At 43.2% G+C, this 57,671-nt stretch carries 47 protein-coding genes (1 of these 47 running past the window's edge); 20 read left to right on the forward strand and 27 right to left on the reverse strand.

Annotation, left to right across the window (positions count from 1 at the left end):
* The first annotated feature begins 137 nt into the window (after positions 1-137).
* The 15 genes from BC643_RS16240 to BC643_RS23540 all read left to right on the forward strand — a co-directional run bounded on the left by BC643_RS16240 (position 138) and on the right by BC643_RS23540 (position 12,748).
* Positions 138-1,451: a HEPN/Toprim-associated domain-containing protein gene (locus tag BC643_RS16240; protein WP_120274334.1), complete on the forward strand. Its 1,314-nt coding sequence runs from the start codon at positions 138-140 to the stop codon at positions 1,449-1,451.
* A 161-nt stretch (positions 1,452-1,612) separates the two neighbouring features.
* Positions 1,613-3,220, forward strand: coding sequence for a hypothetical protein (locus BC643_RS16245; protein WP_120274335.1), 1,608 nt, complete (start codon positions 1,613-1,615; stop codon positions 3,218-3,220).
* 213 nt (positions 3,221-3,433) lie between these two features.
* Entirely contained in the window at positions 3,434-3,880 is a 447-nt protein-coding gene (locus tag BC643_RS16250) for a hypothetical protein (RefSeq protein ID WP_120274336.1), read from the forward strand.
* Positions 3,881-4,020: 140 nt separating this feature from the next.
* Positions 4,021-5,466 (forward strand): AAA family ATPase, encoded by a 1,446-nt coding sequence (locus tag BC643_RS16255; protein WP_120274337.1) that lies wholly within the window; start codon positions 4,021-4,023, stop codon positions 5,464-5,466.
* Positions 5,467-5,630: 164 nt separating this feature from the next.
* Positions 5,631-6,179, forward strand: coding sequence for a hypothetical protein (locus tag BC643_RS16260; protein ID WP_147377247.1), 549 nt, complete (start codon positions 5,631-5,633; stop codon positions 6,177-6,179).
* Positions 6,180-6,337: 158 nt separating this feature from the next.
* Positions 6,338-6,991 carry an MORN repeat-containing protein gene (locus BC643_RS16265; protein ID WP_147377248.1) on the forward strand — a complete coding sequence of 218 codons (654 nt, stop codon included), beginning with the start codon at positions 6,338-6,340 and terminating at the stop codon, positions 6,989-6,991.
* Positions 6,992-7,177: 186 nt separating this feature from the next.
* Positions 7,178-7,627: a hypothetical protein gene (locus BC643_RS16270; RefSeq protein ID WP_120274340.1), complete on the forward strand. Its 450-nt coding sequence runs from the start codon at positions 7,178-7,180 to the stop codon at positions 7,625-7,627.
* A 186-nt stretch (positions 7,628-7,813) separates the two neighbouring features.
* Positions 7,814-8,473, forward strand: coding sequence for a hypothetical protein (locus BC643_RS16275; protein WP_120274341.1), 660 nt, complete (start codon positions 7,814-7,816; stop codon positions 8,471-8,473).
* Between the two features lie 159 nt (positions 8,474-8,632).
* Entirely contained in the window at positions 8,633-9,280 is a 648-nt protein-coding gene (locus BC643_RS16280; RefSeq protein WP_120274342.1) for an AbiU2 domain-containing protein, read from the forward strand.
* A gap of 155 nt (positions 9,281-9,435) precedes the next feature.
* Positions 9,436-9,945: a DUF4304 domain-containing protein gene (locus BC643_RS16285; RefSeq protein ID WP_147377249.1), complete on the forward strand. Its 510-nt coding sequence runs from the start codon at positions 9,436-9,438 to the stop codon at positions 9,943-9,945.
* The gene (locus BC643_RS16290) at positions 9,935-10,273 is read left to right on the forward strand and encodes a hypothetical protein (RefSeq protein ID WP_120274344.1); all 339 of its coding nucleotides are present in this window, start codon (positions 9,935-9,937) and stop codon (positions 10,271-10,273) included. Before BC643_RS16285 ends, BC643_RS16290 begins: the two co-directional genes overlap by 11 nt.
* Positions 10,274-10,432: 159 nt before the next feature.
* Positions 10,433-11,176 (forward strand): Cthe_2314 family HEPN domain-containing protein, encoded by a 744-nt coding sequence (locus BC643_RS16295; protein ID WP_120274345.1) that lies wholly within the window; start codon positions 10,433-10,435, stop codon positions 11,174-11,176.
* Between the two features lie 164 nt (positions 11,177-11,340).
* Entirely contained in the window at positions 11,341-11,814 is a 474-nt protein-coding gene (locus BC643_RS16300; RefSeq protein WP_120274346.1) for a leucine-rich repeat domain-containing protein, read from the forward strand.
* Positions 11,815-11,990: 176 nt separating this feature from the next.
* Complete coding sequence (locus BC643_RS16305; RefSeq protein WP_147377250.1) at positions 11,991-12,200, forward strand: hypothetical protein; 210 nt, start codon at positions 11,991-11,993, stop codon at positions 12,198-12,200.
* A 116-nt stretch (positions 12,201-12,316) separates the two neighbouring features.
* A complete protein-coding gene (locus BC643_RS23540; protein ID WP_211338121.1) occupies positions 12,317-12,748 on the forward strand; it encodes a hypothetical protein in 432 nt (143 codons plus the stop codon).
* Between the two features lie 108 nt (positions 12,749-12,856).
* Here BC643_RS23540 and BC643_RS16315 read toward each other — a convergent pair whose 3' ends face one another.
* From BC643_RS16315 to BC643_RS16360, 10 genes are all read right to left on the reverse strand, one after another.
* Positions 12,857-13,714, reverse strand: coding sequence for a sugar phosphate isomerase/epimerase family protein (locus tag BC643_RS16315; RefSeq protein ID WP_245995005.1), 858 nt, complete (start codon positions 13,712-13,714; stop codon positions 12,857-12,859).
* Complete coding sequence (locus tag BC643_RS16320; protein WP_120274348.1) at positions 13,711-14,469, reverse strand: 3-keto-disaccharide hydrolase; 759 nt, start codon at positions 14,467-14,469, stop codon at positions 13,711-13,713. The genes BC643_RS16315 and BC643_RS16320 overlap by 4 nt, the downstream gene beginning before the upstream one ends.
* Positions 14,470-14,622: 153 nt before the next feature.
* A complete protein-coding gene (locus BC643_RS16325) occupies positions 14,623-16,113 on the reverse strand; it encodes a Gfo/Idh/MocA family oxidoreductase (RefSeq protein ID WP_120274349.1) in 1,491 nt (496 codons plus the stop codon).
* Between the two features lie 73 nt (positions 16,114-16,186).
* The gene (locus BC643_RS16330; RefSeq protein WP_120274350.1) at positions 16,187-17,749 is read right to left on the reverse strand and encodes a Gfo/Idh/MocA family protein; all 1,563 of its coding nucleotides are present in this window, start codon (positions 17,747-17,749) and stop codon (positions 16,187-16,189) included.
* 8 nt (positions 17,750-17,757) lie between these two features.
* On the reverse strand, positions 17,758-18,243 hold the full coding sequence (locus BC643_RS16335) for a DoxX family membrane protein (RefSeq protein ID WP_120274351.1): 486 nt from the start codon (positions 18,241-18,243) through the stop codon (positions 17,758-17,760).
* A gap of 389 nt (positions 18,244-18,632) precedes the next feature.
* Entirely contained in the window at positions 18,633-20,891 is a 2,259-nt protein-coding gene (locus BC643_RS16340) for a GH92 family glycosyl hydrolase (protein WP_120274352.1), read from the reverse strand.
* Between the two features lie 97 nt (positions 20,892-20,988).
* A complete protein-coding gene (locus BC643_RS16345; RefSeq protein ID WP_120274353.1) occupies positions 20,989-22,554 on the reverse strand; it encodes a RagB/SusD family nutrient uptake outer membrane protein in 1,566 nt (521 codons plus the stop codon).
* Between the two features lie 22 nt (positions 22,555-22,576).
* Positions 22,577-25,963 carry a TonB-dependent receptor gene (locus BC643_RS16350; RefSeq protein ID WP_211338122.1) on the reverse strand — a complete coding sequence of 1,129 codons (3,387 nt, stop codon included), beginning with the start codon at positions 25,961-25,963 and terminating at the stop codon, positions 22,577-22,579.
* A gap of 134 nt (positions 25,964-26,097) precedes the next feature.
* Positions 26,098-27,159 carry a FecR family protein gene (locus BC643_RS16355; RefSeq protein ID WP_120274354.1) on the reverse strand — a complete coding sequence of 354 codons (1,062 nt, stop codon included), beginning with the start codon at positions 27,157-27,159 and terminating at the stop codon, positions 26,098-26,100.
* 120 nt (positions 27,160-27,279) lie between these two features.
* Positions 27,280-27,834, reverse strand: coding sequence for an RNA polymerase sigma-70 factor (locus BC643_RS16360; protein WP_147377251.1), 555 nt, complete (start codon positions 27,832-27,834; stop codon positions 27,280-27,282).
* A 351-nt stretch (positions 27,835-28,185) separates the two neighbouring features.
* On the opposite strand from BC643_RS16360, the gene BC643_RS16365 reads away from it, so the two are divergent.
* From BC643_RS16365 to BC643_RS16375, 3 genes are all read left to right on the forward strand, one after another.
* Entirely contained in the window at positions 28,186-29,727 is a 1,542-nt protein-coding gene (locus BC643_RS16365) for a TolB family protein (RefSeq protein WP_120274356.1), read from the forward strand.
* A 162-nt stretch (positions 29,728-29,889) separates the two neighbouring features.
* A complete protein-coding gene (locus tag BC643_RS16370; RefSeq protein ID WP_120274357.1) occupies positions 29,890-31,260 on the forward strand; it encodes a voltage-gated chloride channel family protein in 1,371 nt (456 codons plus the stop codon).
* Positions 31,250-31,786, forward strand: coding sequence for a GNAT family N-acetyltransferase (locus tag BC643_RS16375; RefSeq protein WP_120274358.1), 537 nt, complete (start codon positions 31,250-31,252; stop codon positions 31,784-31,786). Before BC643_RS16370 ends, BC643_RS16375 begins: the two co-directional genes overlap by 11 nt.
* Before the next feature lie 59 nt (positions 31,787-31,845).
* On the opposite strand, the gene BC643_RS16380 is transcribed toward BC643_RS16375, so the two are convergent.
* From BC643_RS16380 to BC643_RS16460, 17 genes are all read right to left on the reverse strand, one after another.
* The gene (locus BC643_RS16380) at positions 31,846-32,565 is read right to left on the reverse strand and encodes a peptidase (RefSeq protein WP_120274359.1); all 720 of its coding nucleotides are present in this window, start codon (positions 32,563-32,565) and stop codon (positions 31,846-31,848) included.
* 167 nt (positions 32,566-32,732) lie between these two features.
* Positions 32,733-33,362 carry a hypothetical protein gene (locus BC643_RS16385; protein ID WP_120274360.1) on the reverse strand — a complete coding sequence of 210 codons (630 nt, stop codon included), beginning with the start codon at positions 33,360-33,362 and terminating at the stop codon, positions 32,733-32,735.
* A 76-nt stretch (positions 33,363-33,438) separates the two neighbouring features.
* Positions 33,439-35,751, reverse strand: coding sequence for a glycoside hydrolase family 3 protein (locus BC643_RS16390; RefSeq protein WP_120274361.1), 2,313 nt, complete (start codon positions 35,749-35,751; stop codon positions 33,439-33,441).
* A 104-nt stretch (positions 35,752-35,855) separates the two neighbouring features.
* On the reverse strand, positions 35,856-38,300 hold the full coding sequence (locus BC643_RS16395) for a glycoside hydrolase family 3 C-terminal domain-containing protein (RefSeq protein ID WP_245995006.1): 2,445 nt from the start codon (positions 38,298-38,300) through the stop codon (positions 35,856-35,858).
* A 165-nt stretch (positions 38,301-38,465) separates the two neighbouring features.
* A complete protein-coding gene (locus BC643_RS16400; RefSeq protein ID WP_120274362.1) occupies positions 38,466-39,638 on the reverse strand; it encodes an esterase in 1,173 nt (390 codons plus the stop codon).
* A gap of 25 nt (positions 39,639-39,663) precedes the next feature.
* Positions 39,664-40,662, reverse strand: coding sequence for an amidohydrolase family protein (locus BC643_RS16405; protein ID WP_120274363.1), 999 nt, complete (start codon positions 40,660-40,662; stop codon positions 39,664-39,666).
* An 18-nt stretch (positions 40,663-40,680) separates the two neighbouring features.
* Complete coding sequence (locus BC643_RS16410) at positions 40,681-42,369, reverse strand: carboxylesterase/lipase family protein (RefSeq protein ID WP_120274364.1); 1,689 nt, start codon at positions 42,367-42,369, stop codon at positions 40,681-40,683.
* 28 nt (positions 42,370-42,397) lie between these two features.
* Positions 42,398-43,939 carry a carboxylesterase/lipase family protein gene (locus BC643_RS16415; protein WP_120274365.1) on the reverse strand — a complete coding sequence of 514 codons (1,542 nt, stop codon included), beginning with the start codon at positions 43,937-43,939 and terminating at the stop codon, positions 42,398-42,400.
* 22 nt (positions 43,940-43,961) lie between these two features.
* Entirely contained in the window at positions 43,962-45,107 is a 1,146-nt protein-coding gene (locus BC643_RS16420) for an esterase (protein ID WP_120274366.1), read from the reverse strand.
* A 2-nt stretch (positions 45,108-45,109) separates the two neighbouring features.
* On the reverse strand, positions 45,110-45,982 hold the full coding sequence (locus tag BC643_RS16425; RefSeq protein WP_120274367.1) for an alpha/beta hydrolase: 873 nt from the start codon (positions 45,980-45,982) through the stop codon (positions 45,110-45,112).
* Positions 45,983-46,000: 18 nt separating this feature from the next.
* Positions 46,001-46,858 (reverse strand): alpha/beta hydrolase, encoded by an 858-nt coding sequence (locus BC643_RS16430; RefSeq protein WP_120274368.1) that lies wholly within the window; start codon positions 46,856-46,858, stop codon positions 46,001-46,003.
* A 1-nt stretch (position 46,859) separates the two neighbouring features.
* A complete protein-coding gene (locus BC643_RS16435; RefSeq protein WP_120274369.1) occupies positions 46,860-47,678 on the reverse strand; it encodes an MBL fold metallo-hydrolase in 819 nt (272 codons plus the stop codon).
* A gap of 76 nt (positions 47,679-47,754) precedes the next feature.
* On the reverse strand, positions 47,755-48,954 hold the full coding sequence (locus BC643_RS16440; RefSeq protein WP_120274370.1) for an esterase: 1,200 nt from the start codon (positions 48,952-48,954) through the stop codon (positions 47,755-47,757).
* Positions 48,955-49,169: 215 nt separating this feature from the next.
* Complete coding sequence (locus BC643_RS16445) at positions 49,170-50,771, reverse strand: RagB/SusD family nutrient uptake outer membrane protein (protein WP_120274371.1); 1,602 nt, start codon at positions 50,769-50,771, stop codon at positions 49,170-49,172.
* A 13-nt stretch (positions 50,772-50,784) separates the two neighbouring features.
* Positions 50,785-54,144 carry a TonB-dependent receptor gene (locus BC643_RS16450; protein WP_170154589.1) on the reverse strand — a complete coding sequence of 1,120 codons (3,360 nt, stop codon included), beginning with the start codon at positions 54,142-54,144 and terminating at the stop codon, positions 50,785-50,787.
* Positions 54,145-54,322: 178 nt separating this feature from the next.
* On the reverse strand, positions 54,323-55,315 hold the full coding sequence (locus BC643_RS16455; RefSeq protein ID WP_120274373.1) for a FecR family protein: 993 nt from the start codon (positions 55,313-55,315) through the stop codon (positions 54,323-54,325).
* Between the two features lie 82 nt (positions 55,316-55,397).
* The gene (locus BC643_RS16460; protein WP_120274374.1) at positions 55,398-55,937 is read right to left on the reverse strand and encodes an RNA polymerase sigma-70 factor; all 540 of its coding nucleotides are present in this window, start codon (positions 55,935-55,937) and stop codon (positions 55,398-55,400) included.
* Between the two features lie 213 nt (positions 55,938-56,150).
* Here BC643_RS16460 and BC643_RS16465 point away from each other — a divergent pair, with 213 nt between their 5' ends.
* Positions 56,151-57,260: an MraY family glycosyltransferase gene (locus tag BC643_RS16465; RefSeq protein ID WP_120274375.1), complete on the forward strand. Its 1,110-nt coding sequence runs from the start codon at positions 56,151-56,153 to the stop codon at positions 57,258-57,260.
* A gap of 127 nt (positions 57,261-57,387) precedes the next feature.
* Positions 57,388-57,671, forward strand: the 5' portion of a protein-coding gene (locus tag BC643_RS16470; protein WP_120274376.1) for a DUF4956 domain-containing protein. Its footprint extends 445 nt past the window's final position; only the first 284 of its 729 coding nucleotides appear in the window; it begins with the start codon at positions 57,388-57,390; its stop codon lies off the right edge, out of view.

Here is a 57,671-nt window from a genome sequence, read left to right on the forward strand (position 1 = left end):
GTGGTACGCCAACTGCGGATTCTCGCATCGCAGTTCCGTGTCCTTCGGACAGGAACGCTCTCCGAAATCCGCCCCGACAACATGTACCAACCGTTGGGGGCAATTAGACAGAGCTGCAACAACATGATAAATAAGTAATGGGTTCATATTGCGAATTATATATTAAAGACTATCCAATTGCAACGACGAAGAATGAGATAGACCCTTTTTTACTCTCTTTATTTCAAACGAGTGACTTGAATGTTTTTGAACGAAAGATTGGGGATAGAATTCAAGTATTGTACGGTAGAGAAAATGAGGAGGAAGAAGAGGAAAAAGCAATACAATACTTTAATTCAGCTAAAAATATACGTGACAGATTGAATGTTATGGGTTTTACTCTGACTAGAACCATAGAAAGATTCGAAGAGTCAAAAGAAGAATCGTTAGTCAGATTAAGGGAACGGATTGAGGATAAAACATTCAATGATTCTGATAGAATGAATAAGATACTGACAAATGAAATTCAAATTTTGGAGAATAATTCATTTGATGATTTTATAGAAGCGGTTAAAGAAATATTTGAGCATAATTATGGCTTTGCTGTAAAGAAGGAAAATTTACCTGATAAAATTAATCCTATCATCCCTTATCTATTAGACTATGGATATGGACTTGATAGATTTCCATATGATTATGACCAAAGGACATTATTGAGAGCTTTGTTAGAAGCAACTGAACCAGACGCTATAATCACTTATGATATAACAGAATTGCTTGAAAGTGGATATTATGAAGGAGAACCTGAGGAGGTATATGACGAAGTAATTGGAAATCTAACATTTGATTATGAGCTTGGAGAAAAGTTTCTAATTCTTACAGAGGGGACATCTGATATTAACATATTACGGGATTCATTAGAATTATTATATCCGCATTTGACGGGATATTATTCATTTATGGATTTTGGAGTCTCAAATGCCTCAGGAAGTGCCAGTTCATTAGTTGCAAGTATAAAATCATTTGTTGGTGCTGATATAAAGAACAAAGTAATTGCACTTTTTGATAATGATACAGCAGCAGAATCTGCAATCAGCGGCTTATCAAAAACTAAAATACCACCCAATATTAAGATTAAACAATATCCTATTATCGATATTGCAAAAAACTATCCGACCATCGGACCGACAGGAATAACAAATATGGATATTAATAGATTAGCATGTAGTATTGAAATGTATTTAGGTCAAGATATTTTAAGTCAGAAAGAAGGTTTAATGCCAATACAGTGGAAAGGGTATGATTCTAAATTAAAAAAATATCAAGGTGAAATCATAGATAAAACCAAAGTTCAGAAAGATTTTAAAAAGAAAATAAAAGAGTGTAAAGAAGACCGGAATAAAATTAAGGACGAAGACTGGCGAGAAATGCATGATTTACTACAAATGATATTTAATACTTTTAATGAATAACTGCCCCCAACAAGTGGTCATAAAACATTGCGCGGACAGTGCTATATTTGAATGAAATAACATTTAATCAGCGGCTTATCGGGCTGATAAGTTTGTGCTTCGAAGTGCGCAACGTTTCATACCACAGGCCGTTAGCAAACATATTAAAAAACAGAAATTGAATGGTACTTGAAGACTGCCCAACAACCAAAGCAACAAATGAATACTGGAAAGAGAAAATTCTGTATTCATTTCCAATTTTGGAGCAAGCAAACGATTCAAAATACTTATCACTAAAGGAATATGTCCATGAACGACCTCAAAAGTTTTATTCAAAAAAAGCATTTGAGGAGTTTCTATCATTTCTTGACAATAAACAAATAAAAAATTCTGATTGGTTTAAAGAATTATATTCCGAAATAGAACACGAAATAAACATCGCAATCAAATCATTAAATGATGTAAACTCACTCGATATTCATGATATTTTCATACCTGACAATAATATTGAATGTATTAGATTTATTGACAATCACATCCACTTCAATTATTTAAAATTAATCGAAGCAGTTTACCACAAATTTCTGTTATTCATTGCCTACAATCAAAGAAAACAGAGAAATAAACCGACCACTGGTTTAGACATCTACAACTGTATTGAGGAAGTTAAAAATTCAAATTTCGATTACTTAACAGAACCTTATGAAAATACAGTTAGAAATGGGATTGCACATGGTGGAATAACCTATAAAGATTTCGATACAATTTACAAGGGTAAAAAAGGTCAACCAGTTCAATTCAGCACAAAGGACATCATAAAGAAATTTGACAAACTTTTGGATGTGTGTAACGCGCTTGCTCTCGCTTTTAAAATATTTGTCATTCTAAATAGAGAGTATTTTCAAAATAATAATTTAACAATACCTAAACAATTCTTAATTCAAGAATTAAAAGCCCTCGCCAATGCCCCCAAATGGGAGGTAGTTGATTGTTTAGAAAACGAAATTGTAGACGGAAGAAAACAACTTAATATTTTCATTAAAAATCAACTTGTAGAATTCCAAGAAGTTAATTATCATGCATTTAGAACAGCTATCATAGCCGAGTATTTTGCAAGAGGATTTGACAGATACTTTTTTTCTCTCGAATCAAAATATAGCTTGCCTGGTTGGGCTGGTTACGATGGGAAAATATTAAAAAGGGAAAGATTGAATAATAGCACTGATTTATCAGGATACCAAGGTGCACTTGAAGATAATATGCTCTTTTTTATAAGTAATGTAAAACTGCCTCGAATAATTAAGAAAGTGATTAGATACATCAGGCTGGCAAAAATAATTATGCCAATGGAGTATCATAAATACACAAATTATACATTTAAACGCAAATATGAATTAAGAGAAACAAAACCTCACAGACGTGGATTATCCGTAATTATAAATGACCCAAGCGTCTACATTTACCCGGAAAACAATGAGGATATAATCACTTTAATAAGAAACAACTATAAAAAAATAACGAAGTATGCGATTAAAGAATCTAAGAAAGAACTTGGCTTCTGGCATAGATTTTTAAAGACAAAATATATTCGCGTTACAGTTTATGACACTGATTTAAGAAAAAGAAATTTACGAGGTTCTGGATTGATAGATAGTTTAATCTGTTCAATTACAGTGAATAGGTCGAAGAAAATAAAAAATATAGATTTTATTGGAGGTGTCCCAGAACAAAAAGGAAAATACAGAATAATCTGGAATGGAAATTGGAAAAATATAAAATACGTTTGCTAACACGTGGTATAAGGCATGGCTGGGTTTGTGCGGATTCGACAAGTCGAATCTCGTCCCAACCTCAGTTTCGGTCGGACACTCAGACTCTCGTCTGACCGCCACGACCTCATACCACCACCGTTAGCCACAAATTTAATGAAAAGAGGATTCTACATATTATTAGTTGTTTGCTTTACTATTTTTTCATGCACTCCGAGACCAATAAACAATCAATTGAAAGTATATGGACATAACCTCGGTGAAACCGTAAATACTGATTTTCTGGAATTAGAAAAGTATGGAGAAAATTTCGGACTTGTTGCCTTTAAAAAAGATGAAAGATTTACAGCACGAACAATGAAAAATCATCTATTTGAAATTTGGGCGACAAATCTGACAGACAAGGAATTTAAAGAGTTTAAAAATATTCTCACTGAAAAATTGGCGCAAGAACCTGAGCGATTTATTGGCAAGACACATTATGGAATGGATATTAAAGGAGAAGAATTCTATTGGAAAGACTCAATTACATACTATGAATATTCACTCGGAATTACACACAGAAATGACACAACATATTCAATGACTATAGAAAATGCTTTAATAAGAGATTCTATCGGAAACGCCTTTATTGAAGACTATGGAAAAGAAACAATAATTGAACTAGCAGAACCAAAATGAAAAATCAGTGGCTAACAAATTGTAATATGGCAGGCGGGGGGCTTAGCGGTCTGACAGGATTTCTTTTCGAAATCCCGCCCGACCACATACAAGTGACCGTTAGCGGTAATATTGAATCGACCTAAAAAAGTACTATTTAAATGATTGAAAAGATTATTGAGATAAAAAATATTGGAAGATTTATAGATTATAAATTAAAATCATCTAATCAGTGGAATGGAGAATTAAAGCAGATTAATTTGATTTATGCTCCTAATGGTTCTGGCAAAACTACACTGGCAACAATTTTCAAATCTTTAAAAACTGAAAATGGCAGTTTAATTGAAATTAAAAAATCCTCAATAACTGATGATGAGTCAATTGTACGATTGAAAAGCAATCACATAATTGAATATAAAAATAAATACTGGAGTGACATTATTAGCAATATTGAGGTTTTCGATATTCATTTTGTAGAAGATTATCTATTTGTTGGTTCAACATTAAAAAAGCAAAATAAAGTTAACCTGTATAAATTAATTCTTGGTCAAAAAGGTATTGAGTTTAAAAACGAATGTAAAACTCTAATAAGTAAAAAGGAATCACTCTTAAAAAGAGTAAATAGTGCAATCAATGAAGAGAATAAATTAGCACTAAATGCTCGACTGACTCAAGCACAAAAAGAATTAGATACTGCCTTAAACGAGTATTACAGCTACTCAAATGGTATTTTCGAAGAACATATTAAATTCGTAAACAAGTATCTTTCAAGATTCTCACCTTATATAAAGCTAACAGAATTTTCATATCAAAAAGGAAAAGGATTATCTGACTTTGAGATATTTCGTATATATATCGTTTTTGAAATTCATGGTAGACAAGTTCATTTCAATGCCCCTGATTTAGTTCGAAAAATTCCCAATGCAAAATACACGATGAGTGAAGGTGATAAAAGTGCAGTCGCCTTTTGCTTCTTTTTGGCAAGACTAGAGATTTTAGGTTATAATGATAAGATTATTGTATTTGACGACCCCCTATCTAGTTTCGATTATGGTCGAAAGACAACCACCATATTTAATTTAGCAAAAATTGCGCATAACTGTCAGCAATTCTTCTTACTCACTCATGACATCCATTTTGCTAAAGAATTTAACGACAAGCTCGATTTTAATGATGTATTAAACCTAAAAATATCTGACAATGGTTTATCCAGCATTATTACCTTTCACGACATCTATAATGAGACATTGAGTGGACTTCAAAAGGACTTACAAACAGTAAAAAATTATTTATCAAATGGTGTTATCTCAGAAGCCGAAAGACGAGAAGTAATTAGATGTGTAAGACCAATTCTCGAAGGAATTATAAAGACAAAATATTTTGACGTTTTGGATAACAATTGCTGGTTGGGTGATATTATTTCAATTATCAATAAATCAACGACTAGACTATCAAATTTAAAACCGATTTATACAGATTTAATCGAATTAAATGATTTCACAAAAGCCTATCATCACTCAGACAGTGGCATTCAAAATGATTTAATAAATGACCAAGAGCTTAAGAACTATATAAATTTATTAATGCAAGTAATTGAAAAAATATAAAATACTACCGCTAACACAGTACATATTGCAGGGCGGGGTTCGGTGGTACGCCAACTGCGGATTCTCGCATCGCAGTTCCGTGTCCTTCGGACAGGAACGCTCTTCGAAATCCGCCCCGACAACATGTACCAACCGTTAGGCTTCATTATGAAAAAACCAAAACAATGAGAATTCCTTCCTTCAAAATATCAGCGTTATTAATTTTAATTCTCATGTTCTCATGCAATACTGACATTAAAAAATCAGAATTAAAAATGGTGAACGTTATTGACTTGAATGGAAAATTTCAAGTGAAACTCCCAGAGAATTGGAAAAAGGAATTTAATACAACCGAATCTTCTTCAGGGATTATCTCGTCTGACACAGCGAGAGAATTGAAAAACAAAGTGATTATTAATGTTAATTGGAATCTAGATACGGTTTATATCAATCCTAACCTGGAGCAAACACTTGACTCTCTTAATGCAACAGTTGGACTAAAAACACAAATGCAAAAAAGCGGGAAAATACGTGCTTATCGGACAAGTTTCAATTTTAGTTCTGGTTATGACTCGACCGAAAAAATGCAACGGAATCAGTATTTGTATGTACTAAAAAAAGATTCCATTAAAGGATACATATTAATGACAGCAACAATTTTTGGAGATTCAATTCTGACCGAACAATCGGAATTAGTCGCAGAGATTGTAAAAACAATAAAAATGAATAAATAACGAAAGCCTAACAATTTGCAAATTGCATTGCGAGTGCAGTGGTGTGCGTTGTCTCTGCTCCTTTCTTGACCGTCTTCGTCCTGCGGACGCTGACGCTCTTCGAAATCCGCAACGACAACTTGCAAGTGACCGTTACCTGCTATTTTGAAAACGAAAAAATGACAAGATTAATCACATTATCAATATTACTCATATTTGCTAGCTGTTCAAGCAATAATAGATATACAATAATTGGAGATTGTGAGAACGGTTATGGAGAGAAACAATGGAAAGACGGAACAATTATGAAAGGTAACTGGAATAGTGGAGAATTAAATGGAAACGGTTATCAATATTTTGGTATAGAATCTGAATTTTCAGGTGACTGGTATGAAGGTGAGTTTTCAAACAATGAATACAATGGAAAAGGAATCTACTACGACAAAAGTGAGGATGCAAAATATACTGGTCAATTTAAGAATGGAAAATCTGATGGAAAAGGGAAGCTAGTATTTGGTTCTGAAGCAGAATATCCAAATCGCTATTATGATGGAGACTGGGTTAATGGGAAAAGACAAGGATTTGGGATTAAATTCTGGGGAGAAGCTGGAAAATATACAAACAATAGATACGAAGGAGAATGGTACAATGATGAGCAAAACGGAAACGGCAGATATGACTGGTCAGATGGGAGCTTTTACATTGGACAATGGGAAAATGGATTACAAGACGGTGAAGGTGTTTACACATTCTCAAATGGTGAAAAGTTTGAAGGAAGCTGGGATAAAGGTTATAATAGAGAACTGGCTATCAAACTTTACGGACATGAATAAATAAATAAAAAAATAAAAAAACAGCAGGTAACACGGTACATATTGCAGGGCGGGGTTCGGTGGTACGCCAACTGCGGATTCTCGCATCGCAGTTCCGTGTCCTTCGGACAGGAACGCTCTTCGAAATCCGCCCCGACAACATGTACCAACCGTTAGGTACAATATTAAAATACCAAGAAACTGACAATGCCATACAAGGTTAAGAAATTGATACAGCAATATTCTCTCGTTGACTTATTAGAAATAATGAGAAACGAAAGACACCAGGAATATCAATTGGCAAAAGACGAGTTTCAAAAAAGGAAACCATCAGAAAAAGAATTAGAGATAGCAAAAAAAGGACTTGAAATCCGAATAAAAACAAGAAATAAACCTCTGTCGACAGAAGACAAAATTTATTGTTTTCTAATTCCATTTATGGCTGCAAAAGACCCTTTTGTTAATGATTCGACAGAAATTAATAATGAGTTTGAAAGTCAAATAGATGAATTTGATATGTATGGAGAAACTCGACGGGTTGAAGAACTAAAAAAGTGGCAAGCATATGCGAGAATAACACACGCTAGCCTGTTTGGACTTTTAATTCTAATCGGACTGATATTTTTTATTATCAGTGCAATCAGACAAGTTGGATAGAGACAAAATGAAGAAAAAAAAATAAAATACAGTACCTAACAATTTGTCATATGGCAGGCGGGTGTTTTAGCGGTTTGACAAGTCAAACCAGTGTTACCACTTCCTGCGTGTCTGACAGGATTTCTCTTTGAAATCCCGCCCGACCACATACAAGTGACCGTTGTGCAACATTTTGAATTCAGAGAAATGAGACTAAATAGAATAATATTGGCATTAATCCTTTTTGTACATGTAAACCTATTTGCTCAAACTGGCAATATCAAAGGAGACGGTTTAATATCTGTTAATCCTGAGAATTATCCGACAATTCAATTTTATAAGAATAAAGAAGATACTAAACCTATAAAATCAATAAAAATATTTGATGACAAGGAAATTAATTCTTTCAACATTAAAGATTTGGATTTAATAGAAAAAGAGTGGTTCAAACCATTACATATCAATCTTGACTATTACATTTTTTATTTTCAATGTTCGAATGTTGATGCAAATTGGTATCAAATAATCGTAGACGAAGAATCAAACTTAAAATACTGGATAAAAAAATCTCCTGATTTAAAATATTTATCGTGGGAGAAATTTATATGTGAGACAGTTACGGTTAGACCAATTGATACAATCTCAAATCCAATTTTAATATCACCGAATTTGAACTCGGAGAAATGCAAAAAACAATTAGTTGATTGCTTAATGCCAATAGAAACTAAAGGTGACTGGTTAAAAGTAAAAGTTGAGCCAGCAATATGCGACAAAACTTTTGAGATGAAAGATGACGAAATATTTGAAGGATATATTCGATGGAGAAAAGATGATAAATTACTGATAGAATACTTTTTGACATTATAAAAAAACGTTGCACAACACAGTACATATTGCAGGGCGGGGTTCGGTGGTACGCCAACTGCGGATTCTCGTTTCGCAGTTCCGTGTCCTTCGGACAGGAACGCTCTCCGAAATCCGCCCCGACAACATGTACCAACCGTTATAGCCAATTTTGAATAAACAATGCCGGACTACAAAATCAACAAAACTGACAAATTACTTTCTGAAAACATTAGGAATCGGAAAGAAGAGATGCAATTAATGTTCTCGAGAAATTTAGAAACACATGAACAACTTCTCGATTTATTGTTTAATGGAACTAATCATGCAAATTACAATGGATTTAAGGACACCAAGCTTATTTGGAACATCGCTGCATTTACAATTACAATATCATATGACCTAAAAGTTATTGGACAAGACTTGATGTTAGCTGAAAATGAATGGCAAAAACGTTTGCATGCAAGACATGCATGTCTAATAATCTACGAGTCGATCAATGACTTCTTCGATTTATTGGGAAAAGAATTCAAAACTTTAGTGGCTATAAAAATTTGCAATGAAGAAATTGAAGAAGAATTGAATAAAGTTAGAAGTGAGTTAAACTCATACAAAAGAAAATATTTTAACAAATTAAAAGAAATAAGAAACACATCAATCGCTCATCGAGATAATGATTCACTAAAACAAATTAATACAATTATCAATTTAAGTTGGTCTGACACAATTGAGTTAGTAACGAACTTTGATATAATATTGACGGATCTTGGGAAAATAATTCAAGTTATAATTTATGCAGGATTAGACGACTTTAATGAACTTAAAAATTAAAAAACTGGCTATAACAAATTGCAAATTGCATTGCGGGTGCAGCGGTGTGTGTTGTCTCTGCTCCTTTCTTGACCGTCTTCGTCCTGCGGACGCTGACGCTCTTCGAAATCCGCAACGACAACTTGCAAGTGACCGTTAACGCCAAGTTTAAAAGAATGACAGCAAAGGACAAACAAATAGAATTTATAAAGTCGTATTTGAAACCAAAACTCAAAGAGGAAGGTTTTCGGACTTCGGGACAGACTTGGTGGAAAATGAAAGATGACTTTTTTATTGTAATTAATTTGCAAAATTCACAATGGAACAGCAAAGAAGAAATGAGTTTCTGTTTTAATATCGGTGTTGGGCTTACAGCAAATTTGACAGACAAGAAAAAAGTAACACATTTTGATAATTTAACTCCACTTCGAGAAGATTCTTACCTATCGAAAAACAGGAAAAAACATAAATTTAGGAAAGAGGGTTGGCTCGATTATTTAATGACAGAAAAGACAGACTTGAATGACTTTACAAAAGAGTTGAAAATTGATTTTGAGGAGGATATTTTACCAAAATTAAATGGACTTCAAAACATCAAAGATTGTCTTGAATTTTATCGCCAATTTGACATCTGGGGTTCAAACTTGCAACGAAAAGTAAATCAACTGAGACAAAATGAAAAATAAAATTGATAGATGGTTTATTCTTGTCTTAATCGTAGTACTATTTTATAGTTGTTTAAATAAAAAGGAGCCAAACGCAACTATTGACAATGAGCAATTTGTGGAAAATATAGTCCAGAAGTTTATTGAGAATGGAAATGTAAAATCCAACCCATTAGTAATTTTAGATGGTGTCCCCTACAATTATGATATTCTTATCAAAGAAAAAAAATTAGAACAGTATAAAGACAGTGTAATAACTATATCATCTTTAGATTTTGAAGTTGGCAAAATACTCTATGGTGACAGAGCAAAAAATGGTGTAATAATTATATCATCAAAAGATAAATAAACAATGAAAAACCAGGCGTTAACACGTGGTATAAGGCATGGCTGGGTTTGTACGGATTCGACAAGTCGAATCTCTTCCCAATCTCAGTTTCGGTCGGACACTCAGACTCTCGTCTGACCGCCACGACCTCATACCACCACCGTTAGGGCAAATTATAAAATGGAACACAAACAAGAACATATTATAGAAATTGGACAAATTATCAAGGATGAAAAATTGGTAAGTCTTTCTGATAATGACTATCAATATAATGACCTAAATGTTTTAACATTAGTTTCTACAGATATTTCCAATTGTAATAAATCATTTGAAAAATTTCATGGACTAAAAAATGTTTGGGATTTAATTAATTGCAATAATGACTTGAAACTTTTCACCGCACATCTTTTTTATTATAGACCTCTAATAAATAATCCAATTGGTGAATCATATTTACTAGACGGAGAATTTATGTCAACTTATTTCCAAAATGGCGCGGACTGGCTTTACTCTTCTTTCGTCAGTTGTTGCTATGAGAAACTTTATAACTTCTGGGACAGAATTGGTGACGCATTAGCATATTATTTAAATGTCGAGATTAGAGAAGAACAAGTAAATTTTCCCAAAGTCATCGACATTTTGACTGGTCGTGAGTCCCTAAAAGACAATAAATATTTTGAAAAACTATTGAGTTTTAAAAACGGAGAGTTCAAAGAATTTAATGCACATAGAAAAGACATTGTACATTATTACCAATTTGAAACAACTTTTAGATTCGAACACGCGATTAATAGCGGTGATAAAAATAAAATTGAGGAACTTTGGAAATGGAAAAACGAGATGCCAGAGTATTTCAGTCAACATTTAAAAATCTCATGTGAAGGATATTACAATATGTATAAACTAATAAATAACTTGCCCTAACAAATTGTATATGGCAGGCGGGGGTTTTAGCGGTCTGACAAGTCAGACCTCGTGCCCACTTTCCTGCGGGTCTGACAGGATTTCTTTTCGAAATCCCGCCCGACCACATACAAGTGACCGTTAAGGGGCATTTTGAACCAACTCCAAAATATTAATAGCAATTAATGAAGTACCTCATAATAATATTGTTTTTTGGCATATTGGCCAGCTGTTCAATTAAATTGCAGCAGACGGTTTTAGATTTATCAGATGGAAAAGTAGATAAATACTACAAAAGACAATACAATACTGAGAAATATACTTCTCTAGATCTAGATAATAACAATCTAAAAACTATTCCTGAATTTGTATGGGATTTCAAGAATCTGAAAACGCTCAGATTGATGAATAATCAAATCGACTCATTACCCGCTAGCATCGATAAATTACAAAAACTGAAATACATCAATTTAGCGAGGAATAGGCTAAATCAAATAAATAAGTCCTTATCTAATTTAGAAACATTAAGGGTGATTATTTTAATTGATAATCCTCTGTCAATTGAAGAATATGAGAAACTGAAACTAGCAGTCAACGACAGCTGTTTGATTGTAATAGCTTATGAATTTATTGAATATCCACCATACAAAAAAAAATAAAAGACGCCCCCTAACAATTTGCAAATTGCATTGCGGGGTCGGTGGTGTGCGTTGTCTCTGCTCCTTTCTTGACCGTCATCCCGACGAGTCGGGACTACGCTCTTTGAAATCCGCCCCGACAACGTGTACCAACCGTTATGGTCAATGGCAAAAATCTAATAACCAAACAAAAAATAATGAATAGAACAATCAGACTCTACTTGAAACCATTTTTATTCACAGGAATAGTATTTGGAATTCTTATGGCAGCATGGGACTATTTTGACAAAGGAAATATTGACTTAATAAAACTAATTTTCATGAGTATATGCTTTGGTGCTTTAATGTCATGGAGAGCAGTTGCAATTCAAAAACAGAAAATAAAGAGAAAAACAAGTAATGAATGAATACTTTTTGAGACCATGCAACATAAAAACATGCAATTCTACAAAAATTTGCAAGATGTGATATTAAAGCTTTTATAGAATGAGTTGACAGGTGGAAAATGGCAAAATGACTAAAAATGGAATACCCCCAGCCCATAACAACCTACATATTGCAGGGCGGGATTCTCGTTTCGCAGTTCCGTGTCCTGTCGGACGCTGACGCTCTCCCCTGTCTGCCGCCAGGCAGGGAAATCCGCAACAACAACTTGCAAGTGACCGTTACCAATCATCCCCGCCCTCAAACCAAACAACAGAAAATGGAACAAAAAGAATTGCCCCAATTAACAGACCAGGAATTGTTAGAGGAAGCGAAGAATCTGAAGTCGGCAGCCATCACGAATGACGTATTAATTGGCGTTCTGATCGGCATCGTCATCTACAGTATTCTGAAGAGCAGCTTTGGATTTTTGACCTTAATCCCCTTGTTTTTAATTTACAAACTGGTAAACAATTCGAAATACGATAAAAAAGAACTGGAAAATCTTCTGGCTGAGCGAAACCTGAAATAGCATCCGGAGACATTTGCCGAAGCCAGGAACAACTTCTACATATTGAAAAAGGCCACTACCCTTTCGGGACAGCGGCCTTCACCAATTAATCTATCGATCAGTCTTGAATCAGTGGGTATATTCCGCCTGATTCAGAAAATCATAACTCATACGAACACTTTCCAACGGGTCGTAATTGTAGCGCTCCACCTCAACAATGTAGTTTTTCATCCCCGATTGCGCAGCCGCGTCAAACAGGGGCTTGAAATCCATGGTGGCATCGGTGCCTCCCAGCTCGGTTTCATCCTTCACATGGTACAGTTCGAATCGCCCCGGGTATTGCTTGAAATAGTCCAGCGCCTCTTTACCACCGGCTTTAATCCAGTATAAATCCAGCTCGAACATCACCTTGTTGGGATCGGTGTTTTCCACCAGGTAATTGTAGAAGGTATGACCATCCAGCTCGGTTTCGAACTCGTGCGCATGGTTGTGGTAGCCAAAACGGATTCCCGCGGCGTTGCACTTTTCGCCAATGGCGTTGTAATAGTCACAGTACATTTGCAGGGTGTCCAGGCTACGGTAGGCTTCGGCGCCCATCGAGGGTTTCACAATCCATTCGGCTCCGGCCGCTTTATGCGCCGCAATGCAGGCATCCCACCAGGCCATGGCATCGTTCCACTCCCCGTCTTTGGGCAGGTTGATACCGGTGTGAGATCCTTTCATAGTCATCCCGTTCTTTTCGAGCAGGGCTTTAAAATCGGCAGGCTCCATCCCGTAGAATTGGCCGTCGTTGTAACCGGCAGCTTCCACAAATGTATAGCCCATCTGCCCGAGCTTCTCGATCGTACCGGGCACGTCACTTTTCAGCGCATCGCGCACCGACCAAAGCTGAATGCCAATCTGCTTCTTTTCCGCTTTTTTCTGACAGGAAGCCATCGTTCCGCTAACTGCAAGCATCAGTAAAACAAAGGTCAGTTGCCGGATCATAATTCGCGGATTTTAATGTTGCGGAACCAAACGTCGTCGCCGTGATCCTGCAAACCAATATATCCTTCTTCGGCTGTGTTAATGAAATCGGGCCAGTTGGCGAATTTGCTGTCGGCACACATGGCTTTCCAATCGTCGGTCCACAAGTGGTATTCCACAACGTTTTCACCATTTTGATTATGAATGACGGTGCCTTTGTAAACGGTGATCAGCACTTTGTTCCACTCGCCGGCAGGTTTCGCATTTTGTGGTTTCGCCGGAATCAGGTCGTACAGCGATCCTGCTTTGCGGTTACCATCTTTCCCCAGCTTGGCATCCGGGTGACGGTCGTTATCCAGAATCTGCATTTCAGGTGACGATTCGTAAATCGGTGCTCCGGGCACACTGTCGTTACCGCACTTTTCCTGGGCCAGGTAGAAGATACCACTGTTACCGCCTTCTGAAACCTTCCATTCGAGCGATAATTCAAAGTTCTTGTATTTCTTCATGCTGATGATATCGCCACCATCGTGAGCACCGGCTTCACCGCGCCCCGAGCCTTGAATGTGAATGGTTCCGTCCTCAACGCTCCATGCACCGGGAACGACGTCTTTACAGTAGCCGCGCCAGCTGTCCATTGTTTGGCCATCGAACAACAGCACCCAGCCGTCTTCTTTTTCTTTTTTGGTTAATTGGTTGGGACCTACACTTTCGGTGCAGGATGAAAGTAAAATAACAGCTGCTCCGCACGCAGCCCATGTCGCTAATTTATTCATTGATGTTTGATTTAGATTTTAGATATCAGATTTTTAGATACTAGATATTAGAAAATTAGAATTGGGCAAAAAAGCTTGAACCCGTAACTCGTAACACAAAGCTCCTTGCTCTCTGCTCCTAGCTCTCTGCTCTTCGCCCTCTGCCCTCTGCCACTACGCCGGCATGTCCGGTAATGACCAAGGTGCGCGGTAGGTGTGCTTAATCAGCTCTGTCGCGAACGCTTTTGCCGAAATCGGATCAGTCCATGTTTTGTCAAAGGTTGGGTGACCATCGTGAATTTTGAATCCATCTCTTACTACTGTTTTAATGGTTTCATCATCCTTCAGGTTCGTGAATGTCATGTTCTCACCATCCCATTCCAATGGTTTGTTCAGGCTTTGCAGGCGAACTGCTAAAACACCCATCACTACCATTTCGTTGAATGGACCGGCTTCGCTGAAATCGGACGCTGTTTTTATGCGGCTGTCGGCACTTTCTTTACAAGCGCGTACCCAATCCATTTCGTGACTCAGTTCAACACGACGACGGAACTTCGGCGCATTCGGCACACGCCCTGACAACAACCAGGGATCTTTTCCGTAGCAACCGCAAATCAGCTTGTCTTTGGTACCGTGGAAGATCACACCACCACCGGCATCATTCATATCCCGTCCGGCAGGCCATCCGTCGGGCAACATCGGTTTAATACCTCCGTCGTACCAATGCACGTCTACCTCCGGCAATTTAATTTTCATTTTCTTTTTCGGCGAGCGAGCCGGGAAGGTCAGTTTCACCGACTGAGCAACAGGAGCACAATCATTCAGCAGTAAAGTTGAATTTCCCTGCGCAAGGGTTGGATAGCCCAGGTCGAGCCCAACAAACACCGGATGCAGAATATGACAGGCCATATCGCCCAGTGCACCTGTGCCGTAATCCCACCAGCCGCGCCAGTTCCAGGGGTGATAAATCTCGTTGTACGGACGCATTTTGGCCGGTCCAACAAACAAGTCCCAATCCAGGGTTTCGGGAACCCACTGTCCGTTCTCCGGTGTGTTCAATCCTTGTGGCCAGATTGGTCGGTCGGTAAACGCTTCCACTTTGGTCACCTCACCAATTTCGCCGTTAGCCAGCCATTCGGTCGTCAGGTTTACGCCTTCTCCCGACGAACCCTGGTTACCCATCGAGGTGGCAACGTTGTACTTGGCAGCCAGCTTGGTTAACAGGCGCGATTCATAAACCGTGTGCGTCAATGGCTTTTGCAGGTAGACATGTTTGCCCATTGCAATGGCATGTGCTGCCGTAATTGCGTGGGTGTGGTCGGCTGTGGCAATAACAACTCCGTCGATTGAGTTGCCCAACTTATCGTACATTTCGCGCCAGTCTTTGAACTTCTCTGCTTTTGGGAAGTGGTCGAAACAGCCTTTCGCATATTTCCAATCCACATCGCACAAACCGATGATGTTCTCCGCTTCCATATTTTTTAGGTTAGCAAAGCCCATCCCGCCGACACCCACACCGACGATATTTAATTTATCACTGGGAGCTTTGTGCCCCAAACCGGCGATAACATGGCTGGGTAAAATCGTAATCCCCGCCGCGGCAACAGCAGTGCGTCCTAAAAACTGACGTCGGCTAAAGCCGCTCGATTTCTTGTTTTCACTCATGGATTAATTCGTTTAATTGGTTAATAATGAAGTTTCTATTTTATGTTTTAGATATTTAGTTTGAATCGAAGTATCAAACGATTTTCTCGTTCTCTGCGTCCCAGAAAACTTTTCTGTTCTCGCGCAGGGCAATGGTTGCCATGTGTGCCGTAACCGCTTCCTCGAAAGCCTGGTCAATGTTACAGCTGGGTTGCTCACCGCTGCGGATACAATTCAACCATTCGCGGATATGCAGGTGTGTGGTGTCCACCCGCTTGCCCTGTACATAAGTGTAGAGCAAACCGCGGCTGGCAAAATACTGCTCGGTTGCCGAAGTCACGGCATCCACATTCGACTTCCCGGGAACATAAGTAATCATCGGTTTGTCCGACGATACCACGCCCGACTGCAACTGCTCGCGGTATCGGGTCGACCGACTATCGGGCGTCACCGTCAAGCTGTTTTCCATTTCCATACTGGCGTCGTGCCCCATGATGACTTTCCCTCGAAAACGCTCGCTGGCCAGCGATGCACTATAGAGGAAGGTCAAATCGCGATCCGGATATTCCATTACCGACTGAAAAACGTCGGGTACTTCACGCCCATCCTTGTAGAAATAGACGCCTCCTGAAGCCACTGCTGAATGCGGAATTCCGAGCTTCAAAACCTGGTTCAATGCATCGTACTCGTGCGTGAGTAGGTCGCCCGACAAGCCGGTTCCGTAGTCCCACCAGCAACGCCAGCGGAAAAAGCGTTCGAGGCTGAAGGGGTGCGAATCCGTTGGCTCGGTAAACTGCTCCCAATCAATTGTCTCCGGGCTTCCCTTCGGGTGAATATCGTACACCCAGGCTCCGTTCGGATCATTCCGGTTGGTACACACTTCAATGAGTGTAATCTTGCCCAGAATATTCTTGTCGATAATTTCTTTGGCTTTGTTATAGCTGGCGGTTTGTCGTCCCTGGTGTCCCAGCTGCATGATAATGCCGCTCTCCTTCACGGCTCGTCGAACGTCGAAAGCTTCTTCAACGGTTCTTGTCAAGCCTTTTTCAACGTAAACATGCTTACCGGCTTTGGCTGCATCTACCACCATTCGGGCATGCCAGTGGTCGGGCGTGGCAATGATAACGGCATCCACGTCGTCGGCATTAATTAGCTCGGTGTAACGGCGATAGCGTTTTGCTGATAATTTCATTTCACCGTCAACACCGTTGCGCCCCGTGTTAGCAGCTGCTGCCAATGCATTTTCGGCGTGCACATCAAACAGATCGCAAACGGCAGTAATGACAATGTTCAGATCTTCCTGTTCCTGGTATTCTGCATAGCGGCGATCGTTTGCATTTGCAGCCGCTCCACGCTTCCAGTCATCAATCAACTCAGGACGAGCAAAGCCGGCAGCGCGCATAAGCTGCTCTCCGCGAATTCCATAACCAATGATCCCCACCCGGATGGTTTTACCATCAGATTTTGTCGGTGCAACAGCGGGATGTTCGTCAAAATTCAATCCCAACTCCTGGGCAATCGAGCTTTGCCGTAGTCGCTCGGCATTCCATTTACGAAACATGCCGTAACCAAAGGCGCCCAAAGCAGGCAGTGTCGCAAAGCCTTTCAAAAGGTCTCTCCTGGAAAAACCTTTTCCGTCATTTGTTTGGTTGTCCATAGCTTTGCTTACTTTTTGGGGCGGTTAAACAATAGGCGATCCAATCCGATCCGGCGACCGGTGGGATACACCAGCAAAATGAGTAACAGGAAAACAAAAATGAGGTTCTTATTGACCCACATAGCACTTTCGCCGGATGGCAGCATGTAAGAAGCGTTGATTAGTGCCGGGTGTGACAGGAAATACAAGAAGATGACGATAATTCCGGACAGGGTTGCCACCCGGGTAAACAAACCGAGAACCAGGCCCAGCCCGATAGCGATTAGTCCGTAAACATTTAGAAAATTGACAATGCTTAAACTGGTTGGACTGGCAGCCAGTGAGTGAAAGAAAGAAGCGAACATTCCCTGCGAATCCATCAGGAAGGCGTAGGCCGACCAGGACGGATTCATCAATTTGATGATGCCTTCGTAGAGGCAGTACCAGCCAATCAAAACTCGTGAACTGACCAAAATTGCCAGTTGCCATTTCGAATAAATAATTTCTGATTTCATTGGTTTAATTTATAGTTGCGTTGGTTTAGGTCATTCTACCTGTAATACAAAATACACTGCTAAAACTCTACCGAGAACCAGCCTGTTCTAAAACATCAACTCCAATTTCCCCAACAATCGACAGGACAATCTATGGTCGGGCTTAATCCTTATACTGATTCATTCTTTTTGAAAATAGTTTTATCGTAGTAACGGGGAAACTTTCTTAAGTCTGTAAGTTAAACAATTACTGGTTGAATGAAAATATGTTGCACAGGATACGCGTGCGAAATCGCAGGGTATTCCCGAATCTAAAGGGAAATGAAGATATGCAGTGCAGCGCCCTCTAAACTGAAAATATTCGATACAAACCGTCTGGCTGCATATCTTCATTATCCCGATTATTGTTCTTACATGGCGCTTTTCGGACGACTTTCAGCAGCCGCTCCAAAATCCTTATTCGGTTGACTGCCCATGACAAATTCCAACTTACCACCGGCCATTATTTCGTTATAACTGATATAAGTTTTGTCGTACGGTTCTCCATTTAGCTTAACCGACTGAATGTAGATATTTTGGTCGCTGTTATTCGCCGCCTCAACGGTAAATGTTTTGTTTTGAGGCAGCGCAATAGTCGCGCGTTCAAACAACGGACTGCCAAATACAAAAATGCCGTTTGACGGATTGACCTGGTAAAAGCCCAAAGCCGATGTGATGTACCAGGCCGACATTTGCCCACAGTCTTCGTTACCGATTACCCCATCGGGCTTAGTGGTGTAGAAATTCTTTTCGACAAAGCGAACTTTCTCGGCCGACTTCCACTGCTGACCGGCGTAAGGATAGTAGTAACAAAACGGATGGCTCGGCTCGTTACCATGCGCGTACTGGCCGATCAATCCGCTGATGTCCGGCGGAGCCGCTTCTCCCATGTCGCCTTCTGCAACAAACAGCGAATCCAGCTTCGACACAAAGTTGTCATCTCCGCCCATGAGCTCAATCATTAATTCGGGGCACTGCGGATTGGCGAAGGTATACTGCCAGCCTGTACCTTCCGTAAAATCGCGTGACTCGAACGGCCTGTAATCCGCACGCCAGCTTCCATCTGCTATTTTCGGACGTATAAACTGGATGTCCTTGTCAAAATAATCCTTGTAAGCTTCGCCCCTTTTGATGAATGTGTTGTATTCGCTGTCTTTGCCCATTTTATTGGCCATCAATGCAGTGCCCCAATCATCAGCCGCATATTCCAGTGCAACAGAAGTTGCTTCGTGCACCTGATCCGAAGGAATAAAGCCCATTGCCATTAGCTCACTCACTCCTTTTTGCTTGTCGTAAGTAGCCGATGAAATCATATCCGTCAAAGCCCGATCTGCGTCGAAACCAGTAAAGCCTTTCAGGTACGCATCGGCAATAATCGGAACAGCGCTGTAGCCCGGCATACATTCCGTTTCGCCACCATTCAACGGCCAAATTGGTAGTTTCCCCTGTTGGTCGTAGATACTTAAAAATGAATTGACAAAATCGTCAACCATATTGGGTTTGATGATGGTAAACAGCGGATTCAAAGTCCGGTAGGTGTCCCAAAGCGAGAAACACGAATAATTTGTCCAATCTGCTTTATAGATCTTGTCATCGTGTCCGCGGAATTCGCCGTTCACATCACAATACAACTGCGGAGCCATACACGTGTGATACATCGAGGTGTAAAAGATCTCCCGATCGGAGGCATTATCCGTTTTGATATTGATTTGCGCCAGCTGCTCGTTCCATTTATCGACCGCTTGCTGATGAACCGCATCAAAGTCCCAGCCTTTCATTTCGGCATCCATATTCTCCTGTGCATTTTTACAACTAACCGACGAAATGGCGACTTTCAACAAAACATCGTCAACATCACCTTTCAAGCTAATCACACATTTGGCACCCGAATCAGCCGACTTTGTCTCGATCTCATTTTGGCCGACGTAATTGTCGTTGTCATAAACCAGTACCGAGTCTATCGATTGGTTTGTTCGCAGGATAAAAAAGACTTTGCGTGTTGGACTCCATCCATGCGCAAACCGGTAACCTTCGATTGTATATTCATCTGTTTTTTTCGCATAGGTTGCAAAAGCACGCGAATCATTACCTTCTTTCAAATTCAATAAAATGTGTTTCTCTTCACCTGCCGGGAAAGCGTAGTGATGCAGTGCTGTGCGCTCCGTCGCTGTTAACTCGGCATTGATTCCGTTACTCATTTTGATGGCATAATAGCCGGGAGAAACCGTCTCCTGATCGTGCGTATAATAAACAGAACACGAACCATCAATATTTTCCTGTGTTCCCCGCTCAGTTCGAATATCGCCTAGGTAAGGCATCACTAAAATATCGCCCAAATCAGAGCATCCAGTTCCGCTTAAATGGGTATGACTGAACCCGATCAGGATGCTGTCGGAATAATGGTATCCCGAACACCAGTCCCATCCTTTGAAGATATTTTGTGGTCCCACCTGCACCATTCCAAACGGTACATTGGCTCCCACAAACACATGGCCGTGGCCACCGGAACCGATGAAAGGATTCACATAATCTGTATAATCTACCTGTTTGACCTCAGGGGCAGTCTGGCAGGAAGAAAAAGCCACGATCCCACCGAATAAACAGGCCAAAAAAAGTTTGTTTAATTTCATTTGATTCTATTTTACCTTGTTCTCCCGAACATTACTTCATATTTATTCAGAAAGAGCCCCAGTGGATTGCTGAGGCTCTTCTGTTACAAGTTAAACTCTATTTACTGGCGTAGCCGTCATTCTGCACAAGATTGGGGTTACGCTGCAATTCGCTCAATGAAATCGGGAAAACCAGGTCGGTTTGCTTAAAGGTTGCACCGGCTGCATTTGATGCACCGATCAAATCCACATAGCTCACAACTCCAGCTTCAGTTTCCGAGATTACCGGGAATTTCATCGTCCGCACACAATCGTCCCAAATCTTGAATTCCAACGGGAATTCGCGGATTCGTTCTGTCCAGCATGTTTCAATGAAGTCGCTTTGAGAAAGCGCTTGCAATTCTGTTTTAATCTCAGCAACTGTTTTTCCTTCGGTGTTTGCGCGGGCTTGCACCTGTGCCAGGTATTCAGCGGCATCGCTGGTTACACCATCAGTTTGAGCAATCGACTCGGCATAATCCAGGTAGGCTTCTGCCAGGCGGTAGAAATTCCAGTCCTTGGTTCCTTTACCGGTCGACAACAGCGCGTCTTCATCGTAGTAATACCAGCATCCTGCCTGTCCTTCGGGCGCGGTCCAGGTTTTACCATTGTCAGGGTTCGTGTAATCCCAATGGAAGAACTGATTAGGCTGAATGCGCAAATCGGTTGATTCATAAACATTCAGGAACTGGTCGATTGGACCGTAAACCCGTTCGAAGATGGAATAGGTTCCGAAGATAGCTGTTGCCGAAGACGAGAAGCAATAAGTTGGCCACCAGCTGCTGGTACTGATACTGGCATCATATTCCTGGCAATAAATCACCTCATCCAAATCGTCGGTCGAACGCAGAATGTTGTAAGCACTACTGCTGGTCATATCGGTGTTCTCTGTTAATGAATGCGGTGAGTCAACAACTATTTTGGCATAGGTCTTTGCATTCGCATAGTCACCCTGGTGGAAATAAACATCAGTCAGCACCATTGCTGCAACGTATTTGGAAATACGATGGCCATTCGATGCAAACATTTCGGCAGGCAGTACACTGATCGCATCCTGAAGATCTGTTTCGATCTGTTGATAAACAGTCGCTGCAGCCGTTCTTTCCGGATAAAGATTATCCAATGTCGTTGGCTCAAGCAGCAAAGGCACGTCACCAAAAGTTTTGACCAGGAAGAAATAGTTGAAGGCGCGGAAGAACTTGGCTTCAGCTGTCAACTGTTCCGAAGTACTTGACTCCATTGTGATACTTGGAATGCTGGCGATTGCCGTATTTGCCACGTTGATCGCATTGTAGCAGTTGTCCCAAATGTCATCAGATGTGTCGGAGATCTCATTGGTATGGTCCTGGCGAGTCAGCAAACGTGAATATTTGCAGACCACTTCCTGTCCTTCATAGCTGTTACTGAAATAACCGGTCAGCATTCCGGTAATTGAAACTTTCGGGCCAATGTAAGCACTAGATGCATAGGAGATCCGTCGTGGCGCTCCGTTCCGGTACAAATAATTTACGTTGGCTGTTGCCTGTGCTTCGGTTGTATAATAATCAACATCCGTTATCGATGATTTTGGACTTTCTTCCAGAAACTTGTCACACGAGGTCAAACACAGAAGTCCCACTGATAAGAGTAATATTATCTTTTTCATGCTAGTTTTCATTTTTAGGTGATTAGAATGTTACGTTTACTCCCAGTGTCCAGGTTCTGGCTCGAGGATAAGCAAAGAATGTCATATTCTGTCCGAATTTATTGGTCGTTCCCTGTGAAGTCGATTCAGGATCGTAACCGTTGAATTCATCTGAACAGATCAGGAAGGCGTTGTTTACACTGGCATATAAACGGAAGGCAGAAATCCCCATGGATTCACATTTCACTTTCGGAATATTGTACCCCAACTGAATCAGGTTGGCTCTCAAATACGAACCGTCGGCAATCCAGCCTGAGTCCACAGTGGTATTCTGGCCGGCATGTCCTGAATTACACAGGTAAATTGCCTGTTCCATCGTATTCGGATTTGTGCCGTCGTAGGCGTCGTACAAAATGTTTGACAAACCATTGGTGATTCCGAAGCGGTCGTAGGTTGAGTGATAGAACTGCTGCATGGTTTCAACTCCCCAAACAAACTGCAGGTCAATCGTTAGGTCGAAGTTTTTATAAGCGAAGTTATTTATAAAGCTACCGGTCCAATCGGGCATCCCTTTACCGATAATTTCTTTTTCTGTAGTTCGTTTCGCACGACCAACCTGGCTCAGCTCAGCTTCGCCGGCTTCATAATCTTCGATTGTATAAACGCCGAGTCTTTTGTAACCATAGAAACTACTCAGGTTTTCGCCGACGCGCAAAACGCTTTCCGAACCACCAACCCAGCCGTTCAGCTCAATATCCTCATCGTTTTCACCCAAATGAAGTATTTTGTTCTTGTTGAAGTTCAGGTTCAACGTCGTATTCCAGCGGAAATCCTCTGTTCTTACCGGAGTGGCGTCAATCATCACATCAAGCCCCTGGTTTTGCACCGATCCGATATTTTTATAGATGGAGCTAAAGCCTGAAGATGTTGGGAGCGGTGTTTCGAGCAACAGATCAGTTGTCTTTTTGTGGTAATAGGAAATATCGAAGTTCAAGCGGTTTTCAAACAACCCCAAGTCGAAACCGAAATCCCACTGTGCTGTTTTTTCCCATTTCAAGTCGGGGTTTGCCATTGAACTGATGTAAGAATAAGCTGCACGCGAACCATCGAGCAACAAAGTACCCGAACTTACCGAAGCCAGTGACTGATAAGGATCAATCTCCGAGTTACCGGTGATCCCGTAGCTGGTATGCAGCTTCAAATTACTCACCAAATCGTCGTCTTTCAGGAAATCTTCCTGCGAAACGTTCCAGGCCAAACCAGCCGACGGGAAGAAGGCGTATTTGTTGTTTGCACCAAACTTGGAAGAACCGTCATAACGGCCTGTTACAGTTGCCGAATACTTATCGTTGTAGGTATAGGCGAAACGAAGGAAGTAAGAGTTCATCGCCCACTTGTTGTAATCAGATGATGGTGAAGAAGGCGTTGTTCCTGCTCCCATGTTGTACCATTCAAAGAAGTCATCGCTGAAACCTTCGGTGTAGGACGAATCAAAGTTGTAAGTCCGCTCCTGCCAGGAAAGACCTGCCATTGCATTCAAGCGGTGCAAACCAAATACCTTGTTATAAGTCAGGTAGGTTTCCTCTTGCCAGTAGAAGGTATTCGTATGCTGCAGGCTAGCCCAACCGTTCGGCATGGAAATGTTATTCAACGAAACAGAAGAGTAGCCTCTGTAGGTTTTGTTTTGATTATCGACACCAAACTGTGTTTTCAAATCCAGTCCTTCCATCAAATGAAAAGTCAAAGCGGCATTTCCGAAGATCTGCGTGTTGTAGTTCATCCGTTTTTGCAAATCAAGGATCATAGCAGGATTCGACATTCCTTCAAAACCAAAGGTATCCGACATGGTCGAGCTGGAAGAAGTTGTATAGTCGCCGTTGGCATCACGAACCGGCAACCAGGGTAACATTTCAATCATGGTGCGTCTGGCTTCCTGGCCGCCACCGGTCTCCGGCGTATAACGGCCCCAGGAGTGATTCACCATCACGTTGATCGCTGTTGACAACCATTCAGTTGGAGTTGCATCGAACGATACTTTGGCATTCAAACGTTTGGTGTAAGTGTTATTCACCACTCCTTCCAAATCGGTGTAATTCAGAAATGCACCTGTCGATGAGGTTGCACCAGCCTGCTGAATACTCAGTTGGTGGTTTTGAGAGAACGCTGTGCGTGTGGCTTCTTTTTGCCAATCGGTATCATAAAGTGGATTACCCGAAGCATCGAAATAATTCCGGTCGGTAAACCAGTCTGTGCGGTCGAGCGACCAATCGTAGCCCATGTAGGTATTTTCGTTTTCCAAACCTTGCATAAACGCATCGGTCCATTCCTGAGCATTCAACACATCCATGTAGCGTGCAACAGTGCTGACACTCGCCGATCCCTGGTAACTGATGGTCGTTCCTTCGCCACCTTTTTTACCACGTTTTGTTGTTACGATAATTACACCGTTTGCACCACGGGCACCATAAATAGCAGCAGCGGAAGCATCTTTCAAAACCTCGATGCTTTCAATGTCGTTGGGGTTCGCCAATCCAAAGTTTTCCATCACTACACCGTCCACAACGTACAGCGGGTCTGACTTGGAGTTGATAGTCGATAAACCACGGATAACAACGCGGCTTTGATATGCGCCCGGTTGTCCGGAGTTGGAATAAATATTCACACCCGAAACTTTACCTCTCAGGTTATCGAGCGCGCTGAAGTTTTGACTTTTTACCAGTTCGGAACCTTTAGCCTGCGAAATTGAACCGGTCACATCCTGCTTACGCATTGTTCCGTAACCAATGGCTACAACCTCTTCAATGCCGATTGTTTCTTCCGCTAAAGTCACGTTAATATTCGATTTACCGGCAACGATTACTTCTTCGGATCTCATCCCTACGAATGAAAACACCAAAGTGGCATCACTGGGAACATTGTCCAAAGTGTAGTCACCTTGACCATCAGTTATCGTACCGATTGTGGTTCCTTTTATAATCACCGTCACACCAGGCAAAGGCGCTCCGCCTGTATCGACCACCCGGCCTTTGACAGTCAGATTAGCGGCAACAGCGTTTTCAGCAACCGAGCTGGACAAAGTAATGATCCGGTTTGTTTTTTTGAATTCGACGTTTGTTCCGGCAAACAAAGTTTTCAAGACATCGTCAACCTCTTTGTTGTCGGAAGTGATGGATACTTTTCGTTCGACGTCGACAAGCTTCTCGCTGTACATGAAGCTGTACCCGGTCAAATCTTCTATTTGAGAAAGAACTTCCTTCACAGATACGTTCTTAAGATTCAAATTTACCGTAGTGGTTTGTGAGTAGGACTGGTTTGCCGTAACAGCAAAACAGGAAAGGAGAATAAAGAAGGCTGTTAGTTTCATAACTCGGAAATAAGCAGTTACGATGGGAACATAGCATTCCCATCCGGTGCAATCATTTTTTTTCATACTTTTACAATGTTATAGTTAGAATTTGCCCTGTACCTGGCCGTTCAGGGTAGATTTTTAAACTCATTAGGGAAATGTAGCAGCATTTCCCTTTTGCATTTAGGCTGTTACATAAGCATGCGTTTTTAGTTGGTTTATCGTTTATTTATCGTGATTGTTTGTTTTGAGAAACTGCCATCGGGCAACTTGATTCTTGGTGAAATTCGATAACGAATTGGCGTAATTTCCTTCATCAGTTCCAGAATTTGGGAGAGCGGTTCATCAATAAAAGTTACCGTGTAAGTCAGATCCCGCAGATCATCATCAACCACAAAATCAACATTGAATTTACGTCCCAACCGATCGACTACTTCTTCGATGTCCGAATTCTCAAACATCAGGAGCCCATCTTTCCACCCGATATATTTCCCGGTGTTTCCGATCGTGCTTTCAATTTTTCCCGAGTTGATAAAATACTCGACATGCTGTCCCGGCTTCATGGCTCCCAATTGTTTCGCACTTCCCTGCCCGGTTGCATGCTCCAGCTCAACTTTCCCTTCCACGAGCGTCGTCGAAACGACATTCTGACCGGGATAAGCCTGAACATTGAACTTGGTCCCCAGTACTTTCACATTTAAACCATTGGCCTCAACAATGAAAGGCTTCTCCGGATTATGAGCCACTTCGAAAAAGCCCTCACCTTTTAATTTCAGCTCTCTCTTCTTTCCAGTGAAAATTCGGGGATAGGAAATCTTACTGCCATAATTCAGATGAACGGTCGTTCCATCGGAAAGCTTAACTGTGGTTATCGAACCAACTGGCGCCGAAACCTCAACGGAATCCACCATCATATCAGCCAAACTACTGGGTTGCTTTACCTGATTGTAAACGGTGTAACACAAGATTGATAAAACAGGAATAAAAAGTATGGCAGCAGCTTTCGTCGCCCAACCAATAAAGCGTGACACGTTGCGCGTCCTGGCCACGCGCTGCGTTTTGTTAAGCTTACTATGGATGTTGTCAAGAAGGCGATTGAATTTCAGATTTTCGTCTGCACCAAATTCTATATCGGGTAAATCGAAGCTTTTCCAATCTTCATAAACCAATTTCTCCTTTTCGTCGGCTGAGTCAAACTTGCTCAACCAATTCTTCACTTGCTCCAATTCCTCCGGGGAACATTGGTCGTTTAGGAATTTATCCAACAGTTCTTTCGTCATATTAGTCAGTTATCATCTACCAAGGAAACTATTAAGCATTAAAAAGGATTCTTTCCTTCGGTAAATCGACAGTAATACGCCTAAGCCGACAAAAGGGACTAACTGAAACCTAACTTTTTTTCAAAAAAATAAATGGAGAAATAAAACACAGATCATCAAACCATTATCTAGATTCGACCGCAGATATTTAAGCGCAGACACCAAATGATTTTTAACTGTGTTGGATGAAAGACTCAGCCGGACGGCAATTTCGTCATGCGATAAACCCTCTTCCCTGCTTAACCGAAATATTTCCTGCTGGCGAGGTGTCAATTCTGCGATAAGCTGATTTACCCGCTCGTTTAGTTCGTGGAATTGAACCTCATTCACGACCTCGGGCGCATTTTGAGTTTCCTGTATTGATGCCAGATGATCCAGGTATTTCTTTTCGCTCACCCGCTTCCGAATAAGGCTGATGGTGGAATTGTATGCGATGGTAAACAGAAAAGATTCGAAGGAGGAAAAGACATTGATTCGTTCCCGGTTTTCCCAGACTTTTATAAACACTTCCTGCACAATCTCTTCAGCGTCTTCGTCTGATTTGACATAGCGAATAACAAAATAGTACAGCCGTTTGCAATACCGATTGTAAATCGTATCGAAAGCTTGCATGTCTCCATTCTTCAGGAGCGTCAACTGATTTCTATTTAACTCTAAATCGACCAATAGTTAGCAATATGTCGTCCTCAAATATATCGTTTTGAAAAAAAACGTAAAACGATTTCCTCCCTTTTTATATAAATATGCCCTAGGAAATACTCACTCATATGTTGTGAAAAATGAAAAATAAAAGTGAAGTGTGACTGTGTTCGTTAACGTAAATCCTCTGGTTCGTCATTTTCAATCTGTAAAAAAATCAGCCATAGTCGATCCGAAATTCTCTTCCCGACAAACAAAAGGTTTTCGTTAAGCAGCTTCAATATTGAAACAGAATAACTAAATTAGGATTTCCTAAACTCAACCGATCAATCTTCATTTTAAATACTTATGAATCATTTCCACACATCCCGAATTCATTCATTCTTCTCTATTCTCATCATAATATCAAGCCTGTTTGTTATGCTCAACTCCTGCGAAAACAAGAAAGAAGTTCGTATCGGACAATTTCAAATTCAATCGGATATCGGCTATCCGAAAATGAAAGGAAGCGCTGCGTTCGATTCAATCAGCGGCGAATACCGTATCCAAGGTGCCGGCGAAAACATTTGGTTCGACAAAGATCAATTCCAGTTTATCTCGAAAAGGATCAGCGGTGATTTCATTCTGACTGCCCGGGTAAAATTTACAGGCGAAGGTGAAAACGAACATCGAAAAATAGGAATGATGGCCCGGGAGGAACTGTTCGGTGGAGCGGCACATGTGAGCGCTGTTGTTCATGGCGATGGCCTCGCAGCCTTGCAATATCGCCCGGAACGAAACAGTGATACCCAGGAAATCCGGGCCAATGTTTCAGTTCCAAACATGATCCGACTGGAGCGACAGGGACAGCGCTTTATTTTTTCGATGGCAGTGGAGGGAGAAGCCATGCAATCTGTTGAACTTGATGGATCTCAGCTGTCCCCGGAAGTCTATCTAGGGCTTTTTGTGTGTTCGCACGACGAAGATGTGTTGGAAGAGGCCATTTTCGACAATGTACGACTGACTATCCCCGCGCCCGATGACTTCGTTCCTTACCAGGACTACATTGGCAGCCAAATCGAAATTTTGGATTTTGAAAGTGGCAAACTGAATATCATTTTTAGTTCTTCGAAATCGCTGCAAGCCCCGAACTGGTCACCCGATGGAAAATCATTGTACTACAACAGCGATGGCAAGATCTTCAAGCTCAACCTGGCAGATAACAGCTCGACCGAAATCAATACCGGTTTTGCCCAGAATAACAACAACGACCACGTTCTGTCATTAGATGGCCTGCTGCTCGGGATTAGTGATCATACCGAAGATCCGAACCACGCTTCGCTGATTTATACCCTCCCTGCTGAAGGTGGAACTCCCGAGCGATTAACCAACGAAAGTCCCTCCTATTTGCATGGCTTTTCACCCGATAAACAATTTGCCGTTTTCACGGGAGGCCGGAACAACGCGGAGCAACTGGATTTATACAAAATTGACCTGGAGACCAAGGAAGAAATTCAGCTAACTGACTCAGAAGGATTAGACGACGGATCGGAATATTCGGCCGATGGAGAATTCATTTATTTCTGCTCGACACGAACCGGTACCATGCAGGTCTATCGCATGAAACCGGACGGCACAGAACAGACGCAGCTCACTTTCGACGATTTCAATGATTGGTTTCCGCATGTGTCGCCCGATGGAAGCCAACTGGTGTTTATTTCGTATCCGAAAGAAATCGCGGCCGACGATCACCCCTTCTACAAACGGGTAACCATTCGTACGATGGCTTCCACTGGCGGGGATCCGAAAGTAATCGCCTACCTCTACGGAGGACAAGGTTCGATGAATGTTTTCAACTGGTCGCCCGACGGCAAGAAGATTGCGTTTGTGAGCAACACGGTCATTGAATGACCCGCGGTCACCCGGATCTTTGTTTATTTTGCATTAAAAAACGAGCACAATAACTGGTGGGCTTTTTCGAGACAGTCCATTTCAGCTTTTTTAAAATAACTTTAACGACTCTTGTGATCGATTCCGATTTTTGCGCCTGGAATCATTTATGAATTGACAATTATGCCACTGAAGATTAAAAGACATCTCGACCAGTTTTACATTCTGAAATATGTGATCAAATGGTTTCTGCTCACGCTTCCCGTTGCACTGATCTCGGGTAGCCTGGTTGCCATTTTTCTTTACCTGCTCCAATTAGCTACCGAAACGCGTTGGCAACAGGGCTGGCTGCTTTATTTTCTTCCGTTGGCGGGTGTGGCGATTGTCGCTCTTTACCGATTTAAAGGTAAAAATGCAGAAGCCGGCAATAACCTGGTGGTCGACGAAATTCACAAGCCCGGTGGTGGTATCCCGGCACGCATGGCTCCATTTGTATTGATTACCACAGTTGCCACCCACCTTTTTGGTGGTTCGGCCGGCCGAGAAGGTACAGCCGTGCAAATCGGTGGTAGTATGGCCGCCTTTGTCGGAAAGATGCTGAAACTGGATAAGGACGATTTACGAATTCTCCTCATTTCAGGGGTGGCTGCAGGTTTTGGTGCTGTTTTCGGGACACCAATCGCCGGAGCAATTTTTGCACTGGAGGTGCTGGCTTTCGGCAAAATAAAGTATGATGCTCTTTTCCCCGCACTTTCGGCTTCGCTGATGGCAGATATTGTTTGTTCGTCGTTTGGCATCACCCACACACACTACCACGTCAACTTTCACGACCATGTGCAATCGAGCTTCTCGTTTATGCATTTCGACCTGAAACTGATTTTCTTCGTCATTATTGCAGCCATCTTTTTCGGACTGGCAGGAAACGCTTTTGCCTACCTGACACACGAAATCAAAGACCTGGCCAACAAATATATCAAACGGAAATTGCTGATTCCAGCAGTTGGAGGACTTGTTGTAATTGCCATGACCTTCCTTCTGGGCACCCGCGACTACCTGGGTATTGGTGTCACCACGGCCGATGGAACCGGCGTTAGTTTAGTCAACGCTTTTAAAGCGGATGGCGTGGACTTGCTCAGCTGGTTTTGGAAACTGGTTTTCACTGCCGTAACTTTAGGTACGGGTTTTAAAGGAGGTGAAGTGACGCCTTTGTTTTTCATTGGAGCTACACTGGGTAACACCATCGCTACGCTAACCGGAAACCCAGTCGATCTGTTTGCGGCACTCGGTTTTATTGCCGTGTTTGCCGGCGCTACCAACACGCCAATGGCCTGTACGCTAATGGGAGTTGAATTATTTGGGGGAGAACATATTCTGTACTACGCTATTGCCTGTTTTATTGCCTACTATTTCTCCGGAAATTCGGGCATTTACTCTTCGCAACGTTTGGGCGTTTCCAAAGGGGTATTCGATTATCAAACCGAGACCAACCAAACGCTGAAACAAATTTGGGAAACCAAAAAGAAAAAAGGCAAACACAACGATCATGAAAGTTAAAGTCAGGCAAGAAACCGAAGCCGATTACGATGCTGTTTTTAAACTGACAGAGGAAGCTTTTCGTTCGCTGGATATCAGCGATCACCGCGAACAGTTTTTGGTTCAGCGCCTAAGGCATTCTGATTCTTTTATCCCTGAATTGTCGATGGTTGCCTGCCTGAATGACGGCACTGTTGTCGGCCATATTTTACTAACCGCGATTAAAATCGTAGAAGATAAAGGGCTCGTGCATCACGCGTTGACTCTCGCCCCAGTCTCTGTTCTGCCCGAATACCAAAATCAGAATATTGGCAGCCAGCTGATTGTGGCCGCACAAAACAAAGCGCTGGAAATGGGCTACAAAGCGATTGTGCTGGTTGGGCACGAGAAATATTACCCCCGCTTTGGCTACGAGCTTTGCAGCAAACACAACATCAAATTACCATTCGACGCACCTGCGGTGAATTGTATGGTGATGGAAATTATTCCCTTTGCCTTAAACGAAATTAAAGGCACGGTCCAATACGATCCGGCATTCTTCGAATAAAAAAAGGCTCTCGTTATGGGAGAGCCTGTCTTGTTAATTATTCTTCTTTTAATCGAGATCTATTCTGAAAGAATACTGTCTACCCAATCTTCCGGAATCTTATTCACTGATTGGGTTAACATTTCACCCCACATTTTCGAGATCGCCTGCAAATCGCCCTCAAAAAAGCGCTTCACTTTAATTTTCGAACTTTCTTTCTCGTAAATCATTACATCCACGGGGTAACCAACATCGTTAGCCGATACACGGGTAGAATCGAACGACAGGAACGCTGCCGTCAGCGCAAAACGAATGCTGGAATACGGAGTGATGGTACGACGCAGAATCGGTGTTCCGTAACCGGAGTTTCCGATAATACAGAAAGGTGTTCCCTCTCCGATTTCAATCCAGTTACCTTGCGGGTACAACATGTAAAGTTTGTGCTCATCGTCGCCAACAAGCTTGCCACCAACAATTGTATTGATACTGAAATCGAGGCCACTTTCAGCCAAACTTCGCTTGTCTTCCGCAGCGACACGTTTTATTTGGTCGCCTAAAGCATTCACCACCTCGTAAAGCTTATTGAAATTGTCAAGCTTATCATTCAGGCTTTCCTGAAAGTAAGTCAGCGTTTTATCACGAACCGAACGAAGGCCCGAAGTCATCAAAAAGATATGCTGATCGCCTTGCTCGTAAATTTTATACTTGCGCGCGTTGGTTGTTTCATTTCCCGAAGTAATCCGGCTATCGCTCAAGGCCACCAGCCCCGCCTTCAATTTAATGCCAATACAATAAGTCATAGTGGTTTTTATTTCTGAGTTGCAACAATTACCGGAAAGAATCAAGCACCCGCTTCGAACAGCCAATTCTTCCCTTCGCAATAATAGCAAAAATGATAGTTGCTAAAACGGGCAATCAACAGAAAACTAACTGTAAACTCTAAAATTAACTTACCGGCTCAACAAAATTACAAAAGTTTATATTGAAAGTAGATTCCGATGTGGTTGATCGCTTCGCATATATTTCCGATTAAGGAAAAATCGTCGGCGAGCCCCAACTCATAACGATTTCGTTTCAAACCAATTCTGAAACGCATCGACGAAAATTTGTGCTCATCCAACGCCACGGTCGACAGTGTTCTCAACCGTGTAATAAAACTAAATTCTCGTTTCAATTCAGCCAAAATCTGAAACCCTGCCAGGATTTTAAAATCTGCCTCCTGCCCGGGTGAATAGGACGGGGAAAAACTTGCACTGAATTTTTTTCGCTCATAGGCAGTCTGAACACCAATCATTGCCCGAGGACTACCACCGGTAGCATAAATTAAACCAATAGCCGGTTTAAACGACTTTGCCACTTCCCAGGCAACATTGCTCATCGATAACAAACGAACTTCCTCATCGCCAAGATAATCGGCAGATAACAGGTTGACAGAAACAAAGCTGAGAGAAGAAACACCGGGAACTGAAGTCACAAACGCATTGCTCACATACCATGAATCTTCGAGCCCGGTCAGTTCAACCGAAAGTCCCTGACCTCGAACGGAAGTAACACCCAAGCAGCCGAATAAAAGAATGAACAGGTAGAGCTTTTTCATAAAAGTTTAGGCAAAGTCTTCCCAGGCGAAGCACCGAATGGCGCTTCGCTGAAAAGAAAAATCGTTAAAAAGTGAATTATTTATAAGTACTTACCCGAGAATCATCGATGGGACCTTGCCAGTTCAAACCAAAAGCAAAGTCGTACTGATTTCCATCGGAGTCGGTATAGGGAGTCATGTCGCGCGGAACATCTTCAAACTGTTCTTCCACGGTTTTCATGTTGGCAGGCATTTGGAAAGGTAATAAAGCAGAGGGTTCAACCGCTCCGGAAATAATCTCGAGCAGCGCCTGATCCTGTACGCCCATGTGAACCAAAATAGCCGATGCAGAAGGTTCAATCTCCGAGAATATCATCGGTTTGCTGACATGAGCCACTACAATCACCGGTTTGTCTCCCATCTCATTCCTCGTTTTCAGGACCAAATCCATATCACCGCTGTTATTCGTTTTTACCGTTTTGCCTTTATAGCTTCGGTTGGTAAAATCTTCAAATGGACTTCCACCTGCCAGACTTTCGTCGCGCGCGGCAATGGCTTCGTACGGACTGTATTGCAAGCTGATTGGCACATAGCCACTACCACCTTGTTCCAAATCATTTTCGTCATAACCAACTCCTCCATCCGGATTTTTAATACCAACCAATGCAAAGTCGGCTTCGGCAGGAGTAGCCACGACTTCAAAATAATGTTTGACAACGTCCAGGTTGAACGGAATTTCACGCTTCTCCGGAACCTCGAAACCAAACCAGTTTTTGGTGGCTGGAACAACTCGTTCCGGGATATAAACCTTCAGCTGTTTCTTCTGCGGCAACGTCTGTTCGTGATTTTTCAATAGAACGATCGTGCGCAACTGGGCGTCGAAACCTGCTTTCATGTAGTCGGGATTTCCAACGATTTGTTTGGTTTCCTCGACATCCAAATATGGATTTTCGAACAAGCCTACCCGAAAGATATTCCGAAGCAAGCGAACTGCAGATCGCTCAAATCGTTCGCGCATGGCTGCTTCACCGTATTTGGCAACGCCCATCTGGTAAGCTTCAATGACTGGTCCCATATCGTTGTTTCCGCCAAACTGATCAACACCGGCTTCCAACGCTTTAAAATGACGTTCTGCCTCGGTCAGTGTTTCCACGCCCCAGCATTTTCCTTCGAAGGTTCCCACGCTATGAGTATCTTTCGTAATCATCCAATCAGTACACACTACGCCGTCGTAGCCATACATTTCGCGCAGCAAGTCTCTAATTAAATATTTGTTGTAACTGTTACCAACTTCTTCGCCATTCACGGTATCGCGTTGCCACGAAATGGTGTAATATGGCATCACAGCTGCTGCTTTCGATGTTTTGCCATTTAGTTTGAAAGCACCTTCAGTAAAGGGTTTCAAATGATCAGCCAGGTTGTTGCCGGGATAAACGGCATAAGCGCCATAGCCGAAATGTGCGTCGCGACCACCTTCTTCTGGACCGCCGCCCGGCCAGTGTTTCACCATCGCGTTTACACTGCCGTAACCCCAGCCATCGGCAACTTCCTTGTCGCCGATTGACGTTTGCATACCGTCAACATAAGCGCGAGCCATGTCGGTTGCCAGATCCGGATCTTCCCCCATGGTGCCGTCGAAACGACTCCAGCGCGGTTCGGTTGCCAAATCAATCTGAGGTGACAGTGCCGTTGCAATTCCCAATGCACGATATTCCGCCGCCGCAATCTCGCCAAACTGGTGCATCAATTCCGGATCAAAAGAAGCAGCCAGTCCCAAGGTACTAGGCCACATGGATATTTTACCTCCTGCCCCGGCATTGTATTCCGCATATGAATCGCTGCCATGGCGCGGATCGGAGCTGGTATTTACCGGAAGCCCCAAGCCAAAACCTTCCACATAAGCCTGCGCTGTGTTATTCCATTGTGCAGCAACAGCCGGACTTTCAACTGAAGTAATCAGTACATGCCGAAGGTTATCATCTTTCAAAAATTTTAATTGAGCATCGGATAAATCGCTGGGCTCTGCACCACTCTCTTCAAATGCTTTTCCACCGTAGGTTCCACCGAAAAATCCGGTTCCCCGGGCTGGAATGGCCTGATGTGCACTGTAAAGCATCAGACCAGCCATTTGCTCAACAGTCATCTGCGAAGCCAGATTCTGAGCCCGTTCATCAACCGGCAAACGCCAGTCCTCATAAGCGTCCAGCTTTCCATTGCGATTCAAATCTTTAAAGGCAAAACCTTTTTCGGTTATCAGGGTGACTCCGCTTTTAGGCGAATATCCCAGTTTTGGTCCATCGGACTGCGAGACTAAATTAAAACCGTCTTTTTCCTCTGTCGTGATTTCGGGGCTACAACTTCCAAGAAAAAGAAAGGCAGCCAGGAGTAGGATATAGTCGTACTTCTGCATGGTTTAGGTTAATTGGGTTAGGTGGAAAGGCTAAATACGCAGTTGTCAATGATCCCCGCCCCTTTATCGGGACGGAGATCAAGAATTATCTACAAACGAAAAACCTATTTTTGGCTTAACTTTTCAATCGATACTTCAGGGGCAAGTACATTGCTTACATCACCAGCATCGATATCGCTGGCCACGCTGAAGTCGGCCGTTTGATTGATTTTGATTGAAGAAGCTCCAACTTTCACAGTGTAGTTTCCGGCTTCAACAAGCCAGCTTGAAGTCGCTTCGTTGAACGAGGCCAAATCAGTTGCTTTAATTGTAAAGCTCAAAGTTGCTGTTTCGTCCGGATTCAGGAGCTTAGTTTTTCCAAAAGCCACCAGTTCTTCTTCCGGCTTTTCAAGTTTAACCTGAGGTGCAGATGCGTAAACCTGAACTACTTCGCGGCCAGCTACTGATCCGGTATTTTTCACATCAACCGATACGGTTAATTCACCGTCAAAATTGGAAGCACTTAATTTCAAGTTGCTGTATTCGAAATTCGTGTACGATAATCCGTAACCAAATTCATAAGCCACAGGAACATCAAACGTGTTGTAGTAGCGGTAACCAACGTAAATATCTTCGTCGTAAACCACTTCCCAAGGTGTACGTTTCATAAACGAGAATCCAGATAAGTCTGCTGCATTATCAACTTCATCCGACTTAATTTCGTGTCCAGGGAATGTTTTTGAAGTAGGTGCATCATCGTAAGAAACAGGGAAGGAAACTGCCAGTTTACCGGATGGGTTCACCTTACCGGAAAGCACATCAATTACCGAGTTTCCGGCTTCCTGACCAGGTTGCCATGCCAATAAAACAGCATCAGGAATGTTAGCCCAACTTGCCGTTTCAATGGCACCTCCGATATTCAACACAACAATGGCTTTTTTACCCTTTGCGTGAAATGCTTCGGTAACATCCTTGATTAGCGCCTTTTCAGTATCAGTCAGGTAGAAATCTCCCGCTTCCGGTTTGCGATCACCGCCTTCTCCCGAGTTCCGGCCGATCGTAATCAAGGCCATATCATTTTCAGCAGCCATTTTTTGAGCCAAGGCTTTTGTCAACGGCATTTCTGTCACCGGAATTTTACCATTCATCAACGCAGCCAACCAATTGTCGGTTTTAACGCCTTTGGCACGTTCTGCTTCAATGTATTTCTGATAGATTTCAGTCAGCTCGGCATCTGTTTCATATCCGCCGTTTTCCAATCCTTCCAGCAGTGAAATCGTGTAAGCCTCATTTACGTCACCACTTCCGGTACCACCAGCGATAAAATCATACGACGTGTTTCCAAAAGCAGCTACTTTTTTCACATCAGCAGTGATTGGCAAGGCCTGATCACGATTTTCAAGCAGTACCATACCATCGGTAGCCGCTTGGCGAGTTACTTCAGCATGTGCTTTCAAATCCGGATCTGAAGAATATGCGTAACCTTTGTATTTTGGCGTTTTCAGCATAATTCCGAAAATGCGGCTCAGGTTTTTATCCAAAATTGCTTCGTCAATAGCACCTTCGTTCACAGCATTAACCAGCTCCAAAACCTGTTTCGGTTGTCCGGGTTGAATCATATCATTCCCTGCTTTCATTTGGGCAATTACATCGCTACCACCGCCCCAGTCGGTCATTACATAACCTTCGAATCCCCAATCATTCCGCAATATATCAGTCAACAAACCATGACTTTCTGATGTATAAACACCGTTCAATTTATTGTATGATGACATCACCGTCCAGGGTTGCGCGTCTTTCACTGCAATTTCGAAACCTTTCAGGTAGATTTCGCGCAGGGCACGCTGGCTGACAATGGTATTCACCGACATCCGGTTGGTTTCCTGGTTATTGGCAGCAAAGTGCTTAATTGAAGTTCCAACACCGTTTGATTGGATACCTTTTACCATAGCCGCGGCCATTTTACCTGTCACCAACGGGTCTTCCGAATAATACTCGAAATTACGACCACAGAGCGGATCGCGCTGAATATTCATACCGGGCGCCAATAAAACATCAGAGCCATATTCCAACACTTCATTTCCCATCGCTTCACCAACTTTGTAAACCAAGTCTGTGTCCCAGCTCGAAGCCAAAACCGTTGCAATTGGGAACGCTGTACAGTAATAAGTTTTTTCTTCCCCTTTTCGGGTGGGTTGAATACGCAGACCGGCAGGGCCATCAGTTAAAACCTGGCAGGTTACACCAGCTTCAGGGAACTCCGAGGTATTACCGGCAGCACCGGGCAGATAGGTACGAATATGGTCTACCATTGCTTTGTAATCCGGGCCCAACTCATTATCGTCGCCACCACCAAACTTCTTTTTAATCGAGTCCGGCAAATCCATAAACATCCCGGTACCAATAAGCACCTCCGCTTTTTGATCCAATGTCATTTTTGAGATTGTATTTTTGATCACTTCTTCATCGCTCGGCTGTTTCGGTTGCGAGCTGCAGCCAAATACACCAAGTGTTAAGCTGAATAAACAAGCCTTTGAAATTAAGCTTGTCTTTTTTAATCGGTTTTTCATAAGCTGTTATGTGATTTAGTATTTAATGTCTTACTGACACAATGATAATTCAATAATATGATTTCCCCAATATGTTATACAACTGGTTCTTTATCGGATACTTGCCGGATTGGGCTATGCCGGCAATCTTTGCTCGTAAATACGAAAGCTGACAAACAAACTTCTCTATTTGAATAAAAGAGGAGCAAATGTATTCAGGTAAACCCGCCAGTTGGCCCAGGTATGGCCTCCTTCTGTCACAAAAAAGGTATGTTCCAATCCATTTTCAGTCAGTTTAGCATCCAGCTTCTGGGCGCTTTCCCAAACAAAATCGGTTTTACCGCAGGCCAGCCAGTACAACTTATAGCCGGCAGTTTTCAGCCCCTGTAATTTTTCATCGATCTCAGGTTGTTCTCCCCACAAGCCCATGCTCAACGGGCAAATGTACTGGAAAGTCCCAGGGTATTCGTTAGCAGCAGCAATGGTGTGTCCACCGCCCATGGATAGGCCCGAAATAGCGCGGTGATCCGGGTCGGCAATCACCCGGTAATTCTTCTCGATGTAAGGAACGATATCTTTCAACAAGCTATTTACATATAAATTTCGCTTGGAAGGATCTCTGAAATCTAAATCACTTTCGGGTAGTTGCGCTGTTTTTGCAGCCATTTGATTCGGATTTCCATTCGGCATCACGCAAATCATTGGCACAGCAAGGCCTTTTTCAATCAGGTTATCCAGAATCTGGCGGGCACGCCCCATAGTGCTCCAGGCATCTTCGTCTCCACCGGCTCCATGCAAAAGGTACAACACCGGATAGTCTTTGCCACTGGTTTCGTAACCAAAAGGTGTGTAAACAAACAATCGGCGGTTCAGACCCAAAGTTGGAGAATCGTACCAAACCTGGTGAAGGTCGCCGCGTTCGTTGGCCTCGAAGTAGTTCTCGGTTTTCTCACCCGGAACCAGCAAAACACTTAAATAGCGGGTGCCATCGCGCTGCATAAAAATATTCGAAGGATCGTTCACTGCCACTCCGTCCACCATAAAACTGTAGGTGTAGAGCTCCGGCTCCGGAAGTGGCATTGTAATAGACCACAGGCCACTTTCATCTTTCGTAAGGTTCACACTGCTGGGAACTTCCATTTCTCCGAATTGAGTTTTCATTTTAACAGTCGGCGTAAAACCACCGTTGATTTTTACGGTATCGGCTTCCGGAGCCATGATGCGGAACGTAACTTCACTCTCACCAATTTCGGGAGAAATGATGGGCTTCCGGTTCATAAAATTGGAAAGCTCCTGGGCTTGAACTCCGGCAACAAACGCCAGAAATAAGCATAGAATTAATGTCTTTTTTGATTTCATAAGTATCTAATTTCGTGTTAGGTTATTATTCTGCTGGCCATTCAAAATCATCTTTATTCATTCTGAAAAACCGCACAGCATTGTTAAACATGATGTCCCGTTTTTGATCTTCGGACAGAAACTGCGCATTCATGACCACTCCCATTGATGTTTCGAACAGTCGTGGCCACATCATAAAGTCGGTCCCGTACATGATGCGTTTACCAAATCCCGCCTGAATTAAGCGTTTGATATACCATTGCACTTCATCAATCGGGTAGCTCCAGATCATCCCCGAAATATCGAGATACACATAGGCATTTGCTCCCATCAAGGCAATCATCTCTTCGGCCATCGGGTAACCGGCATGCATCACCCATATCTTCATATTGGGATGGCGGGCCAGCATTTCTTCCAGTTCAAAGGGATTTCCTAATGATGCCCGATACTTGGGTTGGGTTAAATTCGCCATTCCGTTTCCACCGGTCCCCATATGAATACCAACGGGCACGCCCAACTCTTCGGCCACAGCAAAATAAGGATCGAGCGAAGGATCGCTGGGCGAAAGTCCCTTGTATTGCGGAGCCACCTCGGCGACTACTTTGTAAAAACCACTCTCCAGTGAATCGCGAAACGCTTCCACACTAATGTCGTCGGGGGAACCAAAACCAATCCCAGGAATGATCCGGCCCGCAGGCGCTGCGTTTACCCAATTGTGCAACACTTCGGCATCGCCAAAAGCGACCATCGTCATGTTGAATTCTTTGATACGCTTGATCACCTCGTCCTGCATATCCTGATCACTTTTGGCAGGTTGAAGCGGATCTACACAATCCTGGTTCATAAAGAAAGGAGCTTCTTCATTGGGGTCAGCTCCCGGCATATCCGATAAAAACCAGGGGCACATTGGTGATGACCACGCCGGGTTGACTTTCATGGTGTGCACGTGAATGTCGAATATGGGCATACGCTTTACAGGTTCTACATCCTGCGCAAAAGCACTTATCCCCAAAGCCATGAATGCTGTAAAAAGTAATTTCTTCATCGGTTTCTGTTTTAGTTTTTAGTTTGTTTTTGGTTCTAATATTTCCCGCCACATAGCCAGTTCGCTGGCATAGCGATCATCGATAAGCGCACATTGCGAATCAATACGCATGGTGGGGCGGGTATTCAAATCATAAGGTTTCCATTGTGGTTGTCCTTCAGCTGACGGCTCTCCAGAAGCGGCAAAACTTGTCCAGTAGTTGCACATGTTTCGGGAGGCCTGAAAGCGTTCTTCCCGGCTGCCGGCCATGCCCGGGATATCGGTGCCATTGGGCCCTTTCGTAGCAGCTACATTGTAAAATTTGAACGCAATATCCATCGCATGCATCGAGCCCAATTCGTAGTCTGTTCCCGGGACTTTCAGTTCCGATTTGTAACCGAAGTTGTATAGGTAAACCGGCGCTCCTCCTTGCTCCGATTTGCGTTCGGCAATTCGAACCGAACCTAATCCCATCGAAAGCATCGAGTAAATGGCGATGTACAAATCAGTCGGGCTTGCCTCCGGACGGGTTGCCCTGTAAGTTGAAATAATCCGATCAGCTTCGTCTCCAAAGTTTTTTTCCAATCGGCTTTTCAGTCCGTCGTTCGTTAGTTTGAAAGCATCCAGATCGCCGCCAAACATCGAAAAGAAAATCTGCTCATCTTCATTCCAACCAACCAGTAGCGGCTTATTCTTCGAAATTTCGCAGGCAGCAGGGCTAAACGGGTGAACAGGCAAAACTGTGCCATCCACAACCGGGCTAAAACCGCCCACGCCGGAAGCTCCAATTCCTTCGAACGAGCTGACCAGCGATCGCATGCCGTGTTTTGAAAGCTGCAACTGCGCTTCGAGCAATTGGACAGCGGGCATTTGCAACAATTTGTGTGCTGTCGCCTTTGTGAGCCCCAGATCGCTCAACAACAATTCCGTGGTTTCAGCAGCCAGCTCAGGCGATTTGAACTTCAGTCCCGGTCCGCTCTCGATGGATGCCCTATTGAAATAAGGAGCTGCCTCGGGCATGGCATACAAAGCGGAAGTTTTCATGCCTCCCCCCGACTCCCCGTGAATCATCACATTGTAGGGATCGCCACCAAAACGTTCAATATTTTCGTTGACCCATTTCAGGGCAATAGCGATATCCTGAACACCTCGGTTGCCCGATCCTGCAAATTCGTCACCCCAAAGTTCATCAAGGTATAGAAACCCAAGTAAGCCGAGGCGGTGGTTCGTTTCCACAACGACAACGTTAAACAGCCGGGCCAGATTGGCTCCATCCTGCATGGCACTTCCACCGGATCCCGATACAAAACCACCACCGTGGTTGTACACCATTACCGGGCGTTTTGCGCTATCGCAAGCTGGAGTCCAAATATTCAGGAACAGGCAATCTTCAGCCGGATCTGGTTCATTGATACCGTAAGTCTGATTCGGCGCCTGAATGGATGGATTTCCCAACTGTAACGCATCACGAACTCCCGCCCAGGGTTTTAGTTCAGCGGGACGTTTAAACCGGTTGGCCCCGGAAACGCTTCCGGCATACGGAACACCTTTAAAAGTGACGAAGCCATCGCTTTGTAATCCTTTCAGTTTTCCATAGGCCGTTTCCACAACGCGTTCCGTTGGCACCGACGATTTCATCCCCGATACGATGCCGGGCAGCAGCGCCAATCCGCTTAGTCCGGAACCGGAAAGTCGTAAAAATTGTCTGCGGTTATAGTGGTTTTTCATTTGGTTGTCGTTAGTCTAGTTTAAATCATTAGAATCCGTTTTGGGCATCCATAAACTTCACTTGCTGTTGATAAGGCAAGTCAACCGATTGTGTTTTGTCCCCGAGCTCAATCACCTGCGGATTGGAGCTATCAAAAGCCGGCCACTCGGGAAGCCCTTCGCCATTTGGATTTCCGGTTTTCGCAAAATTCACCCAGTAACTGCTCATGATATTTTCCAATGCATAGTCGGTTTCGGTAAATGGTTTATCCCAGTTGTGCAATGTGTGAAGCGCATAGGCAAACTCGGCCGAATGGAATGCGCCGTAATTGGGTTCTCCCGGTGGCACTCGTTTGAAATAATAGAGATATGATGAATTCGTGCCAGTTTTAGACTGAAGTCGTGCCCAACTGTAATTGTTCCATCCAAAGGAGAGCTGAGAAATCAGTTTTTGAGAAGCTGCAGCTTCCTCGTCGGTATTGGCTGGAAACAGCTGCAGATAAGCATCTGCCTGATCGCCGTACTGAGCGCGGGCAGCAGCCTTTGCCTGCTCAGCGGTCGGCGTGGGACCGAAAAATACGCCATCATCGGCATTCCAGCCCGAAATCAGCGGCACATCATTTTGTTGGCCAGCGTCGAAGGTTTCAGCAACTGGTGGCACCACGATATTATCCACCGTAATCCCTTGTCGTCCCGGGAACTTCGTTAAAAGCGAGTCCGCAGGAATCTCCCGCATCGCTTCCAGGTCTGAATAGCCGGCATCGGCGAACATCTTCTCACCGGCTTTCTCAGCATCAGCCAGTGTATTGTCCAACGAAAGTGTTTTGCCAAACATGCCTCCGCTTTGTCCAATCGCTTTATGAAAAAGTCCTTTGGCCAGCGGCGAAACCATCAGCATATTCACGCTAAATGAACCGGCAGACTGTCCGGCAATCGTGACATTTTCGGGATTGCCTCCAAAAGCTGCAATATTATTTCGCACCCATTTTAAAGCAGCAATCTGATCCAGAATACCGTAGTTTCCGGAGGTATTCAAATCTGATTCTTTGGATAGTTCCGGGTGAGCCAGGAAACCCAAAATTCCTAACCGGTAGTTGATTGTGATGAAGACGACGCCTTTTCTGGCCATCTCTATTCCATCGTACAAGGGAACCATTCCCGAGCCAGAAGTCAGTCCTCCACCGTGAATCCAGACCATTACCGGAAGGTTTTCATCGGCTTTTTTAGCCGGGGTCCAAACGTTCAGGTACAGACAATCTTCGCTCATAGGCTTGGCCGGCGTAATAAACTCCTGCGACCAGCAGAAAAATGGTTTTGGATCGGGTTGGATCGCTGAAGCCGGAGGATTTACACATGTTCGAACACCTTCCCATACCTCAACAGCTTGCGGGGCTTTCCAACGCAAATCGCCAACCGGTGGAGCTGCATAAGGAATTCCAAGAAAAATCGCCACACCTGTTTCCGAGTGTGTTTTTCCGGCAACAAATCCGTCCTGGGTTTTAACAGCCTCAACGTTCAACGCTTGTTCTGCAGTTTTACCGCAAGAACAAAAAACAGCGATGAGAGATGCAAGTAGTAGCGTTCGTTTCATGGGTTTGTTGGTTTAGGTCGTTCTATTGAAAGAGCAGCGGAGCAAAATCTTTTAAATTATGCCTCCATGTGATAAAGGTGTGCCCGGCCGGATACGAATCAGTTTCGTAATGAATGCCGTATTTATCAAGCACTGCCTTCGTATTTAAACCATTTTGATAGGCAATGTCTTTCTCACCACCCATCGCAATCCAGAATAATTTCAGGTCATTGATCTTTTGTTGGACAGACTCATCCTGACACAAAGTTTCAACCTCGTTTAATTGATTCGGAAAGAATCCGGTACTCAAGGGTAAAATGTAGGCAAACCTGTCGGCATAGAAAAAAGCCATATTCAGCGCTTGCAAACCGCCCATCGACAGGCCCGCGTAAGCCCGAAACTCAGGTGTATTTTTCACTTTATAGTTGGCTTCCACATATGGAACCAGGTCCTTAAAAAAGTAATTGTAATACGGATCAGCATCACCGCTTACATTCGTGTAAAAACCGCCTCCGGGGTTGCCGTATGGCATCACCACAACCATCGGTTTCATTTTTCCTTCGGCCAGCAAATTGTCCAGAATGAAGTTTGCCCGACCAGCTGTTGACCACGAGGCATCGTTATCTCCACCGCCATGCTGCAAATACAAAACCGGCAATTGCTCGCTCCTATTTTCATAGCCCGGGGGAAGGTAAACATGCGCCCGACTGACCTTGCCAATTGATTTGGCTTGAAACCATATTTCTTCCAAACGTCCGTGCGGAACATCTTTTATTGCCTGGTAATCGGCTTCATAACCGGGTACTTCAAATAAGTTGGAATAGCCGTTCGCCCCTTCCTTCAGCATCGTATTTTTCGGATCTATCGTCTTCAATCCATCCACTGAAAAATCGTACGAATAAAGATCTGGAGACAAAGGACCAATCACGGTGGACCAGATACCAATGTCATCTTTTTTCAATTTGATTGGGCCAAAGGTCTGCTGAAAGTCGCCGGTTACGATTACGTCGCTTGCTCTGGGCGCATAAATACTCAACGTTACTTTCCGGTCGGCAGCAATGCGAACAGATTTGAGCGTATCGCCCGGCCCCGGCTTGTAACCGGGGAATTGGGCGAAACTATCAATCACGAACAGACAAAACAAACTCAAGCAAATTGAAAAACGGAAATATGTGGTGGGCTTATTCATTTTTATTGTTGTTGAATGCTGTTATCGCGAAATATGTCTGAAACAAATGGCAAAGCGATATAAAGTGCCGAGTGCCAGTACTCCCAGGTGTGATTACCATCGCGGATACGAGTTTGTAACGGGATCTCTGCAGCTTGCATCGCCAAAACAAATTCAAGGTTGGCTTTCAGGGTGAAGTCGTCATCACCACAATCAACAAACCATTTAACCGTTTTCAGATTCGCAATTTTTTCCGGAGAAGCTTCGTTGACGAACTTTACACAATTGTTGTCCTCGACCAACTGGTGAACCTTCTTTTGAACGGGATCATTGAAGTCAATCCAAAACAGATTGTCGTGTCGGTACAAGTAACCACTCATGGTGTAAGCGGCACAAAACATCTCCGGATGATGCTGGGCATAAACAACAGTTCCCTGTCCTCCCATCGACAAACCGGCCAACGCGCGATGCCCTTTGTCGGCAATTACCCGGTAATTTGACTCCACAAAAGGAATCATTTCGTCGAAGAAATAATCCTCGTAGCGCCAGTCGGGGTTATTGAAATAGTTCATAAAATCTTTCCCTGCTTCGGGGCAAATGATGATCATTTCAGTCGCCTCATTCGAAAGCATCAACTGGTTGGCAATTCCTGCCAGACTTCCTTTTTCGGGCCAGTCGGTATGGCTACCGCCGCCTCCATGCAACAAATACAAAACCGGGTAATTTTTGTCAGTATTCTTTTCGTAGTTCGGCGGAAGGTAAACAGCGTACTCCCGATCCTGATTCAGAATCTTACTAGGCATGGTTTTGTACTCTACTTTGCCCCATCCGGGCCATTGTGCGAATCCGGCAAATACTAAAAAGATCAGTAATATTGTTGTGGTTAGTTTTTTCATTTTTGCTTGGTTTAATAGTTAATTGTCGAAGCCATCTGAAACGAATGCCAAGGCCTTGTACAAAGCCGAATGCCAGTATTCCCAATCGTGGCCGCCATCGCGAACACGCAGCTGACACGGGATGTGCGCATTGCGCATTGCTTTGTAGAAATCTGTATTTACGTCGAATAAAAAATCGTCGTCCCCGCAATCGACGAACCAGCGAACAGCTCTCAGCGTTTCCTTGGTTGCCTCATCTGCATTCTCTACAAATTTGACACAGTGATTCTCAATGACTGTTCGGTTTAGTTCGGCCATTTTTTTATCCTGTGCAGGAATTCCTCCGCCTTCCGGTAGTCCCATCAAAGCGCTCATGGCATAGGCCGACGAAAACAAGTCGGGATGCTTTTGCGCGTACACGGTAGTTCCTCCACCCCCCATGGAAAGACCCGCAATCGCGCGATTTTTCTTGTCGCCAATCACCCGGTATTTATTTTCAATGTAAGGCATAAACTCCGTGAAGAAGAAGGTTTCGTAAGACCAGCCATCCATATCGAAATAGCCGTTCCAATCGCGTCCGGCATCAGGCACAATAATGATCATTTCGTGAGCCTCTCCGGCATCAATCAATTTATTGGACACATCCTGCAGGTGTCCGCGCATAACCCAACCATTATTGTTGTCAAACACGCCGTGCAACAGGTACAGAATCGGATATTTTCGGTTCGGACTGGTTTCATAGCTCTTAGGCAGATAAACCGAATATTGACGGTTTACACCGAGTACTTCACTTTTCAGACTATCAATTGACACCTGACCATGTGGTAACTGCGGAAATTGGGCAAATGCACCAAGCCCCATCAGGACAAATAAAATGAGGGTTGAAATTTTTTTCATGTTAATTTATGTTTTCCGGATCATACACAATACTGGCGGATCCGAGGGTGGTTATCATTGGATTATCGGGACCAATAGAGACTTTATATGGGTAATCTTTTCCTTCGGGAGCTGTTCCCGCCGTGAGTTGTTCTGCCAGCTGACGCATATCGGTCATGTAGGTTTTCCCCAATGCTCCGTGTACATGCGGATAGTGACCACAATAAATTTTTGTAATTCCTTCGTTCATCAGTTTTTCCATGCGTCGACACGATTCAGCGTAGACAGCCATCGACACATGCGGCTGCAACTGCATCCAAACCTGGCCTGAGCCGAAGGCATCGCCCGAATAACAATTCCCCGCTTCCCGATCGATAAACACGACCGAACCGGGCGTGTGACCAGGCATATGTAAAACTTCAATATTTTTGTTTCCCAGCTCGAATTGATCGCCGTCGGCCAGGTAATGAGTTGTTCCGTTGTAGGGAGGTATGCGCCCCAGTAATACAGTATCTGCCGGGTGCAGATAAACATCTTCAAAATAATTCATATTCCCGGCGTGGTCGACATGCACATGAGTAATCAATACAACCACAGGCTTGGCAGTTAGTAAGCCAACGATCGAATCCAATTTCGATATTTTGGAAATGGTGCCGGTATCAATCAGCAAGGCTTTCTTCGTTCCTTCAATCAGGTAAAGCGTGGTGTTGTCACTGGTTTCAAACACCCACATGTCTTTTTCAAGCTTAGTGATGGTCAGCTCTTCGTTTTGAAAAACCTGCGCAAAACCTAGCGTTGTACAAAAGAAAAGGATCGTAGAAATGATGGTTTTCAGGTTCATTGTTGGTTAGTTAGCGGAAAGGAGGTAATCGGTGAAAGCCAGTCGTCAAATTCACAGCAACTGGCTTTCACGAAAATTATTTAAAAAGCTGCGGCGCAAATTCTGACAAGTAAACGCGCCAGTTCGTCCAGGTGTGACCGCCTTCGGTTTCCATGTAAGTATATTTCATGCCCATACTATCCAGTTTGGCACGAAAATCAACTCCTGATTTGTATAAGAAATCAGATTTTCCCATACCAATCCAGTAAAGTTTATAACCGTTGTCCATCTGAGCTTTCAACGTACCATCGAAATCCTCGTACAGTGCCGATTTAACGCCTTCGTTTGGCAAAATAGCAGCAGAAAACAGGCCTACATAGTCGAAGGTATTTGGGTAGTAGCGTGAAATGTGCAACGAGTGAAAACCGCCCATTGACAAACCTGCAATCGCCCGATCAGCCTTATCCGTTTTCACGCGATAGTTGCTTTCAATAAACTTGATGACTTCCGGGAACGTTTCTTCGAACTTACCGTCCATGGTGTGTGGCAGCATCATATTGGGCTTTTCAAATCCCAAGCTGGACTCGCCTGGTGCAGCCGATTGGGCTACGTTACCATTTGTCATCACGACAATCATGGGAGTAGCCTTGCCTTGAGCAATCAGGTTGTCCATAATTTGAGACGTACGGCCATAATTGATCCACGCTTCTTCGTCGCCTCCCATGCCATGCAACAAATACAATACAGGGTAGCTCTCCTTGCTGTTTTCATAACCGGGAGGAGTGTAAATTGTCATCCGGCGAGTCATCTCATTACCCGGAGAATCGTACCAGCGACGCGCCACTGTTCCGTGAGGCACATCTTTAACCGAATACAAATTGCCTTTATCGCCAGGGACAATGAAAATACTGAAAACAGAAGATACGTCCCGAATCATGTACACGTTGTTGGGATCAGTTGATTTAAACCCATCAACAATGATGTTATAAGTGTACAAGTCTGAAGGAAGTGCTTCCGAAGTATAACTCCAAATACCGTCGGCACCTTTTTCCAAATTGGCAGGGCCAGCGACTTCAAATTCCCCGAAAGGAGTTTTCATTTTTTTCTTAGGTGTGAAATCACCGACAACTTGCACGGTATCGGCATTAACTGCATCAATACGAAAAGTAACCGTATTATCAGCATTTACCTGCGGCGAGATGATCTGTTGTGCTCCCCATAAAGCCTGCTGTGCTTCGGCTGAAAAACTGAGTAATACCGCTGCAATAAAAGCAGCCAATAAATTCTTTTTCATCATGTTTCTGTTTTTGATTGATTATTTTATCGGGTTTATTCTGTTAGACCATCCAACGATCAATGTGTTTAATTTACACACTCAAAATTCAATAAAAAAAATTAGACTTCCCAATTATTTATCTTAACTGTAATTACTTCTTCAAAGGATCTTCCATGAAGTAAATGGAAGAAGCTTGGTGATCGATTTTCCATCACCAAGCTTCGATTACTTCAATTCTACCACCCCGGGTTTTGTGTAATATTTTGATTTACGAGCATCTCGTGTTCGGGGAAGGGCAACAACTCGTGCTTACCCGCCTTAAATCCGTACGATGAATTGCTGTATGGATAGCTGACGTCATAAGATCCGTCTTCGGCGTAACCGGAGAAAATAGGAACTTCTTTACCTTGGGTCCCCAAATAGGTCGCTGCGTCGCCCCAGCGAACCAAATCCTGGTAACGAACACCTTCCAGACACAACTCTAAGCGTTTTTCTGTTTTAATGTCATCTAATGTCACAGAAGTTAACTGAGACAACTGAGCACGATCGCGCACCTCGTTGATGTAAGTTAATGCGCTGGTATTATCTCCCGATTCAAGACAAGCTTCAGCAGCGAGCAACAACACTTCGGAGTAACGCATCAATCGGTAGTTTGCAGAAATAACCATTCCCCATGTTCCTTCAATGACTTCACTGCCAATCAAGCGCCATTTCCAGTTGAAATAGCCCGTATTACCATAAAGGCTTGTTCCGGCATTTAAAACCACCGGGACAAACGGTGCACCAATCGTATTAACCTGGGCATAAGTGCGCAGGGTTGCATTCAAACGATAACCGGATTCTGTTTCTTCGGCCACAAACGCATCATACAGTTCTTTTCTGGGGCTACCAAATCCCCAACCTCCCGGGAATAGCTCATGCACACCGTAATAGTAACCATATAAATTCAGTTTGTCCGCGCGCCATCCCATCATAGTTCCTACGTAATAATTCCCTTGCGACCATGGGTTTTCAACGTCATTCAGGGAGTTCAATTCGAAGATATTTTCCTCACCAAAATCCTGGACATCGCGCAGTACATTCGCATAATCATCAATTAAATCATACTTTTCGGAGTTAATCACCAGCTTGAGCATAGTTGCAGCTTCCGAATATTTTCCCTGAAATACATAGGCTTTACCCAAAAATGCCTGTACTGCCTGTTTGGATATGCGTGCCCCCGGAGTTTGGTCTGTTGTACCAGATTTTTCCGGCAAAATTCCGGAATTAATAGCATCGCTGTAGTCCGTCTCAATTTGGGCCCAAATAGCAGAAACTTCACCATTTGTTTGTTGGTATTCGCTTGGAGCAAGCAAACCTGTAACCAGGGGCACCGGTCCCCACAGTGTTACTAAGTTGAAGTAGGCCCATCCGCGAGCTGCTTTGGCCTCTGCAATCGCACGTTGTTTAATATCTGTGTCTCCTTCAAAATTATTAATCACCAGGTTCGCCCGGTAAATCAGTGCGTAGAGACCCGAAAAGTAATCGGTCAGTTGTGAGTTGGAAGTACTGAATCGATATTCGTTCAGCTGCTCCAATATCGAGTTATCTCCACGTGAACCACCACCAGCATAAATATCATCAGAAAGTGCATTTTTCAGCCAAAAGTCGCTATATCCCAAGTTTCTCCAGCCCAGGTAAACAGCAGCTACTGCTTCAAGCGCATCATCATCGGTTTGGTAAAAGCTATCTGTTGAAGTTGTTCCCTGCTGAACGACCTCGTCCAGCCGACTTGTACATCCCCCCAGAAAACCGAGAGCAACAACGACTGTAAATATATATATCAATTTCGTTTTCATATTTTTCAGGTTTTTAGAATGTTACATTAATACCAAAGACAACTTTTCTGGAGTTCGGATAGGATCCTTTGTCAACCCCAAGAGAAGAGGTAGAACCGGCAGAAGCTTCGGGATCGAATCCAGGGTAATCAGTGATAACAAACCAATCATCGAACGAAGTATAAATACGAAGTGTGCTCATGCTCATCTTTTCGCACAATTGTTTCGGTAAGGTGTAGCCCAGCTGAATCTGCTTAACTTTGAAATAAGAACCATTCATCACAGCATCGCTACTGATCCAGTATTTGTCTTCTCCGTTTGCATTCGGACGTGGCTTACTTGCTGTTGTATTTTCAGTCGTCCAACGGTCATCGTAGAAATAAGTCAGCTTGTTACCTCTTGGGCGGTCAATACGGGTCAAACAGTTGAAAATATCATTGCCCTTTGCTCCAGTTCCAAACAGCGTGAAATCGAAACCTTTGTAAGCAGCAGTAATTGTGATACCGTATGTAAAATCCGGAATACCGCTACCCAACATTACTTTGTCGTCGTCGGTAATCTCTCCGTCAGCAGTATCGTTCACGCCGTCACCATCGGAATCAACCGTCAACTGGTCCACAAAAATCGGATCACCGGTAGCGTCGTCGATATCTTCCAGCTCGAAGCCACGCATGTACCACACCGGGAAACCTTCTTCAAATACGGTGATACCACTTTGTGTGTGGAACGAAGCACCCGCGATACGGGAGATTGTTGGATCGAGGTAAGTTACTTTATTCTTCAGAGTTGCCAGGTTAGCACGAATACCGTAACTGAAATCATTTCTGATTTTATCTTGCCAGCCCAATTCCAATTCAACCCCTTTGTTATCAACATTACCGGCATTCACAACAACCGATGAAACACCTGTTTCCAACGGAGGAGTTGTTGAAACCAATAAGTCTTTGGTTTTCTTGTCAAAATAGTCGAAGCCAAAAGACATCCGGTTATTAAGCAGTCTGATATCAAATCCCAAGTCCAATTGTTCTGACGTTTCCCACTTTAATTCAGGGTTATCAAGTGTTTCCGGAGCAGATGCCACCTGGTACTCAACATTTGGAGAGAAAGGATAGCTACCAACGGAACCTATTGAAGCCCGGTACATGAAACTACCCAATGGACCGGTGCTACCGTTTTGCCCCCAACTGGCACGTAGTTTCACAAAATCAATTCCCATGTCTTTCGGGAAAAAGTTCTCGTTCGAGATCACATATCCCGCTGAAACGGCAGGGAATGTTCCCCAACGGTTACCCGATGGAAGCACTGACAGGTCGCTTGCATCGCGACGAACAGAGGCCTGCAGCAAATAGGTATCGCGCAAGTTGTAGCTTAAACGTCCGAAGTAAGAGAATTTGCGTCCTAAATCGGAGTAACCACCCGATACTGTTTTCACAGCTGAAGCTGACAAGTAGTTCAAATCACGATAACCATCCTGATCCTTGGTAATCGCATCACCACTGGCAGTAACGGTTGTAGTCAGCGGTTCTGAGTAAGAAATACCGGCCATCGCAGTGAATTTGTGTTCGCCAACGTTGAACATGTAATTGGCAAAGTTTTCCCACTGATAGTACAAGCTATTCATGGTCGTACGGCTCACATTGATTTGATCGTTCTTTGCGACATCATTCGCATAGTACACATAATCGAACCCGTAGTTATTATAAAATGAACCGCGGTAACCAAACTTCGAGGTAACTATAAGATTTTTGATCGGCGTAAAATCAGCATAAATAGTACCGATGATATTGGCACCATCCAGTTTAGAATCGGTACGGTCGCGCATCAAAAGCGGGTGAACCTGTTCAGACTGATAAATCTGTGATAGTCCATAATACATGCCTTCTTCATTTTGCAACAATACTTTTCCTGCATCCAGGTACGACTGCATAAATGCGGGTAATTCATCTTCAGCGTAATAAGGTTTGGTTAACGGATCCATGGTTAAAACCGAAGCCAATAAACTTCCGTATTCCGAGTTCTCCGAAACAGACTGTGATTTCCAGCGTTCCATAATATTGGTTGTACCAACTTTCAGCCAGTCGTTAATCTTGTAGTCTGCATTGATCATTGCAGTCATGCGTTCGTAAACGTCCTTATCTCCCTTCACAATACCATTTTGATCGAGATAAGAAAGCGACAACGTGTACGAACCACGTTCGTTAGCTCCCTGAAAACTCAGGTTATGTTTTTGCATGACCGATGTTTCAAAGGCAACATCTGTCCAGTCCGTGTCAGTAGTTCCATCCCAAACAGCCGAGATTTCGTCTTCAGTAATCAGGTTCCCTTCAGTCATGTAATTCACGTACTGTTCGGCATTCATTACCTTCGGAATCCGATTCAGTTTGTTGGTTGTATATTGAAAATCGTAGCTGATTTTTCCGGCTCCTTTTTTGGCCTTTTTCGTAGTAATCAGGATCACCCCGTTACCAGCTTCCGCACCGTAGATGGCTGCAGAGGCCGCATCTTTCAACACCTCCATCGATTCGATGTTGCTTGGGTCAATTCCGCTGATATCGCTCACCCGTAAACCATCAACAATATAAAGCGGATCGGAAGCTGAGTTGGAACTGAAACCGCGGACCCGCACTGTTGCACTTGCACCCGGAGCACCCGAAGTTTGGATAACCTGAACCCCTGCAGTTTTACCTTGCAAAGCCTGCTGTGGACTCGTAATCGTACGGTTTTCCATATCGTTGGCTTTTACCTGCGAAATTGCACCGGTTAAGTCGCTCTTGCGTTGAACACCGTATCCAATGGCAACAACTTCCTCCAGTCCGATGGTTTCCTCTTCCAGTGTCATGTCCAGCAACACCCGACCGCGGACTTCAACCTCCTGTGCTTTCATTCCAACAAAAGAGTAAATCAGGATGGCATTCCCCGGAACGTTTGGTAATGTGTATTTACCATCAACGTCGGTAATCGTCCCGTTACTGGTTCCTTTTACAACAATGGTAACTCCCGGAAGAGGTGTCCCCACATGGTCAGTAACTGTTCCTTTTATGGTCAGCTCCTGCTGCATACGGTTCAGATTTGCTTCGTAGGACGAACCACTTTCTGACGGTTTGATAATGATTAATTTCTTATCGGTAATTGTGTAATCAATTCCCTCTCCTCTGAATAATTCATCCAAAACATCAGTCACATTCGAGTTATCCAAATCGATGTTAACTTTCCGATCAAGGCTCAAGGTTTCGTTCGTGTAAATAAAACGATAGTCCGATTGGCTTTCAATCGCCTGTAAAACCTCTTTCATCGTCTTGTTGTGCATTACCACCGACAACCTGCCGGTTTGGGAATATACTGATGCAGAGACATGCAATATAAAGAGTAGCATGAATAACGTCGTTAATTTCATGACGCGCATAAGTTTAGTTAGGACATGGAAATTTCCATCTCCGGATTCATAATTTTTTTTCATAAGTTTGTGATGTAATTAGTTAATTAATACACGCTAATGTTTAGGACCATTAGGAAGATTGGTTAACAACGACGGGAAATGCGGGAACATTTCCCGTTTTTTATACCATAGGCTCTTATTTTTTAGTTATCGTTATTTTTTTACCGTCAATTTTATATTGAATAGGACTTAATTGGCAGAGTGCTTCCAGTACATCCAGGATTGTTTCCTCGCTGAGTACCCCTGTGTAATGGACACTTTGTTTCAGACTTTCGTCTTTTATCCAAATTTTAACATTGTACCAGCGCTCCAGCTGCAAACACACTTCTTGCAGGTTCATGTTGTCCATGTACAATTTATTATCCATCCAGCTCAACATGTGTTCGGGAATGCCATCTACCAGCGATAGCTCATTTTGGGATTTGTTGAATGAAGCAATCTGCCCAGGCTTTATCTTTAGCGACTGTCCGGAGTTCGCACTCGTAAGTGAAACCGAACCTTCAACCAAAGTCGTCTGCACATCAGCGTCGGAAGGATAAGCCCGCAGGTTGAATTTTGTTCCCAACACCTGGACTTTCAAACCCGACATGGTTGAAATAATAAACGGAGTTTTACTCTTCGCGACTTCAAAGAAAGCCTCGCCTGAAAAACTAACATCTCGAGTTTCATTTACTGCATCCAAATGGTAATTCAGATGAGAGCCCGCATTTAATTTGACTTGAGTCCCGTCAGGCAAAATAACCGTCGAACGATCGCCCATCGCCGTCTGAACGGAAATGATCCCTGCAGATTCGTTCGAAGACATAAAAAACAGCTTCATCCCGAAAACAACCAAAAGAACTGCGGCAACACTTGACACAGCGATTGAGAGTCGAATTAGCTTTTCCTTTTTATGAAGTTTCTGTTGGATATTCTGATCTATTTGAGTGAACGCCTGATGAGCATCAAAGCTGCGAGCCAAGGAAAGTTTATCCACCGCCTTCCATATTTTCTTGTATTTCGCCCAATCACTCGCATTGGATTCTGATTGATTCAACCACCGGTTGAGTTCCGGCAACTGGTCGGTCTCCCCGCCTCCATCAATCAAATGATCAATAATCTTATCGCCAGGTATTTTTTCTTGATCCATTTGTGTCAGTTTTACAGAGATGACACAGGTGCTGGTAAAAAGTCCTATCGATGGTCAATTTTTTTTCGGACTGAGGAAGGTGTTAAAAAACACGTTTATTTTCGAGGCATGTTTTCAGATACTGCATCGACTTCCAAATCTGGTTTTTAACGGTTTTAACCGAGGTGCCCAATTGATCTGAAATATCATTCAACTTAACGCCGTCCAATCGACTCATGATAAAAACCTGTCGGCTACGTTCGGGCAATTGGTCGATGCACTCATTTACAAAATTCATAAATTCTTCTTCCTTCGAAACTTCCGTATCCTGCAGTTCCGGCTGATCGGAAAGTTGTTCAATCGCGTGCTGTTTGGATTTCTCAGCACGAAGATAGTTTAAACTCGAGTTACGAACGGACTTAAAGAGATAGGCAGCCAGCTTTTCACGAACGATCAATCTTTTTCGATTGTCCCAAAGCTTGATGAACAGCTCTTGCACGATATCTTCAGAAACTTCCCGATTGCCTGTGTAACGGGATGAGTAAGCACACAAACGTCCATAATATTTGTGAAAAACCTGATTAAAGCTGAAATAATCATTGTTTCTGATTCTGACAAAAAGCTGATCGTCCGGATTTACCATTCCCTATTTTTTGTGCCACAATACTAAAATAATTATTGCAACAGAACAAGAAACATGCTTTTAAAGCAGTAAACGTCCGATTAACACAGTGCTATTACTTTGTAACATCTTCAATCTTTCTGCAATCCGTTTTTCTTATTCATTCGGTTCTAGTCTTCAGTCATCAAAGGATTTTGTAATATTGCAAAATCAAAAAAAGATTTTGAATCAGACATGCTATTTTCGATCATCGCTACTGCACTAACAGGCCTTTTACTAACCTTAATCACAATTCCTCCGATCATTAAAGTATCGAAGGAAAAGGATCTTTTTGACGAACCGAATCACCGAAAACTGAATAAAATTGTGATCCCGAATTTGGGGGGCGTTGCTATTTTTATTGGGGCAACATTAAGCAGCATCATTTTCTTTCCGCCTGCTATACCTCACAACATTCAGTATTTGTTTGCAGGCATGGTCTTGATGTTGTTTGTTGGACTTAAGGACGACATTATCGGGAGTTCGGCCCGCAATAAACTCTTCATGCAGATTATTGCAGCACTCGTGCTCATCTTTCTAGGCAACCTGCAATTCCACAACCTGTACAACCTTTTCGCGATCGGCAACATACCGGTCTGGATCGGTGTTCCGCTAACATTGTTTTTCTACCTGTTTATCATCAATGCAATGAACCTGATCGATGGTATCGACGGGCTGGCTGCCGGGATTTCAATACTTTTCCTTTCGGTGATGTGCTTTTGGTTTTATCATGTCGAAGATCAGGCCCATGCGGTTATTTGTGCCGGTTTTATCGGAAGCTTAATTGGTTTTTTACGCTTCAACCTTTTCAGCAAAAAGAACAAAATTTTTATGGGCGACACCGGTTCGTTGATCCTGGGAGTCCTGATTGCGAGCCTGAGCATTTTGTTTTTAAACCCGACAAATCCCCTGTCGGGAACAGTGGACCTGCCCCACACACCAACTATGGTTTTAGCGCTATTAGTCGTTCCGACAACCGATACTTTGCGTGTTTTTTACATGCGAATCCGGGCTGGCAAGTCACCGTTTGCACCTGACATGAACCACATTCACCACGTGCTTATCAAATCGGGAATCAGTCACCGGCTATCAAGCTTACTCCTGGTTTTCTGGTCGGGAGCGATATTCGGACTGACAATGATTTTGCATTCTATCGTCCCGACAACGATCACATTCGTATTCCTGATTTCGTTTACCTGGTTTATGGTGAACATCATTTACAAGCGAAACAGCCGAATGAGCAAAATTAGACGCATGCGACTTACTGTGATCAAAAACAGAAGGAAGAGCCGATACCACAAATAGAAGGTTGCTAGCGGGAAAGATGTGACTCGACAACTCAAAACATTAAAAATTTTCACTTCGTAAGTAGGGTGCTCCGAAAATTTAATGGATTTGTAACAAAAACTAATTACAAATTCATAACGATCGGATGCTCAACGAATTTACAACACTATTACAAGGAGATGATTTAATCGATTTAGATCAAATCACAAATCCTCTACTTACGGTTCAACCCGGAAGTTTGAGCTTATTGGAAGAAAAACCTTACCTGGGGCTATTACTTTTCTTTGGCTTAAACTTCATTGTCACCGGCGTAATTATGGGGTATTTTTATTACCGCAAAACGCATCGCCGCGACTATCTGTTCACATTCATTATGGTAAGTACAACCATTTTTCTAATGGTCTACTTGCTTGAAAGCGTCAAAATCAA

This window comes from Mangrovibacterium diazotrophicum, from assembly GCF_003610535.1.
Classification (GTDB): Bacteria; Bacteroidota; Bacteroidia; order Bacteroidales; family Prolixibacteraceae; genus Mangrovibacterium; species Mangrovibacterium diazotrophicum.

Bases quoted from the DNA above. Each gene is read 5' to 3' on its own strand.
- BC643_RS16240 (WP_120274334.1), top strand. From the start codon at position 138: ATGGGTTCATATTGCGAATTATATATTAAAGACTATCCAATTGCAACG.
- BC643_RS16245 (WP_120274335.1), top strand. From the start codon at position 1,613: ATGGTACTTGAAGACTGCCCAACAACCAAAGCAACAAATGAATACTGG.
- BC643_RS16255 (WP_120274337.1), top strand. From the start codon at position 4,021: ATGATTGAAAAGATTATTGAGATAAAAAATATTGGAAGATTTATAGAT.
- BC643_RS16260 (WP_147377247.1), top strand. From the start codon at position 5,631: ATGAGAATTCCTTCCTTCAAAATATCAGCGTTATTAATTTTAATTCTC.
- BC643_RS16265 (WP_147377248.1), top strand. From the start codon at position 6,338: ATGACAAGATTAATCACATTATCAATATTACTCATATTTGCTAGCTGT.
- BC643_RS16270 (WP_120274340.1), top strand. From the start codon at position 7,178: ATGCCATACAAGGTTAAGAAATTGATACAGCAATATTCTCTCGTTGAC.
- BC643_RS16275 (WP_120274341.1), top strand. From the start codon at position 7,814: ATGAGACTAAATAGAATAATATTGGCATTAATCCTTTTTGTACATGTA.
- BC643_RS16280 (WP_120274342.1), top strand. From the start codon at position 8,633: ATGCCGGACTACAAAATCAACAAAACTGACAAATTACTTTCTGAAAAC.
- BC643_RS16285 (WP_147377249.1), top strand. From the start codon at position 9,436: ATGACAGCAAAGGACAAACAAATAGAATTTATAAAGTCGTATTTGAAA.
- BC643_RS16290 (WP_120274344.1), top strand. From the start codon at position 9,935: ATGAAAAATAAAATTGATAGATGGTTTATTCTTGTCTTAATCGTAGTA.
- BC643_RS16295 (WP_120274345.1), top strand. From the start codon at position 10,433: ATGGAACACAAACAAGAACATATTATAGAAATTGGACAAATTATCAAG.
- BC643_RS16300 (WP_120274346.1), top strand. From the start codon at position 11,341: ATGAAGTACCTCATAATAATATTGTTTTTTGGCATATTGGCCAGCTGT.
- BC643_RS16305 (WP_147377250.1), top strand. From the start codon at position 11,991: ATGAATAGAACAATCAGACTCTACTTGAAACCATTTTTATTCACAGGA.
- BC643_RS23540 (WP_211338121.1), top strand. From the start codon at position 12,317: ATGGAATACCCCCAGCCCATAACAACCTACATATTGCAGGGCGGGATT.
- BC643_RS16315 (WP_245995005.1), bottom strand. From the start codon at position 13,714: ATGATCCGGCAACTGACCTTTGTTTTACTGATGCTTGCAGTTAGCGGA.
- BC643_RS16320 (WP_120274348.1), bottom strand. From the start codon at position 14,469: ATGAATAAATTAGCGACATGGGCTGCGTGCGGAGCAGCTGTTATTTTA.
- BC643_RS16325 (WP_120274349.1), bottom strand. From the start codon at position 16,113: ATGAGTGAAAACAAGAAATCGAGCGGCTTTAGCCGACGTCAGTTTTTA.
- BC643_RS16330 (WP_120274350.1), bottom strand. From the start codon at position 17,749: ATGGACAACCAAACAAATGACGGAAAAGGTTTTTCCAGGAGAGACCTT.
- BC643_RS16335 (WP_120274351.1), bottom strand. From the start codon at position 18,243: ATGAAATCAGAAATTATTTATTCGAAATGGCAACTGGCAATTTTGGTC.
- BC643_RS16340 (WP_120274352.1), bottom strand. From the start codon at position 20,891: ATGAAATTAAACAAACTTTTTTTGGCCTGTTTATTCGGTGGGATCGTG.
- BC643_RS16345 (WP_120274353.1), bottom strand. From the start codon at position 22,554: ATGAAAAAGATAATATTACTCTTATCAGTGGGACTTCTGTGTTTGACC.
- BC643_RS16350 (WP_211338122.1), bottom strand. From the start codon at position 25,963: ATGAAAAAAAATGATTGCACCGGATGGGAATGCTATGTTCCCATCGTA.
- BC643_RS16355 (WP_120274354.1), bottom strand. From the start codon at position 27,159: ATGACGAAAGAACTGTTGGATAAATTCCTAAACGACCAATGTTCCCCG.
- BC643_RS16365 (WP_120274356.1), top strand. From the start codon at position 28,186: ATGAATCATTTCCACACATCCCGAATTCATTCATTCTTCTCTATTCTC.
- BC643_RS16370 (WP_120274357.1), top strand. From the start codon at position 29,890: ATGCCACTGAAGATTAAAAGACATCTCGACCAGTTTTACATTCTGAAA.
- BC643_RS16375 (WP_120274358.1), top strand. From the start codon at position 31,250: ATGAAAGTTAAAGTCAGGCAAGAAACCGAAGCCGATTACGATGCTGTT.
- BC643_RS16380 (WP_120274359.1), bottom strand. From the start codon at position 32,565: ATGACTTATTGTATTGGCATTAAATTGAAGGCGGGGCTGGTGGCCTTG.
- BC643_RS16385 (WP_120274360.1), bottom strand. From the start codon at position 33,362: ATGAAAAAGCTCTACCTGTTCATTCTTTTATTCGGCTGCTTGGGTGTT.
- BC643_RS16390 (WP_120274361.1), bottom strand. From the start codon at position 35,751: ATGCAGAAGTACGACTATATCCTACTCCTGGCTGCCTTTCTTTTTCTT.
- BC643_RS16395 (WP_245995006.1), bottom strand. From the start codon at position 38,300: ATGAAAAACCGATTAAAAAAGACAAGCTTAATTTCAAAGGCTTGTTTA.
- BC643_RS16400 (WP_120274362.1), bottom strand. From the start codon at position 39,638: ATGAAATCAAAAAAGACATTAATTCTATGCTTATTTCTGGCGTTTGTT.
- BC643_RS16405 (WP_120274363.1), bottom strand. From the start codon at position 40,662: ATGAAGAAATTACTTTTTACAGCATTCATGGCTTTGGGGATAAGTGCT.
- BC643_RS16410 (WP_120274364.1), bottom strand. From the start codon at position 42,369: ATGAAAAACCACTATAACCGCAGACAATTTTTACGACTTTCCGGTTCC.
- BC643_RS16415 (WP_120274365.1), bottom strand. From the start codon at position 43,939: ATGAAACGAACGCTACTACTTGCATCTCTCATCGCTGTTTTTTGTTCT.
- BC643_RS16420 (WP_120274366.1), bottom strand. From the start codon at position 45,107: ATGAATAAGCCCACCACATATTTCCGTTTTTCAATTTGCTTGAGTTTG.
- BC643_RS16425 (WP_120274367.1), bottom strand. From the start codon at position 45,982: ATGAAAAAACTAACCACAACAATATTACTGATCTTTTTAGTATTTGCC.
- BC643_RS16430 (WP_120274368.1), bottom strand. From the start codon at position 46,858: ATGAAAAAAATTTCAACCCTCATTTTATTTGTCCTGATGGGGCTTGGT.
- BC643_RS16435 (WP_120274369.1), bottom strand. From the start codon at position 47,678: ATGAACCTGAAAACCATCATTTCTACGATCCTTTTCTTTTGTACAACG.
- BC643_RS16440 (WP_120274370.1), bottom strand. From the start codon at position 48,954: ATGATGAAAAAGAATTTATTGGCTGCTTTTATTGCAGCGGTATTACTC.
- BC643_RS16445 (WP_120274371.1), bottom strand. From the start codon at position 50,771: ATGAAAACGAAATTGATATATATATTTACAGTCGTTGTTGCTCTCGGT.
- BC643_RS16450 (WP_170154589.1), bottom strand. From the start codon at position 54,144: ATGAAATTAACGACGTTATTCATGCTACTCTTTATATTGCATGTCTCT.
- BC643_RS16455 (WP_120274373.1), bottom strand. From the start codon at position 55,315: ATGGATCAAGAAAAAATACCTGGCGATAAGATTATTGATCATTTGATT.
- BC643_RS16460 (WP_120274374.1), bottom strand. From the start codon at position 55,937: ATGGTAAATCCGGACGATCAGCTTTTTGTCAGAATCAGAAACAATGAT.
- BC643_RS16465 (WP_120274375.1), top strand. From the start codon at position 56,151: ATGCTATTTTCGATCATCGCTACTGCACTAACAGGCCTTTTACTAACC.